Annotated in this window: 35 protein-coding genes, 2 tRNA genes, 2 rRNA genes, 1 other RNA gene and 2 pseudogenes; 25 read left to right on the plus strand and 17 right to left on the minus strand. The window is 38.0% G+C overall.

The annotated features are described in order from the left end of the window. The 3 genes from VB691_RS22030 to VB691_RS22040 form a co-directional block, all read right to left on the minus strand. A 23S ribosomal RNA gene (locus VB691_RS22030) occupies positions 1 to 729 on the minus strand; the annotation flags it as partial. A gap of 146 nt (positions 730 to 875) precedes the next feature. Then, positions 876 to 952: transfer RNA gene (locus VB691_RS22035), tRNA-Ile, on the minus strand. A gap of 145 nt (positions 953 to 1,097) precedes the next feature. Further along, positions 1,098 to 2,587 (minus strand): 16S ribosomal RNA (locus VB691_RS22040). Between the two features lie 657 nt (positions 2,588 to 3,244). On the opposite strand from VB691_RS22040, the gene nuoH reads away from it, so the two are divergent. The 4 genes from nuoH (at position 3,245) to nuoK (ending at position 6,104) form a co-directional block, all read left to right on the plus strand. Next, on the plus strand, positions 3,245 to 4,363 hold the full coding sequence (nuoH, locus tag VB691_RS22045) for an NADH-quinone oxidoreductase subunit NuoH (protein ID WP_323293685.1): 1,119 nt from the start codon (positions 3,245 to 3,247) through the stop codon (positions 4,361 to 4,363). 41 nt (positions 4,364 to 4,404) lie between these two features. Further along, positions 4,405 to 4,989 (plus strand): NAD(P)H-quinone oxidoreductase subunit I, encoded by a 585-nt coding sequence (gene ndhI / locus VB691_RS22050; RefSeq protein ID WP_323293686.1) that lies wholly within the window; start codon positions 4,405 to 4,407, stop codon positions 4,987 to 4,989. Between the two features lie 140 nt (positions 4,990 to 5,129). Continuing rightward, on the plus strand, positions 5,130 to 5,756 hold the full coding sequence (locus tag VB691_RS22055; protein ID WP_323293687.1) for an NADH-quinone oxidoreductase subunit J: 627 nt from the start codon (positions 5,130 to 5,132) through the stop codon (positions 5,754 to 5,756). 36 nt (positions 5,757 to 5,792) lie between these two features. Beyond that, positions 5,793 to 6,104, plus strand: coding sequence for an NADH-quinone oxidoreductase subunit NuoK (gene nuoK, locus VB691_RS22060; protein ID WP_323293688.1), 312 nt, complete (start codon positions 5,793 to 5,795; stop codon positions 6,102 to 6,104). A 15-nt stretch (positions 6,105 to 6,119) separates the two neighbouring features. Here nuoK and VB691_RS22065 read toward each other — a convergent pair whose 3' ends face one another. Next, complete coding sequence (locus VB691_RS22065; RefSeq protein ID WP_323293689.1) at positions 6,120 to 6,698, minus strand: metal-binding protein; 579 nt, start codon at positions 6,696 to 6,698, stop codon at positions 6,120 to 6,122. Between the two features lie 54 nt (positions 6,699 to 6,752). Between VB691_RS22065 and VB691_RS22070 the strand changes: the two genes are divergently transcribed. Both VB691_RS22070 and VB691_RS22075 read left to right on the plus strand, forming a co-directional pair. Continuing rightward, a tRNA-Val gene (locus VB691_RS22070) sits at positions 6,753 to 6,824 on the plus strand. A gap of 405 nt (positions 6,825 to 7,229) precedes the next feature. Continuing rightward, the gene (locus tag VB691_RS22075; RefSeq protein WP_323293690.1) at positions 7,230 to 7,526 is read left to right on the plus strand and encodes a hypothetical protein; all 297 of its coding nucleotides are present in this window, start codon (positions 7,230 to 7,232) and stop codon (positions 7,524 to 7,526) included. Between the two features lie 273 nt (positions 7,527 to 7,799). Here VB691_RS22075 and ssrA read toward each other — a convergent pair. Continuing rightward, positions 7,800 to 8,187: a transfer-messenger RNA gene (gene ssrA, locus VB691_RS22080) on the minus strand. 126 nt (positions 8,188 to 8,313) lie between these two features. On the opposite strand from ssrA, the gene hemB reads away from it, so the two are divergent. Further along, positions 8,314 to 9,309 (plus strand): porphobilinogen synthase, encoded by a 996-nt coding sequence (hemB, locus tag VB691_RS22085; RefSeq protein ID WP_323293691.1) that lies wholly within the window; start codon positions 8,314 to 8,316, stop codon positions 9,307 to 9,309. A 149-nt stretch (positions 9,310 to 9,458) separates the two neighbouring features. Further along, positions 9,459 to 11,180, plus strand: a complete 1,722-nt coding sequence (locus VB691_RS22090) for an AIPR family protein (protein WP_323293692.1) — start codon at positions 9,459 to 9,461, stop codon at positions 11,178 to 11,180. A 94-nt stretch (positions 11,181 to 11,274) separates the two neighbouring features. Here the strand turns inward: VB691_RS22090 and VB691_RS22095 are convergent, their stop codons facing one another. Further along, positions 11,275 to 11,835 carry a Uma2 family endonuclease gene (locus VB691_RS22095; RefSeq protein ID WP_323293693.1) on the minus strand — a complete coding sequence of 187 codons (561 nt, stop codon included), beginning with the start codon at positions 11,833 to 11,835 and terminating at the stop codon, positions 11,275 to 11,277. Between the two features lie 110 nt (positions 11,836 to 11,945). Here VB691_RS22095 and VB691_RS22100 point away from each other — a divergent pair, with 110 nt between their 5' ends. The 5 genes and pseudogenes from VB691_RS22100 to VB691_RS22120 all read left to right on the plus strand — a co-directional run. After that, positions 11,946 to 12,458, plus strand: coding sequence for a hypothetical protein (locus VB691_RS22100; protein WP_323293694.1), 513 nt, complete (start codon positions 11,946 to 11,948; stop codon positions 12,456 to 12,458). Between the two features lie 14 nt (positions 12,459 to 12,472). Beyond that, a complete protein-coding gene (locus VB691_RS22105) occupies positions 12,473 to 13,252 on the plus strand; it encodes a photosystem II S4 domain protein (protein WP_323293695.1) in 780 nt (259 codons plus the stop codon). Between the two features lie 196 nt (positions 13,253 to 13,448). Further along, positions 13,449 to 13,694, plus strand: a complete 246-nt coding sequence (locus VB691_RS22110) for a hypothetical protein (protein WP_323293696.1) — start codon at positions 13,449 to 13,451, stop codon at positions 13,692 to 13,694. A 162-nt stretch (positions 13,695 to 13,856) separates the two neighbouring features. Next, positions 13,857 to 15,953, plus strand: a complete 2,097-nt coding sequence (locus VB691_RS22115; RefSeq protein ID WP_323293697.1) for a hydantoinase/oxoprolinase family protein — start codon at positions 13,857 to 13,859, stop codon at positions 15,951 to 15,953. A 146-nt stretch (positions 15,954 to 16,099) separates the two neighbouring features. Continuing rightward, positions 16,100 to 16,312, plus strand: a pseudogene (locus VB691_RS22120) (winged helix-turn-helix domain-containing protein); the annotation flags it as partial. 58 nt (positions 16,313 to 16,370) lie between these two features. Here VB691_RS22120 and VB691_RS22125 read toward each other — a convergent pair. Beyond that, on the minus strand, positions 16,371 to 16,529 hold the full coding sequence (locus VB691_RS22125) for an element excision factor XisI family protein (protein WP_323293698.1): 159 nt from the start codon (positions 16,527 to 16,529) through the stop codon (positions 16,371 to 16,373). Then, positions 16,502 to 16,675 (minus strand): annotated as a pseudogene (locus VB691_RS22130) (element excision factor XisH family protein); the annotation flags it as partial. The pseudogene VB691_RS22130 and the gene VB691_RS22125, both read right to left, overlap by 28 nt. Positions 16,676 to 16,869: 194 nt before the next feature. Between VB691_RS22130 and VB691_RS22135 the strand changes: the two are divergent. Continuing rightward, complete coding sequence (locus tag VB691_RS22135) at positions 16,870 to 18,420, plus strand: hydantoinase B/oxoprolinase family protein (protein ID WP_323293699.1); 1,551 nt, start codon at positions 16,870 to 16,872, stop codon at positions 18,418 to 18,420. Positions 18,421 to 18,448: 28 nt separating this feature from the next. Here VB691_RS22135 and VB691_RS22140 read toward each other — a convergent pair whose 3' ends face one another. The 9 genes from VB691_RS22140 to VB691_RS22180 all read right to left on the minus strand — a co-directional run bounded on the left by VB691_RS22140 (position 18,449) and on the right by VB691_RS22180 (position 27,961). Then, on the minus strand, positions 18,449 to 19,606 hold the full coding sequence (locus VB691_RS22140) for a nuclear transport factor 2 family protein (protein ID WP_323293700.1): 1,158 nt from the start codon (positions 19,604 to 19,606) through the stop codon (positions 18,449 to 18,451). Positions 19,607 to 19,674: 68 nt separating this feature from the next. After that, positions 19,675 to 21,186 carry a multicopper oxidase family protein gene (locus VB691_RS22145; protein WP_323293701.1) on the minus strand — a complete coding sequence of 504 codons (1,512 nt, stop codon included), beginning with the start codon at positions 21,184 to 21,186 and terminating at the stop codon, positions 19,675 to 19,677. Between the two features lie 65 nt (positions 21,187 to 21,251). Next, a complete protein-coding gene (locus tag VB691_RS22150; protein ID WP_323293702.1) occupies positions 21,252 to 21,809 on the minus strand; it encodes a DUF411 domain-containing protein in 558 nt (185 codons plus the stop codon). A 96-nt stretch (positions 21,810 to 21,905) separates the two neighbouring features. Beyond that, complete coding sequence (trmB, locus tag VB691_RS22155; RefSeq protein WP_323293703.1) at positions 21,906 to 22,562, minus strand: tRNA (guanosine(46)-N7)-methyltransferase TrmB; 657 nt, start codon at positions 22,560 to 22,562, stop codon at positions 21,906 to 21,908. A 102-nt stretch (positions 22,563 to 22,664) separates the two neighbouring features. Next, positions 22,665 to 22,916, minus strand: a complete 252-nt coding sequence (locus tag VB691_RS22160; protein ID WP_323293704.1) for a hypothetical protein — start codon at positions 22,914 to 22,916, stop codon at positions 22,665 to 22,667. A gap of 290 nt (positions 22,917 to 23,206) precedes the next feature. Then, complete coding sequence (locus tag VB691_RS22165; protein ID WP_323293705.1) at positions 23,207 to 24,076, minus strand: ABC transporter substrate-binding protein; 870 nt, start codon at positions 24,074 to 24,076, stop codon at positions 23,207 to 23,209. A 45-nt stretch (positions 24,077 to 24,121) separates the two neighbouring features. Then, entirely contained in the window at positions 24,122 to 24,901 is a 780-nt protein-coding gene (locus tag VB691_RS22170) for an ABC transporter ATP-binding protein (protein ID WP_323293706.1), read from the minus strand. Between the two features lie 211 nt (positions 24,902 to 25,112). Further along, on the minus strand, positions 25,113 to 26,321 hold the full coding sequence (locus VB691_RS22175; protein ID WP_323293707.1) for a 4-hydroxy-3-methylbut-2-enyl diphosphate reductase: 1,209 nt from the start codon (positions 26,319 to 26,321) through the stop codon (positions 25,113 to 25,115). Positions 26,322 to 26,440: 119 nt separating this feature from the next. After that, positions 26,441 to 27,961: an ammonium transporter gene (locus VB691_RS22180; RefSeq protein ID WP_323293708.1), complete on the minus strand. Its 1,521-nt coding sequence runs from the start codon at positions 27,959 to 27,961 to the stop codon at positions 26,441 to 26,443. A gap of 236 nt (positions 27,962 to 28,197) precedes the next feature. Between VB691_RS22180 and ribD the strand changes: the two genes are divergently transcribed. From ribD to VB691_RS22235, 11 genes are all read left to right on the plus strand, one after another. Next, positions 28,198 to 29,283, plus strand: a complete 1,086-nt coding sequence (ribD, locus tag VB691_RS22185) for a bifunctional diaminohydroxyphosphoribosylaminopyrimidine deaminase/5-amino-6-(5-phosphoribosylamino)uracil reductase RibD (RefSeq protein WP_323293709.1) — start codon at positions 28,198 to 28,200, stop codon at positions 29,281 to 29,283. A 33-nt stretch (positions 29,284 to 29,316) separates the two neighbouring features. After that, positions 29,317 to 30,624 (plus strand): FAD-binding oxidoreductase, encoded by a 1,308-nt coding sequence (locus VB691_RS22190; RefSeq protein ID WP_323293710.1) that lies wholly within the window; start codon positions 29,317 to 29,319, stop codon positions 30,622 to 30,624. Positions 30,625 to 30,658: 34 nt separating this feature from the next. Then, entirely contained in the window at positions 30,659 to 32,026 is a 1,368-nt protein-coding gene (locus VB691_RS22195) for a (Fe-S)-binding protein (RefSeq protein ID WP_323293711.1), read from the plus strand. A 106-nt stretch (positions 32,027 to 32,132) separates the two neighbouring features. Continuing rightward, on the plus strand, positions 32,133 to 35,612 hold the full coding sequence (gene mfd / locus VB691_RS22200; protein ID WP_323293712.1) for a transcription-repair coupling factor: 3,480 nt from the start codon (positions 32,133 to 32,135) through the stop codon (positions 35,610 to 35,612). Positions 35,613 to 35,820: 208 nt separating this feature from the next. Further along, complete coding sequence (locus VB691_RS22205; RefSeq protein ID WP_323293713.1) at positions 35,821 to 37,812, plus strand: potassium channel family protein; 1,992 nt, start codon at positions 35,821 to 35,823, stop codon at positions 37,810 to 37,812. A 29-nt stretch (positions 37,813 to 37,841) separates the two neighbouring features. Then, complete coding sequence (gene pyrR / locus VB691_RS22210; protein WP_323293714.1) at positions 37,842 to 38,369, plus strand: bifunctional pyr operon transcriptional regulator/uracil phosphoribosyltransferase PyrR; 528 nt, start codon at positions 37,842 to 37,844, stop codon at positions 38,367 to 38,369. A gap of 15 nt (positions 38,370 to 38,384) precedes the next feature. Beyond that, a complete protein-coding gene (locus VB691_RS22215; protein WP_323293715.1) occupies positions 38,385 to 39,638 on the plus strand; it encodes a competence/damage-inducible protein A in 1,254 nt (417 codons plus the stop codon). 139 nt (positions 39,639 to 39,777) lie between these two features. After that, positions 39,778 to 42,795, plus strand: a complete 3,018-nt coding sequence (locus VB691_RS22220; RefSeq protein ID WP_323293716.1) for a plasmid replication protein, CyRepA1 family — start codon at positions 39,778 to 39,780, stop codon at positions 42,793 to 42,795. A gap of 21 nt (positions 42,796 to 42,816) precedes the next feature. After that, positions 42,817 to 43,686: a DNA adenine methylase gene (locus VB691_RS22225; RefSeq protein ID WP_323293717.1), complete on the plus strand. Its 870-nt coding sequence runs from the start codon at positions 42,817 to 42,819 to the stop codon at positions 43,684 to 43,686. 79 nt (positions 43,687 to 43,765) lie between these two features. Continuing rightward, positions 43,766 to 44,026 (plus strand): hypothetical protein, encoded by a 261-nt coding sequence (locus VB691_RS22230; protein ID WP_323293718.1) that lies wholly within the window; start codon positions 43,766 to 43,768, stop codon positions 44,024 to 44,026. A gap of 91 nt (positions 44,027 to 44,117) precedes the next feature. After that, positions 44,118 to 45,041, plus strand: coding sequence for a bifunctional riboflavin kinase/FAD synthetase (locus VB691_RS22235; RefSeq protein ID WP_323293719.1), 924 nt, complete (start codon positions 44,118 to 44,120; stop codon positions 45,039 to 45,041). Positions 45,042 to 45,096 lie beyond the last annotated feature (55 nt).

Raw genomic sequence — 45,096 nt, forward strand, 5'->3', positions numbered from 1 at the left:
GCTTCATCCTGGCCATGGTTAGATCACCCGGGTTCGGGTCTACAAACTGTGACTATCGCCCTATTCAGGCTCGCTTTCACTTTGGCTTCGAGTTTTTGCTCTTAACCTGCCACAGCCTGTAAGTCGCCGGCTCATTCTTCAACAGGCACACGGTCAGACGTTTAATCGTCCTCCCATTGCTTGTAGGCTAACGGTTTCATGTTCTATTTCACTCCCCTTACTGGGGTTCTTTTCACCTTTCCCTCGCGGTACTGTTTCGCTATCGGTCACACAGGAGTATTTAGCCTTACGAGGTGGTCCTCGCTGATTCACACGGGATTTCACTTGCCCCGTGCTACTCGGGATTCAGCTAGGCTGTTTAAGTTTTCGACTACAGGACTTTCACCTCCTTTGGTGCAGTATTCAGCTGCTTCGTCTAACCGCTACAGTCCACGTTGCTGTCCCACGACCCCATCAACCTTAGTCGATGGTTTAGGCTTGTCCCTTTTCGCTCGCCGCTACTGGGGGAATCGCTTTTGCTTTCTCTTCCTCGGGTTACTAAGATGTTTCAGTTCACCCGGTTCGCTCGCGTTACCCTATAGATTCAGGTAACCGTACATAGGGTTGCCCCATTCGGAAACCTCCGGCTCAATGCTTGCTTCCAGCTCCCCGGAGCGTATCGTCGGTAACTACGTCCTTCTTCGCCTCTGTGTGCCTAGGTATCCACCGTTAGCCCTTTGTAGCTTGACCTTTTGGTCTTCATTTCTTGGACTTTGTTGACTCGTTATTCTGCAGTTTTCAAGGTACGGACTGGACAATGCTATCCAGCATTCTGTCTTTTACAAAACAAAGGTGCTGAATCTTTTTTGTCACTTCTTACAGTTTCAGGGGATTAATGGTGGGCCATCCTGGACTTGAACCAGGGACCTCACCCTTATCAGGGGTGCGCTCTAACCACCTGAGCTAATAGCCCATTATCCCGAACCTGTTCTTAGTTTGAAAGCTGATTACATTTCCCTTGCACGACCTTGGGATTGATTCAAGTTAAGGTTATTTTTTTATGACTCCAGACTTGCGCCTTTTGCCTTTTGCCTTTTACCTTGAATTAGGTCTCCCTAAAAGGAGGTGATCCAGCCACACCTTCCGGTACGGCTACCTTGTTACGACTTCACCCCAGTCACTAGCCCTGCCTTAGGAGTCCCCCCCCTCGAAAGGTTAGGGTAACTACTTCGGGCGTGACCAGCTTCCATGGTGTGACGGGCGGTGTGTACAAGGCCCGGGAACGAATTCACCGCAGTGTGCTGACCTGCGATTACTAGCGATTCCTCCTTCATGCAGGCGAGTTGCAGCCTGCAATCTGAACTGAGGCTGGGTTTGATGAGATTCGCTTTCTCTTGCGAGGTCGCTGCCCTTTGTCCCAACCATTGTAGTACGTGTGTAGCCCAGGGCGTAAGGGGCATGCTGACTTGACGTCATCCCCACCTTCCTCCGGTTTGTCACCGGCAGTCTCTCTAGAGTGCCCAACTTAATGATGGCAACTAAAAACGAGGGTTGCGCTCGTTGCGGGACTTAACCCAACATCTCACGACACGAGCTGACGACAGCCATGCACCACCTGTGTTCGCGCTCCCTAAGGCACTCTCAGCTTTCACCGAGATTCGCGACATGTCAAGCCCTGGTAAGGTTCTTCGCGTTGCATCGAATTAAACCACATACTCCACCGCTTGTGCGGGCCCCCGTCAATTCCTTTGAGTTTCACACTTGCGTGCGTACTCCCCAGGCGGGAAACTTAACGCGTTAGCTACGGCACGGCTCGGGTCGATACAAGCCACACCTAGTTTCCATCGTTTACAGCTAGGACTACAGGGGTATCTAATCCCTTTCGCTCCCCTAGCTTTCGTCCCTGAGTGTCAGTTTCGGTCCAGTAGCGCGCCTTCGCCACCGATGTTCTTCCCAATATCTACGCATTTCACCGCTACACTGGGAATTCCCGCTACCCCTACCGAACTCTAGTTCTCCAGTTTCCACTGCCTCTCCGGAGTTGAGCTCCAGTCTTTGACAGCAGACTTGAAAAACCACCTGCGGACGCTTTACGCCCAATAATTCCGGATAACGCTTGCATCCTCCGTATTACCGCGGCTGCTGGCACGGAGTTAGCCGATGCTTATTCCTTAGGTACCGTCATTTTGTTCTTCCCTAAGAAAAGAGGTTTACAACCCAAGAGCCTTCCTCCCTCACGCGGTATTGCTCCGTCAGGCTTTCGCCCATTGCGGAAAATTCCCCACTGCTGCCTCCCGTAGGAGTCTGGGCCGTGTCTCAGTCCCAGTGTGGCTGCTCATCCTCTCAGACCAGCTACTGATCGCCGCCTTGGTGGGCCTTTACCCCGCCAACTAGCTAATCAGACGCGAGCTCTTCTCCTGGCAATAAATCTTTCACCTTACGGCACATTCGGTATTAGCAGTCGTTTCCAACTGTTGTCCCCAACCAAGAGGTAGATTCTCACGCGTTACTCACCCGTCCGCCACTATGTCCGAAGACACCGTTCGACTTGCATGTGTTAGGCATACCGCCAGCGTTCATCCTGAGCCAGGATCAAACTCTCCATAGTGTTTGATTTGGCTACTCAGTTCTCTACTCTATATAATAGATATCAAGAAACTGATTTGTTTCTCCCTCGTACCCTAGACAACTAGGAACTAATGGAGTATAATTGCTTTAAACAACAAGGGGCTGTTAAACTTCAGCTTTCAAACTATAGATTTTTCTTGGTTCGGAGCGCGTCAGGCGTTTCCGCTTTCAACCGCGCATTTACAAATATAACCAATCTCCCAGGGATTGTCAACCCTTTTTTCAAAGTTTTTTTTGAGATTCCTTGAAATGCCCTCTAGTTGCACCTTTTGGGGTTTGACGATTCAGATCAACTTGATCGATATCATCGGTATTTCTTTTTTGATGGCTGGTGAAGCTCCTGCCAATCAAATTTACCCATTGACATACTTCTTAGGGGAAGATCGAAAACTCATGGTCGTATTTAGGCGATCAGGAAGAAACAGGGTGAAAAAATCATTACACAAGACAAGACTGTTGTTTGACGAGCTAGTTAATGAATTAACATAGAATTAAGCAAAAACCCATAAGACATATCCAATAGCCTCGATTTGCCCCTTAGCAGATCAGGGTTTGAGGTGCATTCTTGGAGATGTCTTCTGGATAATTATACTTATGGGTTTTATAATCTGGCCAAAAGTCCACTATACAGAACAGAATGAACACAGGAATTGACCTACAAGCAAGTTTTATCGAATCCCTGAAACAATTAGGGCTTTCTAGTGGGGTCGCAAAGGCTTTATGGATTCCTTTGCCCTCCTTTTTGATGATTATTGGAGCAACTGTTGGGGTGTTAGTCGTTGTTTGGTTAGAACGAAAAATCTCCGCCGCGGCCCAACAACGCATTGGCCCTGAATATGCTGGCCCTCTTGGGGTGTTACAACCTGTAGCCGATGGCATTAAATTGGTGTTTAAAGAGGACATTATCCCCGCGAAGGCCGATCCTTGGTTATTTACCTTGGGGCCCGTTTTAGTGGTATTACCTGTCTTTCTTTCCTATTTAATCGTCCCTTTTGGTCAAAATTTAATCATTACTGACCTCAATGTGGGAATTTTCCTCTGGATCGCTTTATCAAGTATTGCTCCTATTGGTTTATTAATGTCTGGCTATGCGTCTAATAATAAGTATTCCCTGTTAGGTGGCTTGCGGGCCGCGGCACAATCTATTAGTTATGAGATTCCCTTAGCCTTTGCTGTATTGGCGATCGTCCTGATGTCTAATAGTCTCAGCACCATTGATATTGTCCAACAACAAGCAGGTTACGGTATCTTAGGCTGGAATATTTGGCGGCAACCTGTAGGATTTTTGATCTTTTGGATCGCGGCTTTGGCAGAATGTGAGCGTCTTCCCTTTGATTTACCGGAAGCAGAAGAAGAAATTGTGGCCGGATACCAAACGGAATACGCGGGAATGAAGTTTGGCTTATTTTATGTGGGTTCTTACGTTAACTTAGTGTTATCTGCCCTCGTTTTTGCCGTCCTGTATTTGGGAGGTTGGGAATTTCCCGTTCCCCTAGATAAATTAGCAGGTTGGTTAGGGGTTAGTGAAACCAGTTCTTGGTTACAGGTGATTACGGCAGCTTTGGGCATTACCATGACCGTGCTTAAAGCCTATTTTCTCATCTTTATTGCCGTTCTCATGCGTTGGACAGTTCCCCGTGTGCGAATTGACCAATTGTTAGATTTAGGTTGGAAATTCCTCTTACCTGTTTCTCTTGTTAATCTATTATTAACTGCTGCCCTAAAATTAGCGTTTCCTGTGGCATTTGGTGGTTAATTATTCTCTGTTTGTTGTTAACGACTCACTCTGTTACCGTTATGTTCAAGATTCTCAAACAAGTCGGCGATTATGCCAAAGGGACAATTGAGGCGGCTAAGTATATCGGTGAAGGTTTATCTGTCACCTTCGATCATATGCGTCGTCGCCCCGTTACTGTACAATATCCTTACGAAAAGTTGATTCCCTCGGAAAGATATCGAGGCAGAATTCACTTTGAATTCGATAAGTGTATTTCTTGTGAAGTTTGTGTTCGAGTATGTCCTATTAATCTTCCTGTAGTAGATTGGGAATTTAATAAGGAAGTGAAAAAGAAAGAACTCAAACACTACAGTATTGATTTTGGAGTCTGTATTTTTTGTGGAAATTGTGTTGAATATTGTCCCACAAATTGTCTATCCATGACAGAAGAATATGAACTGGCAACCTATGATCGTCATGAGTTAAATTATGATAATGTTGCCCTCGGACGCTTACCCTATAAAGTGACTCAAGATCCTATGGTGACTCCCTTACGAGAGTTAGGATATTTACCCAAAGGGGTGCTTGATCCTCATGATTTACCCGCAGGAAGTCAACGATCAGGGAAACGTCCTGAAGAAATTATCGAAGATACGAAATCTTAAGGGCGAGATAGTTGATAGGGATTAACAATGACCCAAAGATTTTAGCTTGGAAATTGAACATAAATGCAACATCTAAAATCCTATGACCTATCAACTATTAACTATCAACTATCAACTAAAAAAAAGGAGCATCAAAGATAGTGAATTTGGCAGAAGGCGTTCAAGTGGTTTCTTTTGCAATTTTAGCCGGGTTAGTAATTGCTACTGCCTTGGGCGTTGTTTTACTCCCTAATATCGTTCATTCTGCTTTTTTATTAGGGGGAGTTTTTATCAGTATTTCGGGAATTTATATTCTCTTAAATGCTGATTTTGTGGCCGCGGCTCAAGTGTTAATTTATGTAGGAGCCGTCAATGTTTTAATCTTGTTTGCTATCATGTTGGTGAACAAAAAACAAGATTATTCAACTGTCCCCAGACGCTGGATACGCAAGGCAGCAACTGCCATAGTTTGTGGGGGCATTTTTGTCTTACTCGCTACCATGATTTTTATCACCCCTTGGTCAATTGAAACTAATGCACCAGGGATGATTGAAAATACAGTTGTGGAGATTGGAAAGCATTTCTTTAGTGATTTTCTCTTACCTTTTGAATTAGCTTCTGTCTTGTTATTAATGGCAATGGTAGGGGCAATTATTCTGGCTCGTCGTGACTTCATTCCTGATACTTTGCCCACCACTCAAGAAGGGGTAATTACATCTTTAACTTTACCAGAGCGTTTGACGGAATTGGAAGCAAGAGAGTTAACCGCTTCTAAATCTTCAGACTAAGAAAACCCTACATTTGTTGAGTGAAAACGAGGTATTATGCAAGTACAATTGGAGTTTTGTCTATTACTGGCTGCTGCTCTTTTCTGTATTGGAATTTATGGATTAGTGACCAGTCGTAATGCGGTTCGAGTGTTGATGTCCATTGAATTGTTATTAAATGCGGTAAATATTAATTTAATCGGATTTTCTAATTTTCTCGATCCGGTTGGCATTAAAGGTCAAGTTTTTACCGTATTTGTGATTACCGTTGCCGCAGCAGAAGCAGCAGTCGGTTTAGCTATTGTTTTGGCCATTTATCGTAACCGAGAAACAACGGACATGGAGCAATTTAATTTGCTAAAATGGTAAGCGGCTGAGAAATTTTTACCCTCTTTTTTCCCGATGAGATTCATTTCGTCGGGTTATTTTTTTGCGTTGAGGAGTACGAGATTTAGTCTTTTTTTGAGAACTTTTGATTGCAGTTCCCAGGCGATCGCTGATACTATGACTCATGGCCCCTAATTCTAACCCAACCCAAACAGCGATCGCTTCTAAACCATAGTCAGTTGTTACTAAAGTCAGGGTATTATAACTAAAAGTTTGCCAATTCCAAGGAAACCCCCAAAATAGTTGGGCGATCGCAACCCCAAATATAGCCAGAATCATTACAATAATTGATAGGTAAGCCACTCTAAGCAGAGTTCCCACAAAAAAACCATGAGAGAAAAAAGAACGATGTTTGAGACAGGAGCGATAGGGTAGCCAAATCCAGCGAATAATTCCCCATCGTTTATATTGAAGGGAGTGAATATCGAGATCTGGGCCAAACATCAACCCACTGAACAAATAAGCCCCGCTAAACCAAAGAATTAAGTCAAAGCGACGGGTGAAGATATATCCTACCAAAGCGAGGCCAGGTAAGCTTAAAACCGTAATGCGATCGTGGGTGCGACCAGAAGGCATAAAAAAAATTTTGTATTTTGAGCAAGATGTGTTATCTTAGTAAAACATGAGTGAGGGCGATTAGCTCAGTGGTAGAGCTCCTGCCTTACAAGCAGGCTGTCACTGGTTCAAGTCCAGTATCGCCCATAATTATAGATAAAAGCGACCCAAATCTGTCATTAGTTACAGATTTGGGTCTTTCAAATATTGAAAAAAGTTATGAAAAAGGCATAACAGTAAAATCTTCTGACTTAGAAATTTTTGAGCAATTCTGGCAATTGGATGAAAATTTGTCCAAATGGGACGTGACTATTATTCCGCCGTGATTGGTATATTATTTAAACGCAAGTCCCAAAAGCCTTTTTGTACGGGGAAGTTAGTTAGCGGACATTGTCCGCTAACTAACTCTCTATTTAAGAAATCCAGATTTTTGGAGAGTTAAGGGGAATGAAACGCTTTTGGTCATAATTAATTGACTTTTTGGGATTTAAATGATAGATTATTTGATATTTTTAAGATTTACCTATTTCTCTGATCGCGGTGAAAAAATCAATGTCTACTATGCCTGTAAGCCGTCAAATTCGTTATTTTAAAGAGAGTCGAGAAAATTGGAAAGAGAGAGCTTTAGAAAAACAAGAACAATTAAGATTTTTCTCTCAAAAAATTGATGATTTAACTAGGAGTCGGGATAAGACGATGGACTTGACATCTGATCTCATTAAACAAGCTCTTGAAACGGTTCGTTGTCGTGATCTATCTGAATGGATAAATGAAATTTTTGGACAATCTATGCTCTCTAAACGAAAAGCTGTCTTTGACCGCTCTTTTGACGACATGAAAGTTGCCTGAAAAAAGCTCGGCACAGTAGGTTGATTTCCATCAGCCTACTTCTCTACTCAAACAAGTATGGATCAATTTATTATTCAAGAAAATAACGAAAACGAAGTTTTCTCGTTAGGAATCTCCCGTTTGGAAAACGGGAGAGCGTCAATCAGCAGCTTGGTTTTTATTGGATTTTGTTTAATCGATCGCCCATTGTTGAGGGTTAAAAGCGGAATATCCAGCAAAAGCCCCGTTATCCAGGCGATAGCCTTAAACGGGGCTTTTAGGGGATTCATAGTAGAATGGAGCCGAGCAGAGTCGAACTGCTGTCCAGACTGGGTATTGACTTCCCGCTCATTCACAGGTTTAGTCTTTCTAATCCTCAAGACGGGAACCGTTCCTTATCCCGAACGGTGGGATTCTCTAGTAAAGTCTTTACTTAATAGCCAACCAGAGGTAGCTAGTAAGTGCATCCGTTGGGGGTTACCTCTAATACTTAACGGAGTCACATTAGAAGTAAGCGCACTCTAAGAAAGAGTTTTTTAGGCAGCTACTGCCACGCGCTTGAAGTTTACGATGTTGTTCGCAGTTACTTTTTTGTTTGAGCCTTTGATTTTCGAGAGGAGACTCACTCTCGACCTGAATCACGAATCAGCTTTCGCCAACCTGTCGAAGCCGTTGCGGCCCCTTGTGTTCTATTTACATTATAAACGCCATTTCAAATTTTGGCAACGTTACAAATCGATAAGATTTTGCTTTGAGGAGAGAGCGATCGCCGTAAACTAATTAAGCTAGTCGTTATGTATTGATGCTTATGTTTCCCATTAATCGTCCTCGTCGTTTGCGTCAAAAGCCCCAATTACGCCGCATGGTGCGCGAAACTATCCTGACTCCTAATGATCTAATTTACCCTTTATTTGCGGTTCCTGGCAACAGTGTAGCCAAAGAGGTGAAGTCTATGCCTGGGGTTTATCAGCTATCGGTTGATAAGATTGTAGATGAGGCTAAAGAAGTCTATGATCTGGGTATTCCTGCCATTATTCTGTTTGGTATTCCTGAAGATAAGGATATTGAAGCAACAGGGGCCTGGCATGATCATGGCATTGTACAAAAAGCCACTACAGCCGTTAAACAAGCGGTTCCCGATTTAGTGGTTATCGTGGATACTTGTTTATGTGAGTACACGAGTCATGGTCACTGTGGCTATTTAGAAACAGGTGACTTGACTGGACGGGTACTTAATGATCCTACCTTAGAATTGTTGAAAAAAACGGCTGTTTCTCAAGCGAATGCCGGGGCTGATATAATTGCACCATCGGGTATGATGGATGGGTTTGTACAGGCTATTCGAGAAGGTTTAGATGAGTGGGGATTTGAAGATATTCCGATTCTTTCTTATGCTGCTAAATATGCCTCAGCTTATTATGGCCCATTTCGAGATGCTGCGGATTCTTCTCCTCAATTTGGCGATCGCAGGACTTATCAAATGGACCCTGGAAATGCCAGAGAAGCGTTAAAAGAGGTTGATTTAGACATCTCTGAAGGGGCGGATATGTTGATGGTTAAACCTGCTTTATCTTACATGGATATTATTTGGCGGGTCAAGGAAATGACGGATCTTCCTGTGGCTGCTTATAATGTTTCTGGAGAGTATTCTATGGTGAAAGCTGCGGCCTTAAATGGTTGGATAGATGAGAAAAAAGTTACCTTAGAAACTTTAACCAGTTTTAAACGGGCCGGGGCTGATTTAATCTTAACTTATCATGCTAAAGATGCTGTCCGTTGGTTACAGGAAGGAGGGTTAGGATAGGTTTTTTCTTGTTTTTTAGAGCATCTATTTACAATTTTAGGTAGATGCTCTTTTTTTGAATATTGTAGGGTGGGCAATATTACTAGAGCGTATCTTAAACTAATCTAAGATAAAATAAATATATAATCTAACATCAGGACATTATCTTTATGGATAGAATCACAGAAGCACTTCTTAAAACTTTCAAAGATGAGCAGTCTCTAGAACAAAATATAGATGAATCTGTCCTATTTGAGCATTTTGCTAATTATTGTATTGTGTCTAAGGAATACAATGACTCTTTTTCCTTGGATGATATTCATGTCGGGGGGGGACAGGATCAATCAATAGATGGTATAGCTATTATTGCTAATGGTAATTTAATTTCTTCATATCAAGAAATTGAAGATTTATCCCAATCTAATAAATATTTAGATGTCTCATTTATTCTAATTCAATCGAAAAGAAGTGGTAATTTTGATTTTGGCGATATAGCTAAATTTTTATTAGGATCAAAAGATTTTTTTGATAGCAGAAATAACAGACTCAACAACAATAAAATTGAGAATAAGACAGAGATAAAAGAGTATATTTATAACAAATGTGCTTTGTTTAAAAATACAAACCCGATTTGTAAGTTATACTATGTTACCACAGGAAAATGGGTTGAAGATCCTACTCTGAATAACAAAATTAAATCTCTCAAAGAAACTATTGAGGATCTCAATATATTTTCAGTAGTAGATTTTATAGCAATTGATGCTAAAGCACTACAAACTTTATATCGTTCTGCAAATAATAAAATTGCCAAACAAATAAATTTTGAAAAGTATCTTCCATTACCTCAGATAAAAAATGTTGGAGAAGCTTATATTGGAATTCTTTCTGCAAAAGAATATCTAAAATTGATTACAGATGATTTGGGTAATATTATTAAAGGACTATTTTATGATAATATCAGAGACTTTCAAGGTGATGATAATGATGTGAATGAAGAAATTGCTGAAACTGTCAAATCTAACAATGAACATGATGCTTTTGTGTTATACAATAATGGGATTACAATAGTTACAGAAACCTGTAATCTATCTGGAACAATAATGACAATTGAAGATTATCAGATTGTAAATGGTTGTCAAACAAGTTATGTACTATATCATAATCGTGATTTAATTACTGACTCTTTATGTATACCTATTAAAATAATTAGATTAAAAAATAGCGAAATTAAAAATCATATTATTAAATCTAATAATCGACAAACACCTGTTAGCATTGAACAATTAAAAGCGATTGAATTTCAAAAACAATTAGAAGAATATTATAAAGCTTTGCCAGAAGATAGAAGACTTTATTATGAGAGAAGATCAAAGCAATATCACGGAGAAAATGGAATCGAAAAGATTAGAATTGTAGATGTTACTTTACAAATGAGATGTTTTGCTTCTATGTTTCTTGAACAGGCTCATAATGCAGGTAGATATCGTACAAACTTATTAAAAGAGATACAGAGTAAAATCTTTCAATCCTCCCATCATCCTATTGGATACTATGTTAGTTGTTATGGACTGTTTCAGTTAAATTCGCTATTTAGAAAAAATAAAATAGATAGCAAATATAAACCATTCAAATATCATTTACTTAATATTTTCAGAATACAGGTATCGGGTTTTAATAAGCCTGATTTAACCGCTAACCAATTTGTTAAATATTGCGAAAAAATGGAAAAAAATTTAACGAATGAGGAGAGTTGTGTTGAAGCGTTTATAAAGTCTACCGATATCATTGATCAGGTGATTAATGATAAATATGAAGGTGAATATGATCGTGCCATTGCTAAAACTGTATCTTTTTCTAATGCCATTAAAGATCAACTTCGACAGAATAATTGATGTTCAAGTATTAGTAATAGATGGTGGGCAATGTAATCTTAATTTTTCAGAAAATCATTAATGTTTAAAAAATTGCCCACCCTACCAGTTTCCATTAAAGTAACCCTGCATTTTCAAAAATCTGTTGAGGAGTTAAACTTAAATTAGGTAATAAATTATCAGCCAAACTATCATTACCTTGTTTTGTTTGTGGAGGTGAGTCAGGATAAAAAACAGTAATTTTTTTTACTTGTGTATCAATTAACCAAACCCGATCAACCCCTGCTTTTAAATAAGCTTCTGCTTTCTCACTAAGCTCACTAAAAGATTGACCAGGAGAAATAACTTCAATAGCTAAATCAGGAGGAATGGGACAAGCATCATCTTCTAAAATAATCTCTCCTAATTTCTCAAAAGATACATATAATAAATCAGGAATAGGACACCAATCTTTTCCATTTCGTTTTAAACGAATAGCCCATTCTATGCCAACTTCTCCTTTCTTTTGACTCCAATCTTCGAGAAGCAACAATAATTGACCTTGAACACGGGAATGAGAGCGTTTGGGTGACATTTTTTGAATTAATTCTCCATCAAAAAATTCGTAATTTTCATTAGCTAAGGGAGAGGAAAGAAACTCATCTAAGGTAAGAGAAGTTTGGGTTAAAGATGCCATAAAATAATCCACTAATAAAGATTTATTTTTTAGTTTATCTCATCCCCCACCAATTTTGACGATAAAGATGTCACAATGAAACATAGACATTAATCATCTAGACTATCTCTATGGATTATCTTATAGCTGTTGTCAGCGATCGCATTCAAGCAGAAGAAGCTTATACTGCCTTAGAAAAAGCTGGCATTCCCACTAATCAAATTAGCATCTTAGGAAAAGGATACAAAACCGCCGATGAATTCGGATTCATTGACCCTGGACAACAAGCGAAAAAACGCGCTATCTTAATGGCATATTGGCTCGTTCCCTTCGGATTTATTGGCGGCTATACCTTTGATTTGATTACAGAAGTCAATAGTTTTGATTGGGCAGTCGAACCCTTTAATCATATTTTAGGGGGCGTTGCTGGTGCCATTGGTGGGGCAATGGGCAGCTTTTTTGTTGGGGGTACTGCCGGGTTATCCGTTGGCAGTGATGACGCTTTGCCCTACCGAAATCGTCTTGATGAGGGAAAATATATTATCGTGGTACGAGGAACAACCAGCATTAAAAACAAAGCAACGGAAATTCTTCGTCCTTTAAACCCCGAAAACCTCCAAGGTTACAGTCAATCTGCTGTTTAATTTTAGACTTAATAATGTTGCCAAGAGAAACACTGCTAAAAGGAATCGAAAACCGCGAAGAAATTGCCCAAATTATTGATAAAGCAGAAACAGCTATCAAAACTTGGGAAGTGGTGGTTAGTGATTTTTTGTCCCCTCCTGTTGTTGCAGAAGTGCAAAACGCCTTCAAAAAATTGACTGAGGTGGAAATTTTGGTCTGGGGAGGTTATCCTCAAGCAGAAAGGCAGCGCATAGGTATAGCCCGCTCTGAAATACCCCTAGAACAGTCTCAAATTCGCCTAGCTGCCCTAGATATCGCGGGAAACTTCCTTTTTGACCCCGCGACCCATCGAGACTTCTTAGGGGCGATTTTAGGCACAGGTATCGTTAGGGAAAAAATTGGGGATATTATTGTTTTGGGGGAACGGGGAGGACAGGTGATCGTTGTCCCCGAATTGGTGGAATTCCTCGAAACTAGCTTAAATCAAGTGCGATCGGTTCCTGTGAAGACTCAACCGATGGAACTGAGTGAGTTGAAAATTCGTCCCCCCAAAACCAAGGAAATGACAACGGTTGAAGCATCTATGCGGTTAGATGCGATCGCTTCCGCGGGGTTTGGGATGTCTCGTAGTAAAATGGCTGATGCGATCAGTTCGGGAGATGTGCGGGTAAATTGGAAGGACATCACTCAAGCGAGTTACAATGTGCAACAGGGAGATTTAATCACAGTGCGCGGAAAAGGACGCTTAGAGGTGGGAGAAGTCGCTGTTACTAAAAAAGAACGTTATCGCATCCAATTAACGCGATTTCAATAAATTTTGGCTAAACAATTGGAAAGTCAAGTCAACATTATTAAGTTATGAAACGTTGACTTGACTTTTTTATCTAATTTTTTGTAACTTTAGATACAGAAACTATTTATGTTTTTTGTATCTACGAGGTTGGTAGTCAGCCTTTTAAGGCTAAAGCCTTCACTACAAACTTATTTTATCGGTTGAGAAGGAGGGTGATATGGTACAAGTTAAGACAGCTACAGGTAATAATAGGGTGCGTTGGTGTTCTCCCTTTTTAAATAATACAAAAAACCCGCCTAAATTAGAAGCAAATATGTGGGTTAGTTTGTTTAATCCTTTGACAGATTTTTGTTACGATGAAGCAATCTTATTATGTCAAAATTCAGAGACGGAATGGGTTATTTGGATACCTGATCATGGGGAAGCAAAGATTACCATTGAAGAATTTTGTCTTATGGCATAAAGATCAACTATCATTAACGTAGGGTGGGCAATGCCTACCTTATTTTTCGTTTAAATTAAATGATAATTCTAAATCATCTTTATGATAGTTCGACAACCTCCTATTGCTACTGATAGAATAAAATTGTATAGTATAAGATAGGACAATAAATGCTATTCAAAAATGCTAAAAATATTTGTGGATCGTGGTGGTACTTTTACGGACATAGTTGCCGTTGTCAATGATTCAAAAATCATCAATAAATTATCTCGAAAAGCCGAACAATTTTTAATTGTACCTTTACCTAATGAACAATGGATAATTGTCTATAAATTACTTTCAGAAAATCCTGAACGCTATCAAGATGCTGTTATTCAAGGAATCAGAGACATCTTAGGTATTTCTGATAATCAACCCATTCCTACAGAGAAGATAGAAGTAGTAAAAATGGGGACAACTGTTGCTACAAATGCCCTATTAGAAAGAAAAGGTGATCGCACTGTTTTATTAATAACTAAAGGCTTTAAAGATGCGCTGAGAATTGGTTATCAAAACCGTCCTAATATTTTCGCTCGTCAGATAATTTTACCCTCAATGTTGTATGAATCAGTTATTGAAGTAGAAGAAAGATATGACACTAATGGCAATGAATTAATTCCAGTTAATTTAGAACAAGTTAGAGAAGATTTACAAACAATTTATAATCAAGGTATAAGAAGTTGTGCCATTGTTTTAATGCACAGTTACCGCTACCCAAAACACGAAAATCAGGTCGCTCAAATTGCTCAAGAAATTGGCTTTACTCAAATCTCAATTTCTCACCTAGTTAGTCCCTTAATGAAACTGGTTTCTAGAGGAGATACTACTGTAGTTGATGCTTATTTATCCCCAATTTTAAGACGGTATGTTGACCAAGTTTCTGCACAGTTACCCAACACAAGATTGATGTTTATGAAATCAGATGGGGGGTTAATTGATGCTCATAAATTTCAAGGAAAAGATAGTATTTTATCGGGGCCAGCAGGGGGAATAGTTGGGGCAGTCCAAACAAGTTTAAGAGCAGGTTTTAAACAAATTATAACCTTTGATATGGGGGGAACTAGCACTGATGTAGCTCATTTTAAAGGTGAATATGAGCGACAATTAGATAATGAAATCGCTGGCGCAAGAATGCGGGTTCCCGTATTAAGTATTCACACCGTTGCTGCAGGTGGTGGTTCAATTTTATGCTTTGATGGAGCGAGTTTCAAAGTAGGGCCAAACTCCGCAGGTGCTAACCCTGGCCCTGCTTGTTACCGTCGCGGTGGCCCATTAACCGTGACAGATGCTAATGTAATGTTAGGTAAAATTCGTCCTCAATATTTCCCCCATATTTTCGGTAAAGATGGCAATTTACCATTGGATAAAGAGATAGTTAACCAGAAATTTATAGAACTTTCTCAAGAAATTTATCAAGCTACAGATAATCAAAATAGTCCTGAAATAATCGCCGCAGGATTCATTAAAATAGCTGTCGAAAATATGGCTAATGCTATTAAGAAAATTAGCTTACAACGGGGTTATGATGTGACTCATTATGCCTTATGTACTTTCGGGGGTGCAGGGGGTCAAGTAGCTTGTTTAATTGCGGATACATTGGGAATTAAAACGGTATTTCTCCATCCTTATGCGGGAGGTTTAAGTGCTTATGGAATGGGTTTAGCTGATATTCGAGTAATTAAAGAAAGTGCCATCGAAAAACCCTTAAATCAAGACTTAATTACTGATTTACAAGAAGTCATTAATAAGTTAAAAAATCAAGCGAGAAATGAACTTGATTTAGATGAGTCTATCAAAGGGGAAAAAGTTGTCCCAAAAGTCAGTTTAAAATATCAAGGTACTAACTCAACTTTATTAGTAGATTTTGCTGATAATGTTGCTATAATGCAGCAAAAATTTGAGGAAGAACATCAATTACGCTACGGGTTTATTCAATCTCAAAAGATGCTTATAGTTGAATCAGTTTCTGTAGAAATAATTCAAATGATGGAGACTCCAGAAGAACCTTTAATGACTCGTATTCGTCCTTTAAATGAGTTACCTAACCCCATAGAAACTGTACAAGTGTTTACTGAAAATAAATGGCAAGATACCCCAATTTATCAACGGGAAGATTTACAACCTCAAGATATAATTAAGGGGCCAGCTATTATTGTTGAAAAAATTAGCACTATTATGGTTGAACCTAACTGGAAAGCAAGATTAACTGATTATAACCATTTGATTGTAGAACGGGACTAATGTTAGCCAAGAATTTCTTCCAATCTAACAATACTTGAAATTGAACATTAATCTGATAAAATGAGTTTATATTCCTCTACAATCGCCATATAATTACGGATTGTTATATGAATCAATTTGCCTCGTCAGTTCCAACATTTGACTCAATGCTTTTGCCTACGATTGAGACGCTACAAATTTTGGGTGGGTCTGGTACAAACAAGGAGATTTATGAGAAAGTAGTGGAACTTCTCAACATACCCGATAATGTGCTTGAAATTACACATGGCAGTACATCACAAAGTGAGGTTGAATATAGACTTGCCTGGAGTCGAACTTATCTAAAAAAATACGGACTCTTACAGAATTCAGCACGCGGTGTATGGTCTTTAGTTTCAACCTCTATTAATGTCAATGATCTAGATGTAAAAGAGATTGTTAAGACGGTTCAAGATGCTGACCTATATACAATAATAAATAATGATGATTTTGAGTATCACAAATTATCTGTGTTTCTATTGGGCTGTTTTGAGGATGTTTATCAGCATAATTTTTAATAATATTTGTAATTAATTGTTGATAGGTGAGGGTTTCCATAAGATAATTTCTCCTTTTTGGGGATTAACAATAATTAATTTAATAGAGTAATTTTCAATCACTTTTTGAATAAAGGTATCTTGAAAAAAGTTATTATAAATATCATCAGGAATAGCCAAATATAAAGTTCTCTCAGGTTCAAACTCCTCTAATGCTAATGGACAACATCTTTAGCAGACATAAAGACATTAAATATCAGTTACAGTAGACCCTATAATAAATATAACATAATTAAAGCAATATAATTCTATAATTGTAGAAAAATTTAGTCCAATTGTAGTTGAATGTAAGTGGAAAATGCGATTAACTAAATATCATCCTTTAATTTCATAACCAGAAAATGTACAACTTATCTAAACCAGACCCCATTTATCTCGAAATCTTCAAAAATCTCTATCAGTTTATTGCCGAACAAATGGGAATTACCCTACAAAATACAGCATCTTCTGTTAATATTAAAGAACGCCTTGATTTTTCCTGTGCGATCTTCGATCAACAAGGCTTATTAGTGGCTAATGCACCTCATATTCCTGTCCATTTAGGGAGTATGAGTGAGAGTATTAAAAGTCTCATTCAAGATAAGGGAAATATCCTACAACCTGGTGATGTTTATCTGTCTAATAATCCCTATAATGGAGGAACTCACTTACCTGATGTAACCGCTATTACTCCGGTTTTTGATGATAGTAATCGGCACATTTTGTTCTATGTTGCTTCTCGCGGACATCAGGCTGATATTGGAGGAATTACCCCAGGTTCTATGCCTCCCCATTCTACCTCAATTTTAGAAGAAGGTATCTTATTTGATAACTTTTTATTGGTTAAAAAAGGACAGTTTAGAGAACAAGAATTAAGGGAAGTTTTAGCGAACAATCCTTATCCAGCAAGAAATACAGAACAAAATATTGCTGATTTTCAGGCACAAATTGCTGCCAATGAAAAGGGAGTACAAGAACTGCATAAAATGGTTTTAAACTACGGTTTAGAAACTGTTCAATCTTATATGAAGTTTGTTCAAGATAATGCAGAAGAATGTGTCAAAAAAGCGATTGATGTGTTAACAGATGGAGAATTTACTTATACAATGGATCAGGGCGCAACAGTCAAGGTTAAAGTTACTATTGATAGTCAAAACCGCAGCGCGACTATTGATTTTACCGGAACTTCTCCCCAACTCAATAGTAACTTTAATGCCCCTAAAGCTGTTACTCAAGCGGCTGTTTTATATGTCTTTCGTACCTTAGTTGATGATAATATTCCTCTCAATGCTGGCTGTCTTAAACCCCTTCATTTAATCATTCCTGAAGGCTGTATGCTTAACCCTAAATATCCGGCTGCTGTTGTAGCAGGAAATGTAGAAACATCCCAGGTTATTGTTGATGCTTTGTATGGGGCTTTAGGTGTTTTGGCCGCGTCTCAAGGAACCATGAACAATTTCACTTTTGGTAACGAAAAATATCAATATTATGAGACAATTTGTGGGGGTTCTGGTGCAGGAATTAACTTTAATGGAACTGATGCAGTTCATACCCACATGACCAACTCTCGATTAACTGATCCCGAAGTTTTAGAATTTCGTTATCCGGTGTTAGTTGAAGAATTTAAAATTCGTGAAAATAGTGGAGGAAAAGGTCAATATTCTGGTGGTAATGGTGTTATTAGAAAGATTAAATTTTTAGAACCCATGACAGCTAATATTTTGTCTGGACATCGCATAATTCCACCTTTTGGGTTGGCAGGAGGGGAACCTGGAAAAGTCGGCAAAAATTGGGTTAAACGTCATGATGGAACAGAAGAAATTGTAGAAAGTACCGCAACAGTAGAAATGGAATCTGATGATACTTTTATCATAGAAACTCCTGGAAGTGGAGGCTTTGGGTTAATATCCTAGGGGTCAAAAGTAGTTGACTCCTACCTCGTTAAATAATTAACCATAAAGCGAGTCCAAAGAAGGGAATAAATCTTAACTGACGCTGTTGATTATTAGGGGGTATAACTGCCCCCATTAATATCATTTGAAAGATTGCAAATAAGACTAAATCTACGGAAAAAGCAATCACCACACGGCTACTGTTTAACTGTGTGATAAAATATTCTATTCTTTGGGCTAAATCTCCAAATTCTGGACGACCAATAAATATCCATACAATAGCTATTGTACCAATTATTAACCCTGTCCAACCAAATAAACGGTCTAAAAGTCCCTTTTTATGGTCTTCTATTTCTTGGGGAATAGGTTGATTAAACCGTAATGCCATATAAGGACAAAGAAATACATTTGTAAGAAACATTGCCATACTCCAAAGGGCAAGTTTTGGAAAATTTCTGATACGTTTATCTGCTAATAATAAAGGAAGAAACATAAATATCCAAGCTTCGGCAAAGTTAAATTGTGCTTCTATTATTGGATGAACAATAGGAGATTCCATGAGATGAATTCCTGCTATATTTAAGAGGGGTAAAATAAAGAAAAAATTGATAGATTCATTAATCACTTCTTTAATGGTTTCTGGTTGAACTGCCCAAAAAGGTTCCCCAGGTAAGATATAATTAGGAGCAGAACAGAGTAAAATATAAATGTAAGTTCCTGAAAGTAACCATAAAAAAGTTGAAAGTATTGGTTGTCTTTTTTCTGTTGTAGAATCTTGTTTAAGAAATCTTCTAATTAAGGGAGTAACTAAACGAATAATAAAAAAGGATGCTTTACCTGGTTTAAGCGGGGGTTCAACAATATCTCTGGCAAAAATAAGTTTTCCTGTGGTTTCAGAAATACGATAAAAGCTAACACCTCTGCCATTAGGGATAGGAATATTATCTAATTCAACGTGCCATAATACCCCAACTTTAAAAGGATCTCCTGTGGTAATTTCATCAATCACAAACTTAAAATCATCAGGCACATTTTCACAAGATTCTTTAAAGAGATTTCTAACCGCTTTTTTCCCTTCAAAAGCTTGAGAAAAGTTAACATCTTGATAAATACAATCTTGATCTACCCATTCTGTTGCTTTCTCAATATCTCGGTTATTAATCGCTTGATAAATGGATTCGATGACTTCTTTAGCTGATTTTTTCATTAGTTTTTAAGTCAACATAGTTTAATTATTTGTGTTTTTCATTGTAGCAAAAAATAACAAAAATAAAATTAACTTGATTTTATTTCTAAATTACCCATCATGCCTAAATCTTCATGATCCAAAATATGACAATGATAAGCTGTTTTTCCAGTAAAATCTTTAAAAGCAATTCTAATGCGTACAGTTTCTCCTCGACGAACTAAAACTGTATCTTTCCAAGTCTTATAAGGTTCAGGAATACCATTACGACTAATGATTTGAAATTTATTAATATGAACATGAAAAGGATGATCCATGACCCCAGTATTAATTAATTCCCAATCTTCAACGGTATTTAAAGTTACTTTAGTTTGAATGTAATCTTCTTGATAAGGTTCTCCATTAATTAAAAATGCCATTCCCATCCCAGGAAACATCCCATGATTGAGTTCAAATTGTCTTACTTTTTGGGGTTCTGGTAAAGAAGAAATTGGTATTAATTGAGTCGGCAAATTGATCGGATTAACTGATGAATCATAATTAATTGTTGCTAAAATTATCGGTTTTTGATTATTAGAAAAGTGACCGCTTCTATTGCCCATCATTCCTCCCATTCGTCCCATTCCGCCCATCATACCCATTGAACCTCGATTATAAGGTAGACTCCGTAAGACATATTTACCAGGGATTTGATCGCCTTTAATTAATACTTCAACTCGTTCACCTGGGGTTAATAATAATTCCGATAATTCCACAGGTTTCTCTAAACTAGCACCATCATTAGCAATCAGATAAAAAGGATGATTTTCTAAAGATAATTGATAAAATCGAGAGGAAGAAGCATTAAGAATGCGTAACCTTAATAACCCATTTTTAGGAATAGAGAATGAAGGATTAATTTGACCATTAACGGTAATAATATTTCCTTCTCGTCCCATCATTAAAGGCATTTGGTTTGACGGAAATAGATTTCCTTCGTCATCTAAGGCGAAATCTTGTAAGACCAAAAATTCTTCTTTTGCTGCCTTAATTTCTGGGATTTCATCTAATTGGCCTCGAATCACAAATAAACCTGCTAATCCTCCTGATACTTGTTCGGCTGTTAACCCGTGTAAGTGGGGATGATACCAAGCAATTCCTGATAATTGATTAGGAGAAATTTCAAATTCATAGGTGATTTTTTCTTTGGGTTTAATATGCAGAAAAATGTTATCTCCTTTTCCAGTTGGGGGAATATGTAAACCATGATAATGTAAATTAGTGGGTTGAGAAAGATTATTAACGAAATGAATACGGACTTTATCCCCTGGTTTTGCTTCTAAACGAGGCCCTGGTATTTGTCCATTATAAGTTAATAAATAAGCATTATTTCCTCCTAATTTAATTGTTTGATAATTAGCTTCTAAGGTTGTTTCTAATAAGCCATTTTTACTAACAATTAATTTCTGTGAATCTAAAGAATCATTTGTTTTTATTACAGAAAATTGCTCAGATTTAATTCTTTGAAAAATTTGATGAGATGCTAAAGCGATTCCCGCAGTAGCTGTGCTTATAATAATAAACTGACGGCGATTCATTTGATAGATATTAATATTTTTCATGGTTAAGTATCCTTGATTTTAAGTATAGAGATGCTGTACTCAACATCTCTACAGAAGGCAAATATTTAGTAAGTCTGATGTTCTTGGAATACCTCTACTTCCCCTGTTTTATTAAAGGCAAAAACAGCAAATGGTTGTTTTTTATCTCCTGCTTCCATTCCAGGGGTTCCTAATGGCATTCCTGGGACAGATAAGCCAATCATATTAGGTTTTTCTTTGAGAAAACGTTTAATATCATCAGCAGGAATATGACCTTCCATCACATAGCCATCAATAATAGCAGTATGACAAGATTCTAAGTCAGAAGTAATCTGATATTTCTGTTTAATACTTGCCATATCATCTGTTTTAATATCCTTAATTTTAAACCCATGTTTTTCAGCGTGTTCTACCCAAATACCACAACAACCACAAGAAGGACTGCGATAAACAGTCATTTCTTTGTTACCATTGTAGGACTCATTAATTCTATCCCAATTACTCGCTAAAATGATAGATTTAGGTTGATAATTAGCGATTTCTTTTTCCCCTGTACCTTGGGTTAAATAAGCAGTTCCTATCACACCCGCAATAGCAATACCTAAAATGATTGGTAACATCAATTTAGAAAAAGATTTAAACATTATGAAAGATTCCCAAGATAATTGTCTTCTTCTATCTTAGCTTTTAATTAGGAAATTTGCCTAACTCTCTTGATGGTTAACTGTAGTCGGGGTAATTCATGAATTACCCCGATAAAAGACTTTTTTTCTCAATAATATTCGATAAACAGATTCAGGTTTATTAAGAGTCGCAATTTCTCGTTCTGTCTTAATAGGAAACGGATTTTCTTCTAACCAAGTCTCTTGATGTTGTTGTTCAAAACAAGAATTAACCAAAAAATGCTCAGCCATTTCTCTCGCTACTTCTTCAACATCTGATTGTAAAAAAATTATGCTATTATCCGCTAAATAATCAGCGATCGCCTTCACTAAACTAGGTTGAACAACTCGTCTTTTTTTATGACTGGTTTTAAACCAAGGATCGGGAAATTGAATGCTTACCCATTGTAATAAACCAGGAGGAAAAGATTGTAATAAAGGTTCAATAGAGAGATTGATTTGACAGAATAGAAAATGAAGATTAGACATTCCCAAGCGATCACGTTGTTCATTCGCTTCTATCACTAAAGGTTCTCGAATTTCCACCCCCAAAAAATTAATCTCAGGATAAAGAGAGGCCATATTTAACAAAAATTTACCTCTCCCACAACCAATGTCTAAATGAAGGGGCTGCTGTAAACAAGGATAAATTTGCCCCCAATCTGGTATGCTCAAAGGTTGATGGTATTTACGACTCAAGGGGTTAACGTGTTGACGGACACGAACTCTTGCCAAGATCAATATCTCCTCGATAAAAGTAGGGTGGGCATTGCCCACCTTACTATATGATAATGAAGTATATCGTAACTTGTAATATTTATTTTCAAAAAATTCTGATTATAATCTTTTTTTCTTTTTATCTATATAGTCTTTAACCAATTCTGCTAATTTTTCGACTTCAGATTTTCCTTCCAAGGCACATAAACCGGCAAAAGCTTTCCTTTCTTCTGCTGTTAAATAGTTATGAGAAGATGAACTAGATTTTTGTCTGGTATCGGCTACTGATTGACTGGGTTTAACCTCAAAAAGAGTTTCTAAATCTTGTTTATAACCATTCAATTTTTCTAAAAAATTATTGTTAAAACTCATAAGATTTTCTGTCCTAATTATGTTTGGATGTTTACCTTTTTAATATTATAAACGAACTTGTGTCATTATGCTTGTTAACTTTATTTAAACAACAAGCTGTATTTTTACGGAAATCAAACCCAAAAAGTAACTAAAATACTATAAGCAAGAAAGAAAGTAAACTTAAGGGTTGTCTTTTGTTTTTTATCTATCATGATTAAAATTCTCCACTTTTTCTTGCCAAGATGAATCTCTCCTGTTTATGTTTAATATGGAAACTGTAAGATCAAAGGTAATATTTCAGTCTGATTTTAGGCATTTAAAATCTGTTTGAGTTTTTGACAAGCTTCTTCAATTTTATCAATACTACCAGGATTAACTAAACCATAATAGTCAAAGGAATACACTTTATTTGTTTTAGTTGCTTTCAGATTTTTCCAAAAAGGTTCGGCTTTAAATTCATCCATTAATTCCTGTTGTGAGGGATCAACAATTAATAATATATCAGGATTTTCTTGTAAGATTTTCTCTGCTGAAAGGGTAATATATCCTCTAACGGGAGATTGTCCTTGAAGATTTGCTGTGATATTATTTAGGTTAAATTTTGTTAATAAATTTCCTGCCCAACTATTTTTATTAGGGGCTAAAATGGGTTGACGACTTACTAAAACCAAACTGGATATATCTTGTTTAGGAATATCGGCTAAAAAGGTTTGATAACGCTTTAATAAAGGGGTTACATCTGCTTGAATAATAGTTGCTAAGGTTTGAGTCATTTCTAACATATCATTCCAGCTATTAATTTCTGTGGATAAGGTTTTTATGCCTAATTCTTCTAGTTTATTAAGGGTGTTATCACTAAACCCTTTGGCCCCAATTACTAAGTCTGGTTTCAGAGCAATAATTTTTTCTAAACTGGGGGGTGTTTGTCCTTGACTTACTTGGGGAATATCTTCAAATCTTGGGTCATTTTCAAACAAACGACTGCCAACCATTCCAACTAATTTACTCTTGTCTAACTGTTCAATGATATCACTACTTAAGGAAGTTAAGGTGATAATTCTATTGGCATAAGTAACATCATTTTTGGGCTGATTATTGATCGTAGATGATGAGTTACAGGCAATGATTAATAAGCTAAAAAAGGGAAGTAATAAGAATAACAATAAACGACGAAACATTGATTTTCCTCTAAATTATAGATTATATTATACTATATTGTATCATTAATTGACAGAACTTAACGGACAAATTTGTAAGCCAACTGGGGTATTAATTACCATGACTTCAATATCAAAAACATCTCTTAAAATGGGAGGTTTTAAAACATCAATAGGTTGTCCTACAGTATAGAGTTTACCTTGTTTAAGCAAAGCGAGACGATCACTATAACGCGCTGCTAAATTAATATCATGAAGCACGGTAATGATGGTTAATTGTTGTTCAATTTGCAGGGTTTTGAGTAATTCTAAGAGTTGTAATTGATAGTGAATATCTAAATAAGTTGTGGGTTCATCTAATAGTAAGATTCGAGGATTTTGGGCTAAAGCTAGAGCTAAAAAAGCCCGTTGTCTTTCCCCTCCCGATAACTCTGTTACCAGGCGATCGCGGAAGGGTTCTAATTGTGTTTTAATGATAGCATTTTCAACTTTATTTCTATCTTCTAAATTTAGTTCCCATTGCCACCAATTTTGATGAGGAGTTCTCCCTAAACTAACTAATTGAAAAACAGTTAACCCGATTGGAATTGTTTGTTGTTGGGGCAAAATTGCCATTTTCTGAGCAATTGTATGAGGGGGCAAATTATGAATAGATTTTCCATCTAATAAAACTTGACCATGCTCAGGGGTTAAAATACGATTAATCAGTTTTAAAAATGTTGATTTTCCTGAGCCATTAGCACCCACTAAACTTAACCACTCTCCTGTTTTTAAGGTTAAGTTAATGTCTTGAATAACTAATTTATTAAAATAACCACCGCTTAAATTTTGAGTCTCAATAGGCATAATTTATAATCAATTATTAGAGTGTATCCTTTCATCATTTTCTGTTATTTTTGTAGGGGCAAGGTATCAAAAATATTTATCTACTAATACTAAATATTTATACTTTGCCTTGCCCATTAGGTTGTGAAAATATCTGTTAAATGTATTTTCTTCTGTTTGTAGATATGCCCTATTAGGGGTCAAGCTGTTGACCCCTACACCCTATTTACAATTAAACAGTAACCTTTGCTTGTTTTGCCGCAAAAATACCTTCAATCACTGCGTCTACTACTTTATCAGGAGTAGACGCACCAGAAGTTATACCAACAACAATTTGGCCATCAGGAAGCCAATTTTTTTGAATTTCTAACTCCTTATCTAAGGGTTTATGTTCAAGTTTATTACCTGGTAAAATGCGATGTTCGCTATCAATATGATAAGAAGGAATTCCTTTTTCCACAGAAATTTCTTGTAAATGGGTAGTATTAGAAGAATTAAAGCCTCCAATTACCACCATTAAATCCAACTTTTCTTCTACTAAAGTTAACATCGCATCTTGACGTTCCTGGGTAGCATCACAAATCGTATTAAAACTCATAAAATGCTCATTTAAAGTGGTTGGCCCATACTTTTTCAACATGGTACTTTCAAACAGTTTTCCGATTTGTTCTGTTTCAGTTTTGAGCATCGTTGTTTGATTTGCAATACCCAAACGTTGAAGATCTTGATCAGGATCAAATCCTTCGGAATGAGCATTTTTAAACTTCTCTAAAAACTCGGTTTTATTGCCTCCATTAAGGATATAATCAATCACATATTGAGCTTCTTTGAGATTTAAAACCACTAAATAAGTCCCGGCAAACGAGCTAGTAGCAACGGTTTCTTCATGACGATATTTGCCATGAATAATCGAAGTGTAATCTTTTTTCTTATGCTTTTCGACAGAATTCCATACTTTAGAAACCCAAGGACAAGTAGTATCAACAATGGTGCAACCCTTATCATTTAATAACTGCATTTCCGTGACACTAGCCCCAAAGGCCGGTAAAATAACCACATCTCCCTTTTCCACCACTGAGAAATCTTTGTCATCTTCAATCACCTGAATAAATCCCACATTCATCTCCTGTAACCGTTGATTAACGGAAGGATTATGAATAATTTCATTAGTGATCCAAATACGTTCATTGGGGAAATGTTGACGGGTTTCATAGGCCATGGCCACAGCCCTTTCTACCCCCCAACAAAAGCCAAAGGCTTCTGCTAAACGAATGGTCACATCTCCTTGTTGCCATTGATAGTTATTTTGACGGATTTGTTGAATCAGAGAACTTTGATACTCTGTATTCATGACCTCCATCATTTCAGTGGTGTGGCCAAACCCTCTGCGGTGATAGTGTTCAGACTGTTGTAGAGAGCGTTTAAAAGCTTTGGTATCCATTATCCTCTGACAAGATCAATTATTAATGATCAATTATCAGTTATCCCTAAACAATCAGCAAATATCTAAAAACAAAAAAAGCCTGCGATCGCAGGCTTCAAGTCTTTATGGGTAAAAACTTACATCTTTGCGCCCGTAGACACATCAGACTCGTTGACACTGCTAGAACCCATACCAGCAAAGCCATCAGGTTCTTTTACAAATCCATGATAAGCTTCCATACCATGTTCACCGATATCTAACCCCTGAATCTCTTCTTCGCGGCTGACACGAATGCCTAGGGTTGCTTTGAGGGCTGTCCAAACAGCCACACTAAAGACAATGGTAAACAGTCCGATGGCAACGATGCCAATAATTTGATTAATCAGTTGACCAATGCCGTGGCCGTAGAATAACCCAACTTCTTGATTAAATAAGCCAACGGCGAAGGTTCCCCAAATACCATTAACTAAGTGAACGGAGATCGCTCCCACAGGGTCATCAATTTTGAGAACGCCATCAATGAAACCGACGGCATAGACAACTAAGACACCTGCAACAGCACCAATGATCACCGCACCCCAGTAAGATACGCCCTCACAACCCGCAGTAATACCCACTAACCCCGCTAAAATACCATTGATGACCATAGAAAGGTCAGGTTTTTTATCTTTGGCCCAAGAGACAAACAGGGCGACAATGCCCCCCATGGCCCCCGCTAAGTTGGTGGTAACGGCAATGTAAGGAACATGACTATCCGCCGCCAATTGAGAACCAGGGTTAAACCCAAACCAACCGATCCAAAGAATGAGACAGCCCAAGGTAGCAATACTCATATTATGGCCCGGAATTGCTTGGGGACGACCATCTACATATTTACCCATTCTAGGGCCAAGAACGGCAGCCCCGACTAAAGCTGCCCAACCGCCAACGGAGTGAACCACGCTAGATCCGGCAAAGTCTTTAAACCCTAGGCTTCCTAACCAACCGCCACCCCAAACCCAGTGGCCAGTGATGGGGTAGGCAATGCCTACTAAGATCAAACTAAAGACTAAAAAGTCAACAAACTTAATCCGTTCAGCCACTGCACCGGAAACAATGGTGGCCGCAGTTCCCGCAAAAGCGACTTGAAAGAGGAAAAAGACTGAAATGGGCAGTCCCACTGGAAAGGGAGTGAGGTTGTAGGTAGCGGGATCTTGACTAGCTAAAAACCAACCGCCACTGCCAATAATGGCATTAGTTCCCCCAAACATCAAAGAAAAACCAATGGCCCAATAAGCAATGGTGGCCAAAGCAAAAACAATCAGGTTTTTGGTGAGGATATTAACAGCATTTTTCTGGCGACAGAAGCCCGTTTCCAGCATTCCGAAGCCCGCATTCATGAAAATGACCAGAATAGCGGCAATTAAGACCCAGATAGCATTTAAGGTTCCCTGGAGTTGTATAATTGCTTCGGGTGTGGCTTCTGTAATTTCTAGGATCTTAATTTCTGCATTCTGAGCCACCACTGCCTTATTCCAGACAATGGTAATAATGGCTGCTAAAGGAATACAGGCGATCCAAAAGCCTGAAAAAGAGCGGGCAATCACGCGAAACGGTTGCCAATAGGGTGCGTCCCACAAACTGTGAGTAACGTCTTTTTTTGTTCTTGTTGATACCATTTTTTTGAGGTTAGATTATTAGTTGAAACATCATGAACTTTGGGATTGACTGGACTTTTGAGCTTAAACATGATTTAAAAAGCCATTTCCCTCATTCTTAATCTATGAACTCTACAGATAATAACGAAATTTCGTCAAGCTCACTTAAGGATTTTCACTTATAATTGGGATTCTAGGATTTACTGTTCAAAAGTTGACAAATTTTAAGATTTTCTTCTGTATCCTTGAATACATCTATGAACCAAGAACCCTTTGATCGGAAGATGATGCAGCGTTGCCTAGAGTTAGCGCGTCAAGCTTTGGGCTGCACCTCTCCTAATCCCCTGGTAGGATCAGTAATTGTTAAAGATGGGGAAATTGTGGGAGAAGGATGTCACCCGAAAGCAGGAGAACCCCACGGGGAAATTTTTGCCCTCAGAGATGCGGGGGAAAATGCCGCAGGAGCAACCGTTTACGTCAATTTAGAACCCTGTAACCATCATGGACGCACACCGCCCTGTACAGAGGCTTTAATCGCCGCTAAGGTGGCTAAAGTGGTGGTGGGTATGGTTGATCCTAACCCTTTCGTATCAGGGAAAGGTATTGAAAAATTGAGAGAGGCCGGTATTGAAGTAATTGTTGGGGTGGAAGAAGGGGCCTGTCGTCGTTTAAATGAGGCGTTTATCCACCGTATTATTCATCAGCAGCCTTTTGGAATCTTAAAATATGCCATGACTCTTGATGGGAAAATTGCCACTACTACAGGCCATAGTGCTTGGGTAACTGGTGCGGCTTCCCGTCTTATGGTACATCAAATTAGGGCTGCTTGTGATGCGGTAATTGTGGGGGGTAATACAGTAAGACGGGATAATCCTCAGTTAACCACTCATCAGGTAACAGGGGTTAACCCGTTGCGGGTGGTGATGAGTCGTAACCTTCATTTACCTAGTGAGGCCAACCTCTGGAATATTGATGTTGCTCCCACTTTAGTGTTTACAGAATGGGGTAAAAATCCGACCTTACAAGAAACATTACGGCAAAAAGGAGTGGAAGTGATTGAGTTATCTCCTTTATCCCCGTCTCAAGTAATGGATGTCCTTTATGAGCGAGAATTATCTAGTGTTTTATGGGAATGTGGGGGCGTTTTGTCCGCTGAAGCGATCGCGGATGGGGTGATTCAAAAAATTATGGCGTTTATTGCCCCTAAAATTATTGGTGGGGTTGCTGCTGCTTCTCCTGTGGGTAATTTAGGCTTAGAAAAAATGACTGATGCTTTACAGTTAAAAGAGGTCAGTTTTCGTCAAGTTGATGAAGATATTTTGATTGAAGGATATGTGACTTGATAAAATACAAAGACATTTTGAAAATTAGTATCCATGACATCTGCGATCGCCTCACCATTTGACTCCTTACCTGACTCCCCTAATATTATTCCTTGGGACAGGGTAGATGTTTCTTGGACAAACCGACTAGAAACGACTATTTCTGATAATTCTTCCCCTAATTATTTAATCACGCCTCCTGATCTTGAAACTCTCTGTCAAATTGTTGAATTAGCCAACCATAATCAATGGTCAATGGTTCCCTGTGGAAATGGGAGTAAACTAAATTGGGGTGGTTTAATTTCTCAGGCTAATCTTGTTATTAGTACCCAAAAACTTAACCGAATTATTGATCATGCGGTGAGTGATTTAACTGTTACCGTAGAAGCAGGAACAAAATTAACAGATTTACAGGCTATTTTACAACCACATAAACAATTTTTGCCCATCGATCCTGCCTACCCTGAAAGTGCTACCATTGGCGGTATTATGGCCACAGGAGACACCGGAAATTGGCGACAACGTTACGGGGGTATAAGAGATTTAGTGTTAGGAATGTCCTTGGTGCGATGGGATGGCAAAATAGCGAAAGCAGGAGGAAAAGTGGTCAAAAATGTGGCAGGATATGACCTAATGAAGTTATTTACTGGATCTTATGGCACATTAGGCATCATTACTGAGATTACCTTGAGATTGTACCCAATTCCTGAAGCATCAGGAACTTTAGTAATGACAGGGACGGAAAATGCTCTAAAAATAGCGGCTCAAACCCTTATTAAATCAGGGTTACAACCGACTGCTGCGGACATTTTATCTGCTTCTGTGGTCAAAACCTTGGACTTAGGGGAAGGAATGGGGTTAATAGTAAGATTTCAAAGCATTCCTGAAAGTATCAAAGAACAAAGTACACAGATAAAAGTGATCGCTGAAGAATTGGGACTGAAAACAACATTTTATCAAAATGAAATCGAATTAAATCTATGGCACAAATTACAATCTTTAATCAGAGTTTCTAACACAAACATCACCATAAACTGCAAAATAGGAGTAAAATCAAATCAAGTTGTTAACTTGTTAGCTAAACTTGATGAATTAACCAAAAATCAAGGATGGGGAATGATAAATCTTAGTAGTGGGGTGGGACATATTAAACTGGACTTAGAACCAAATTTAGGAATTTTAAAACAACTGCGATCGCTGTCCCAAGAATGCGGAGGATTTCTCACCATTTTAGAAGCAAAGAAAACTATCAAAAAACAATTTGAACCTTGGGGATATCAGGGCAATGCGTTGGCTATGATGCAAAAAATTAAAACGCAATTTGATCCCCATAATTTATTAAGTCTAGGGCGTTTTCTCTAATCAATTCTATTAACAATTATCTCTAATTACCATTATGCAACTCTCAGAAAATTCGAGTAATTCTTTCAATTTCCAAGAAGCTTTAGAACAAGAAATAAAAGGATTTGATGCCAAAAATCCCCCCAAACAAGAATTAATTGATACTTGTGTTCATTGTGGATTTTGTTTATCAACTTGCCCTAGTTATCGCATTATTGGCAAAGAAATGGATTCTCCAAGGGGTAGAATTTATTTAATGGATGCTATCAACAAAGGACAAGCAGCATTAGATGAAACCACAACCCAACATTTTGATAGTTGTTTAGGATGTTTAGCTTGTGTTTCTACCTGTCCTGCTGGTGTAAAATATGATAGTTTAATTACCGCAACTCGGCCTCAAGTTGAACGAAACCAACCCAGAAGCTTTACAGATAAAGTAATTAGAAGTATTATTTTTAATCTCTTTCCTTATCCCCAAAGATTGCAAATTTTTCTGCCCTTACTTTGGATTTATCAAAAATTAGGAATACAGAAAATAATTCGCGCTACTGGACTATTAAAACGCCTCTTTCCCCGTTTAGCAGCAATGGATTCTATTTTACCAGAAATTACCCTAAAATCTTTTAATCAAACCTATCCTGATGTCATTCCCGCACAAGGTAAAAAACGTTATCGTGTAGGTATGGTTTTAGGCTGTGTTCAAAGGTTATTTTTCTCCCCCGTTAATGAAGCAACCGTCAGAGTTTTAACAGCAAATGGTTGTGAAGTTGTTATCCCGAAAACTCAAGGATGTTGTGCTGCCTTACCTGCACACCAGGGACAAGAAAAACAAGCACAAACCTTAGCAAAACAGATGATTGATAGCTTTGCTAATACAGAGGTTGATTATATTATTATTAATGCCGCAGGATGTGGCCATACATTAAAAGAATATGGTCATATCTTAGCCGATGATTCAGAATACAAAGAGAAAGGTGAGCAATTTTCTAATCAAGTTAAAGACGTTCAAGAATTTTTAGCTGAAATTAAGTTAACGACTCAATTATCTCCTTTAACTGATCAAGAATTAATCATAGTGTATCAAGATGCTTGTCATCTTTTACATGGACAAAAAATCAGTTTACAACCCCGTCAACTCTTAAAACAAATACCAGGAATTACCTTAAAAGAACCCATAGATGCTGCTTTATGTTGTGGTAGTGCAGGAGTTTATAATATGTTACAGCCAGAGGTTGCCGATGAATTAGGAAAACAAAAAGTTAATAATTTACTCAATACAGGCGCAAAATTAATTGCCTCTCCCAACCCTGGATGTTCCCTGCAAATCAAAAAACATTTAAACCTACAAGGAAAAGATATCAAGTTAATGCACCCGATAGAATTATTAGATTATTCCATGAGAGGACTAAAAATCAAACTATGATGAATAGTTTTTTTGTACTAAGTTATTAAAGGGCGATTTTATCGTTTTTGCCTGTAATAAACAAAACTTGTGTTACCCTTAAAAACATACGACTTCCCTGTTAATTATGGTTTTTTCCTCCCTAATTCGTACCCTACAAAAATCCCCCCTAACCAAAGAACTGTTAGAGAAACTTAAGAAAAATAACTATTTGGGATTAAAAGGGATTAACCGACTGCCAAAAGGTTTAATTTCCTCAACTTTGGCACAATCTAACCAGCAAAATTTATTAGTCATTTGTGCTACCCTTGAAGAAGCAGGAAGATGGGCGGCTCAATTAGAGATTATGGGCTGGAAAACCGTTAATTTTTATCCCACATCAGAAGCATCACCCTACGAACCTTTTAACCCTGAATCTGAAATGATTTGGGGACAAATGCAAATTTTATCTACCCTTAATCTTCAAGAATCTCCTCAGAATAATTGTGCCATTGTCACCACAGAAAAAGCCTTACAACCCCATTTACCTCCCCCAGATGTTTTTAACAATTATTGTCTAAACTTACAGCTAGGAATTAACTATAAAGCCAAAGAACTTGATGAAATTTTAGTTAAATTGGGGTATGAAAGAGTTGCTTTAGTTGAAGTTGAGGGGCAATGGAGTCGGCGGGGAGATATTATCGATATTTTTCCCGTTTCTTCAGAAGTTCCGGTGCGCTTAGAATGGTTTGGAGATGAACTCGAAAAAATACGCGAATTTGATCCAGCAACTCAACGTTCTTTAGATAAGGTTGAGCAGTTATTATTAACACCTACTAGCTTTAATCCAATTGTAGCAAATGCAATTCAAGAAAACAATCAATCTTTAGATGATTATCTCTCAGATGAAGAAAAAGAAGCCTTAGAAAATTATAATTACCCTCCAGGAATGCAAAGATTTTCAGGGCTGGCTTTTGCCGAACCTGCCTCAATTTTAGACTACTTAAACCCTAATACCCTTTGTGTTTTTGATGAAGTGGATCAATGTCAATCCCATAGCGATCGCTGGTTAGAATATCTAGAAGAAAATTGGCAAGAATTAGAACAACCATTACCGAAAATTCATCGAGCTTTTCAAGAGTCCTTAAAATTAGCAGAAAATTTGCCTAAATTATATCTATCAGAAATAGCAGAAGTCAACGATAAAGATGCCTTAGATTTATCTAGTCGTCCCATTCCCACAACGCCCAATCAATTTGCAAGATTAGCAGAAATTTTAAGAGGAAAACGGGAGATTTATAGTGGAATTAGCTTAAATAAATATACCACTTGGTTGATTTCTGCTCAACCTTCTCGTACCGTTTCTTTATTACAAGAACATGATTGCCCTGCACAATTTATTCCTAACCCTCGTGATTATCATGGTATTGATAAATCCCATATTCAAGGAACAGCTATTGCCCTAAAATATTCAGGATTAGCAGAATTAGAAGGCTTTATTTTACCAACATTTCGTATTGTTGTTGTCACCGATAGAGAGTTTTTTGGACAGCACGTTTTAGCTACCGCAGCTTATATCAGAAAACGTCGCCGCGCTGCCTCTAAACAGGTTGATTTACAAAAACTTTGTCCAGGGGATTATGTTGTCCATAAAAGTCATGGAATCGGTAAATTTTTAAAACTAGAAAGTTTAGCCACCCGTGAATATTTAGTGATTGAATATGGTGATGGACTTTTGAGAGTTCCGGTGGATTCTTTTGATAGTTTATCTCGCTATCGTCACACGGGTTCCCAACCGCCGGAACTTCATACAATGACGGGCAAAACTTGGCAAAAAACCAAACAAAGAGTCCGTAAAAATATTAAGAAATTAGCAGTTGATTTGTTGAATTTATATGCAAAACGTTCTAAAAATACGGGGTATAATTATCCCGTTGATACCCCTTGGCAACAGGAATTAGAAGACTCTTTTCCCTATCAACCAACTCCTGATCAATTAAAAGCAATTCAAGACGTTAAAATTGATTTAGAAAGTGATCGTCCCATGGATCGATTAGTTTGTGGAGATGTGGGGTTTGGTAAGACAGAAGTTGCCGTTCGTGCTATTTTTAAAGCCGTTACCAGTGGTCATAAACAGGTTGCTTTTTTAGCCCCTACAACCATCTTAACCCAACAACATTATCACACCTTAAAAGAAAGATTTGCCCCCTATCCCATTAATATTGGTCTATTAAATAGATTTCGGACAACCTCAGAAAAAAAGGACATTATAGAACGGTTAGCAACAGGAGAATTAGATATTGTTGTCGGGACGCATCAACTCTTAGGAAAAGGGGTAAATTTTAAAGATTTAGGGTTATTAGTAATTGATGAAGAACAACGATTTGGGGTAAATCAAAAAGAAAAAATAAAAGCAATGAAATCTCAAGTTGATGTCTTAACTTTGACAGCAACTCCTATTCCTCGCACCCTATATATGTCCCTTTCAGGAATACGAGAAATGAGCTTAATTACTACGCCACCGCCATCTCGTCGCCCCATCAAAACCCATTTATCTCGTTATAATCCTGATGTAGTTAGAACTGCTATTCGTAATGAATTAGATCGGGGAGGACAGATATTTTATGTAGTTCCTAGAGTAGAAGGAATTGACGAACTTGGGGAACAATTAAAACAAATGGTTCCGAATGCTAGAGTATTAATTGCCCATGGTCAAATGGATGCCAATGAGTTAGAAATAACCATGTTAGAATTTAATAATGGAGAGGCGGATATTTTAGTTTGTACTACCATTATTGAATCAGGATTAGATATTCCTAGGGTGAATACAATTATTGTTGAAGATTCTCAAAAATTTGGCTTATCTCAACTCTATCAATTAAGGGGAAGGGTAGGAAGATCTGGCATTCAAGCTCATGCTTGGTTATTATATCCCAGTAAAGCAGAAATAACAGAAACTGCCCGGCAAAGATTAAGAGCATTACAAGAATTTAGCCAACTGGGATCGGGGTATCAATTAGCTACTCGTGACATGGAAATTCGGGGTGTTGGGAACTTATTGGGAGCAGAACAATCAGGACAATTAGAAGCTATTGGCTTTGAATTTTATATGGAAATGTTACAAGAAGCCATCAAAGAAATTCAAGGACAAGAAATTCCTAAAGTTGAAGAAACTCAAATAGATTTACAATTAACTGCTTTTATTCCTGCTGATTATATTCCTGATCTTGAACAAAAAATGTCCGCTTATCGCACTATTTCTACAGCTAATTCTAAAGAAGATTTAGCCCAAATTGCCGCAGACTGGACAGATCGTTATGGCAAACTTCCCTCTCCAGTAGAACAATTATTACAAGTAATTGAATTAAAACAATTAGCAAAATCTCTAGGATTTTCTCGCATTAAAATTGAAAATAAACAAAACATTGTTTTAGAAACACCTATGGAAGAACCCGCTTGGAAACTATTACAAGAAAATTTACCAAATCATTTGCAGTCACGCTTTATTTATAGTCCGAAAAAAGTTACTATAAGAGGATTAGCATTGATTAAACCTAATAAACAATTAGAAAGTTTAATCGAATGGTTAGGAAAGATGAAGTCAGTTGTTCCTGATGTGGCAGAATAACTTTTAGACATAAGTAGTCGGACAGAATTAAATAGCACTGTGTTAAGTTTTGTGTAGGCCGATGCTCTCCCCACAATAGTCTTTTGATAAGAATTTTAGCATTTTGGCGGGGAATGCCCACACTACTTCTATTTATGTCCGACTACTTATCAAAACAGATTTATGTAATTGCGGCATCTACAATATGTAAATTTCTCCCGTAACTAAAATGATACAGCCAATTATAGAAGATCACTTTTTAGTCTGTGGATTAGGTAGTTTAGGACAACATTGTGTCTTGTCTCTAAAAGAATTTGGAGTGAAAGTAATTGCTATTGAATTAATAGAACCCTCAAGCTGGGAAATTCCTCAAATACCTGAATTATTAGATGATTTAATTATTGCAGACTGCCGACAAAATCGAGTTTTAAAACAAGCACAAATTGAACAATGTCGCGCTGCATTATTAGTAACAACTAACGAACAAGTAAACATTGAAACTGCCTTAGCAATTCGTCAATTAAATCCCAAAACCCGTTTAATTGTGCGTTCAGCTAAAGATAATCTAAACACTTTATTAGAAGAACAATTAGGAAATTTTATCGCTTATGAACCCACACAACTACCAGCATCTGCTTTTGCTATTGCCGCATTAGGAACAGAAATTAGGGGCTTTTTTACCCTAGATGGAAAACGTTTAAGAGTGATTGAACGTCATCTTAAACCTAAAGATAACTGGTGTTATTTTCGTCATCTTCATGAATTAAATAGTCGTACTCGTCGCCTATTATCTTATCAAGAAGGAACCCAAAAATTTAGTGGCTCATTTCATCAGTGGAACCCAGAAACCATATTACAACCAGGAGATATTGTTACTTATATTGAAAGTGCTGACACCCTGACAATGCAGTCAGAAATTACAGCAGTTATGTCTGCTCAAACTTCTCCAATAACCCAAAATTGGAGAAACAAAATTAAGCGATCGCTGTCTCGTCTCTGGAAAAAAGGACGACAATATATTAGATTAGTTGCCCTCATAAGTGGGGGAATTGTTTTACTTTTATTGTTTATAGGAACTATTTTAATTCACAATTATTATCGAGAATCTACTTTTCTTTCTGCATTTTTAGCGACAATGATCTTATTATTAGGGGGCTATTCTGACTTATTTGGAGAATTGAGAGAAATCGATGATATTCCGGCTTGGTTACAATTATTTAGCTTGGGGTTGACTTTAGCAGGAACAGCTTTTGTCGGGGTTTTATATGCCCTATTAACAGAAGCATTATTATCAGCAAAATTCCAATTTACACAGCATCGTCTCCCCATTCCTCAACAAAATCATATCGTAATTGTGGGAATGGGGAGAGTGGGAAAACAAGTTGCTATCTTATTACAAGAATTTAAACAAACTTTTTTGGGAATTACTTTTAAACTAGATAATAATGATTCAGGAATATTATCCCAAATGCCTTTAATTATAGGTAATCTTCAAGATGTTTTACCCCAAGCTAATCTTGCCACAGCAAAAAGTATTGTGGTTGTCACTGATGATGAAATTCTTAACCTAGAAGTTGCTTTGATGGCCAAAAAGTTAAACCCTCATACTTATGTCATTGTTCGTACCGCCGGGCAACAATTAGGGCAGCATCTTATGCAAATTTTACCCCAAGCGCAAATTATTGGGGCCTATGGAGTCGCCGCAGAAGTGTTTGCAGGGGCAGCATTTGGCGAGAATATTTTAACTATATTTCGTCTGGATAACCAAACTATTTTGGTGACAGAATATCAAATTGAAGCCGGAGATACCTTAAACGGGCTGTTATTAGCTGAGGTAGCCTATGGTTATGGTGTAATTCCTATCTTGCATCAAAAACCCCCCAATTCCTCTAATTTGATGCCCTACGATGATATAAATTTGTCTGTCGGCGATCGCTTAATTGTCTTAGCCACCATTGATGGGTTAAGATGTATTGAACAAGGGCGACTAGCCATTAAACCGAAACAATGGCACATTTACGTTGAAAAAGCCGCTAATGAGGATGCAGCTTTTGAAGGAGCTAATGCGATCGCCAGGATTTCTGGTTGTTCTTTAATTATGGCGCGAAACCTGATGAAAGAATTACCCGCCACTTTATCAGTTCCCATGTACAATCATCAAGGAGAAAGACTGGTTAGGGAATTAAATAAATTACGAGTCGAAGCAAAATTGATAGAATAAAATTCTTATTATTAATCTAAGGAGATAGGATGATCAAAAAGATCCTTTCTACTGAACAAATTCGCCGTATTCTTACCCGTTTAGCTTCTCAAGTTCTCGAAAAATCAGGAGATCTTTCTGATATTGTATTACTGGGAATTTATACAAGAGGGGTTCCTTTAGCCGAAATGTTGGCCCAACAAATTGAGATGTTAGAAGGAATAAAAGTTCCCGTCGGGGCCATTGATGTTACCTTTTATCGAGATGATTTAGATCGCATTAAAACCCGTACCCCTGCTAAGACAAAAATTCCCTTTAATTTAACAGGAAAAACTGTTATATTAGTGGACGATGTTATCTATAAAGGCCGTACCATGCGGGCCGCTTTAAATGCTGTTAGTGAGTATGGAAGACCCCAATGTATTCGTTTATTAGTTTTAGTTGATCGGGGCCATCGAGAGTTGCCCATTCACCCTGATTTTACCGGAAAAAAACTGCCCACAGCGTCAAAAGAACAGGTAAAAGTTTATCTCGAAGCAATTGATGGCCGAGATGCCGTAGAGTTAATTAAGGAATAATTATTATTAGATCTTATGAGTGCAGAAATTATTTGCGTGGGAACAGAACTTTTGTTAGGGGAAATTGTTAATACCAATGTGCAATTTTTAGCCAAAGAATTAGCCAGTTTAGGCATTCCCCATTATTATCAAACAGTGGTTGGTGATAATCCCATTCGCTTACAAGAAGTGATTAATATTGCTAGTAAACGGGCTTCTATTTTACTGTTTACAGGGGGTTTAGGGCCAACCCCCGATGATCTGACAACTGAAACTATTGCCCAACTTTTTAACACCCCCTTAGAAGAAAAACCGGAAATTATTGAGGATATTCAACGCAAATTTGCGGCAAGGGGGAGAGAGATGACCGATAATAACCGTAAACAGGCTTTACTTCCCCAAGGGGCCACTATTTTACCGAACCCTGGGGGAACGGCCCCAGGCATAATTTGGCAACCTGTCCCTAATTTAGTCATTATGACTTTCCCTGGAGTCCCCTCGGAAATGAAGCGGATGTGGGCAGAAACGGCGGCTCCTTACCTCAAAAGCCAAGGTTGGGGCAAAGAAATCATTTTTAGTCGGATGTTGCGTTTTCGGGGCATTGGCGAGTCAGGGTTAGCGGCCAAGGTTAACCATTTATTTAATTTAACTAATCCTACTGTTGCCCCCTACGCCTCTGTCGGGGAAGTTCGTTTGCGGATATGTGCAAAAACTACCTCAGAAGCAGAAGCGATCGCCATTATTGAGCCTGTTGCCGAAGAAATTAAACAAATCGCCGGATTAGACTATTTTGGGCAGGATGATGAGACTATTGCTGAGGTGGTGGGAAAATTATTGCGGGCAAAGCAAGAAACGGTATCCGTCGCTGAATCTTGCACAGGAGGAGGTTTAGGGGCAATGTTTACCACGATAGCAGGAAGTTCTGATTATTTTTGGGGTGGAGTTATTGCCTATGATAATCGGGTGAAAATGTCCCTATTAGGGGTTAAATCAGAAGATTTAGAACAAGTCGGGGCCGTTAGTGATACTGTAGCGCAACAGATGGCTTTAGGAGTTAAAGAAAAATTAGGCACATCCTGGGGGTTAAGTGTAACCGGAATTGCTGGGCCAGAGGGAGGGACAGACACAAAACCTGTAGGATTAGTTTATATTGGTATTGCTGATCCTGATGGCAAAGTAGAGAGTATTGAATGTCGGTTTGGAGATACCCGCGATCGCTCCTCGATTCGCTATTTAAGTGAGTGTACAGCTTTGGATCAATTGCGACGAAAAATGTCAGTTAGGGGCTAGGTTTAGGGGTTGGCCCGAAGGGCCAACCCCTAAACCTAGTTCATCAGTATCTTCCATATTTAGAGTCTTTCGTCTAGGATAGTAGATCCCAACGCTACATATAGAGTTTGCGGGAATTCAATTTGAGGGAGAAGATAGAATGAACCATCAACAAGAATGGTTAAATAGTCGTGTCGACGCACAACTGATCGCACTTAACGTCACTGCTTTAGCGGGGACTTCTCCCTCGGAATATTTGCTCTATTCTGAGGCACTTCCGAGACGAAATGATGGCAGAGTCAATAATACCATCTTAAAGCGTTATGAACACACAGAACAAGGGGGTTGGTGGTGTTCTGGTGTTGATGTGATGACAGGAAATGAGGACTTATGGGGGTGTTTTAAACCCGATCAGCCTCGTCTGAGTTACAATGCCCATAAACCGATTAAGTATGAACATCCGCCCCAAGTTCCTACAGGTATCTTTGCCTTAAAAGTTCCATTGCACCTATGGGAACAGGTAGGACAACGCCATCAAATTAATTTTACCTCAGAAATCATCGACGAGACGCAACCCGACCGAGGATTTTGGTCATGGGTCATCGCTCATCCTACCATTCCCCTTTGTATCACAGAAGGAGCCAAAAAAGCAGGAGCTTTATTAACTGCGGGATATGCAGCGATCGCCCTTCCTGGGATTAATAATGGTTATCGTACTCCCAAAGATGAGGCGGGAAATCGCATTGGTAAGTCTCATCTTATCCCCCAATTACAAAAGTTGGCAACCCCTGGACGAACAATATATATTATTTTTGATCAGGATAGTAAACCTAATACTATTAAAGCGGTTAATGCAGCGATTAAAAAATTAGGCTATTTATTTACGCAAACCGGATGTCATGTTAAAGTCATTACTTGGGCATCAGATCAGGGAAAAGGGATTGATGATTTTATTATTAATCAGGGTCAAAAAGCCTTTGATGAATTATATCAAAAAGCCTTACCTTTAGAGACTTGGAAAGCCAGAGAATTAACTCAATTAACCTATCCTGCTAATCTTGAGGTAAACTGTCCTTATCTTCAGCCTTTTCCCATTCCAAATACTGCGAAATTAATTGGCATTAAATCAGCTATTGGCACAGGTAAAACCCAAGTTTTAGAAACCATTGTTAACCAAGCGATCGCCCAAAAGCAAAAAGTGTTAGTCATTGGACATCGCATCAAATTGGTTGAGCAACTTTGTCAACGCTTTGGCTTACCTTATATTACAGAAGTTCGGGAAAATTCCTTAAGTAAAGAATTGGGTTATGGGTTATGTATTGACTCTTTACATGAAAATTCCCAGGCAAATTTTAATCCTGATGACTGGCAAGATGCTTTAGTTATTATTGATGAAGTTGAACAAGTTATTTGGCATGGTTTAAACTCAGAAACCTGTAATCATCATCGTGTTCCGATTCTTAAATCATTGAAAACTTTAATACAGAATGTCTTAGGTAGTCAGGGAAAACTCGTGATTGCTGATGCAGATTTAAGTGATATTTCTTTAGACTATTTAATGACTTTATCTGGTATTAATCTACAACCATTTATTGTTAAAAATCATTGGAAACCTAAGCCTACAGAAGCATGGGAAGCTTATAATTATCCAGAAACTACCCCGAAACGCTTCCTCAAAGATTTAGTTGAACATATTCGTCAAGGAGGTAAACCCTTTGTCTGTTTATCTGCCCAAAAATTAAGCAGTAAATGGGGAACACAAACTTTAGAATCTTATTTACAAAAACAATTTCCAACTGCCAAAATTCTTCGCATTGATTCTGAATCTTTAACCGATCCTAATCATGGTGCTTATCAATGTATAACTAACCTTAATGATGTGTTAGTTAACTATGATATTGTCTTAACTAGTCCTTCCATTGAAACAGGAGTTAGTATTGATCTTAAGGGTCATTTTACCTCAGTTTGGTGTTTAGCTCAAGGAGTACAAACCCCTAGCTCTATCTGTCAATCTTTAGGAAGAATTCGAGAGAATATTCCCCGTTATCTTTGGTTAGCTTCTTATGGGTTTAATAAAGTGGGAAATGGCTCAACTTCTATCCCTAATCTTTTAACTTCTGGTCATCGATTAACTCAGTTAAATATTCGGTTACTTCAACAATCTGATTTAGAATATTTAGATGATTTAGATACAGGATTTCAAGCAGAATCTCTACTTTGTTGGGCAAAAATGTCCGTCAGAGTTAATGCTCAAATGATTAATTATCGGGACTCTATTTTAAGCATTATTCAATCATCCAATCATCAGATTAACCCACCCCCAAAAATCAAAAAACTGCCGCAAAAACAAGATAATAAATATGATTCTGTCAATGAGTTAACCGAAACTATTGAGCAAGTACAAGAACAAAACTATAAAGCAGAATGTGAAGCGATCGCCAAAACAAAAGAGTTGAGTGATCAACAATATCAAACCTTAAAAAAACGTCTAGTCAAAACAAATAAAGAACGTCGTGCGCTTAAAAAATATGATTTACAAAGACGCTATTGTATTCCTGTTACCCCTCAATTAGTGGCCTTAGATGATGACGGTTGGTATCAAAAACTCAGAATTCATTACTTCTTAACAATGGGGCGTAATTATCTCGCAGATAGAGATACAATTGTAGCCAGAAAATTAATTGAACAAGGCCAAGGTGGCGTATTTTTGCCCGATTTTAATGGTTGCCAATTGGGGGCGATTATTGGTACAATGGAAGTGTTAGGCATTCCAACTTTATTAAGGGATATTCAGCGACGACTAATTAATAGAGATCCTGATCTGATTAAACTAGCAGAAATCGCTATTAATAACCGCAGTGATATCAAAACAATTATGGGAATTGGTATTGCTAAAAATGCCAGTCCTATTACAATTATTAGACGTTTGTTAGATAAAATTGGTTATGGTTTAACGGGAATTGGTACTCAAAAAATTGAGCAAAAACGAGTGAGAGTCTATCAAGTTGTCACCCCTAATGATGGCAGAGAAGAAGTCTTTCAACAATGGTTATTAAGAGATCAAAAATCCCCAGGAAGTTCCGAACCTTGGTTTGAAGAATATCTTAACTTAAAAGTCAAAATTAAGGACTCGGAAACTCCAGTCAATCACATTCAATTAAGTTTAGACTTTTCTTGATAAATACTTTTGAAAAACACTATGATTAAAAGTCCTTTACGTTATCCTGGCGGAAAATCAAGAGCGATTAAACAAATTGAACAGCAACTTACTCAAGATTTTACTGAATACAGAGAACCCTTTGTTGGTGGGGGTTCAGTCTTCATTTATCTAAAACAAATTAAACCAGATCTTAAGATTTGGATTAATGATTTAAACCCAGAATTATACTTGTTTTGGAAATTTGCTCAATCCCATTTACAGGAATTAGTAAAAACCCTTCGAGAAATCAAATTAACCCGTACAGATGGCAAAACACTCTTTGCAGAATTAACCCAAGTTGACATAACAGAATTATCAGACTTTGATAGAGCAATTCGTTTCTTTATTTTAAACAGAATTACTTTTTCCGGTACTGTTGAATCAGGAGGATTTTCTCAATCAGCGTTTCATACAAGATTTACTGAATCATCTATTGATCGCTTGGCAAACCTAAGTAATATTCTCCCAGATATTTACATTACTAATTTAGATTATCGTGACGTTGTTAAGGAAAAAGGAAAAGAGGTCTTTATTTTTTTAGATCCCCCTTATTTAGCAGCAACTAAATCTAGACTTTATGGGAAAGATGGCAACTTACACACCTCATTTAATCATGGAGAATTTGCCGAGGCAATGGCAAAATGTCAACATCAATGGTTAATTACTTATGATGATTCCCCAGAAATCAGAGAGTATTTTGAGAAATTTATAATTATCCCTTGGCAATTACAATATGGCATGAATAACTATCAACAAAAAACCGCCAGTAAAGGCAACGAGTTATTTATCCGAAATTATCAACTTAATGAGCAATCATCAGTTAAATTACCAGAGATCGAACAATTATCTTTAAACTTAAACAGCCATTAAAAAATGTAAATATTCAACCACCATTGAATCTAGTTTGTTAAATTAAAAAGAGTCTTTAACAATCCCTAATTGAATTCCCATGTCGAGAATTAATCCCCATACCCTACAAATGCAGATTTCCCAAATGTTCGACCAAGGACAGTCCTTTTTTTGCGCCATCAAAGTGCAAGATTGGTTAAAGGAACAAAATGAAGATCCCAATGCTTACGAGATCCTATTTCATCCCCAACCTACGCCCCCCAATGCTAAGGTAAAAACCCTGATTAGTATTGAATTACGGCGACGAGACGGCCAAGCAGTTGATCCTTGGTTACAGGAAGAAATTAACCGCAGTTGTTAGTTAATTCTGTGAGATTTGGTACGATACGGAAAGTGATCAAGAAGGCGGACGCTACACTTGTAACTCCGAAACCATGTACAATCAATCCAATCTGTGGGTAACTTCATCAACAACTGACGTATTCACCCCAACGGCGATCGCCTTAGGGAACTTTGACGGTATCCATCTTGGACATCGCCAAGTCTTGCAACCCATTTGGCAACGCCCAGAAGCTGAAATTTCCACCGTTGTGACTTTTACACCCCATCCCCAGGAATTTTTTAGCGGGAAACCGCGTCAACTGCTTACCCCTCTCACAGAAAAGGTTAAATTACTTCAGTCCCTCAGCATTAAACAATTAGTAAGATTGCCTTTTGATCGGGGTTTAGCCTCACTTAGTCCCCAAGATTTTGTGGCTGATATTTTAGTCAAACAACTCCACGCCAAATATATTAGTGTAGGGCAAGATTTTCGCTTTGGCCAGGGACGCATAGGAACAGCAGACGAATTAAAGGAAATCGCCGCTAATTTTGGTGTATGCGTTCATATTACCCCTCTACAAACCTGTTCACTCCTGGTTGATGATACCCTTCGTATTAGTAGTTCCCGCATTCGTCAAGCATTGGGGAGTGGGGACGTAATTCAAGCGAAAGAGATGTTAGGCTATCCCTATTCTCTACAAGGCATGGTAGTAACAGGGCAACAGGTAGGTAGAGTCATAGGTTTTCCTACTGCTAACCTGCAACTTCCCCCTAATAAACTCCTTCCCCGTCGTGGGGTTTATTGTGTTACGGTTCAACTAGAAACGGCCACAGAGATCAAGGGAGTGATGAATATTGGGAGTCGTCCCACTGTTAATGGTCAAGTTCCCACGGTTGAGGTTCATCTATTAGACTGGTCAGGGGATTTATATGGACAAACCTTAACTGTAATGTTAGAAAAATTTCTACGGCCTGAACAAAAATTCCCCTCTTTAAATGCGCTGAAATGTCAAATACAGGAAGATTGTATGGTAGCTAGAAAAATTTTCGGATAGTTTATCAATGGACAATGGACAATTGACAATTGACAATTGGTTAATTTGGTTTAAA

This window comes from Crocosphaera sp. XPORK-15E (assembly GCF_034931425.1).
GTDB lineage: Bacteria > Cyanobacteriota > Cyanobacteriia > Cyanobacteriales > Microcystaceae > UHCC-0190.

Bases quoted from the DNA above. Each gene is read 5' to 3' on its own strand.
- VB691_RS22100 (WP_323293694.1), top strand. From the start codon at position 11,946: ATGGATTATCTTATAGCTGTTGTCAGCGATCGCATTCAAGCAGAAGAA.
- VB691_RS22065 (WP_323293689.1), bottom strand. From the start codon at position 6,698: ATGCCTTCTGGTCGCACCCACGATCGCATTACGGTTTTAAGCTTACCT.
- nuoH (WP_323293685.1), top strand. From the start codon at position 3,245: ATGAACACAGGAATTGACCTACAAGCAAGTTTTATCGAATCCCTGAAA.
- VB691_RS22220 (WP_323293716.1), top strand. From the start codon at position 39,778: ATGAACCATCAACAAGAATGGTTAAATAGTCGTGTCGACGCACAACTG.
- pyrR (WP_323293714.1), top strand. From the start codon at position 37,842: ATGATCAAAAAGATCCTTTCTACTGAACAAATTCGCCGTATTCTTACC.
- VB691_RS22175 (WP_323293707.1), bottom strand. From the start codon at position 26,321: ATGGATACCAAAGCTTTTAAACGCTCTCTACAACAGTCTGAACACTAT.
- mfd (WP_323293712.1), top strand. From the start codon at position 32,133: ATGGTTTTTTCCTCCCTAATTCGTACCCTACAAAAATCCCCCCTAACC.
- ribD (WP_323293709.1), top strand. From the start codon at position 28,198: ATGAACCAAGAACCCTTTGATCGGAAGATGATGCAGCGTTGCCTAGAG.
- VB691_RS22230 (WP_323293718.1), top strand. From the start codon at position 43,766: ATGTCGAGAATTAATCCCCATACCCTACAAATGCAGATTTCCCAAATG.
- VB691_RS22180 (WP_323293708.1), bottom strand. From the start codon at position 27,961: ATGGTATCAACAAGAACAAAAAAAGACGTTACTCACAGTTTGTGGGAC.
- VB691_RS22225 (WP_323293717.1), top strand. From the start codon at position 42,817: ATGATTAAAAGTCCTTTACGTTATCCTGGCGGAAAATCAAGAGCGATT.
- nuoK (WP_323293688.1), top strand. From the start codon at position 5,793: ATGCAAGTACAATTGGAGTTTTGTCTATTACTGGCTGCTGCTCTTTTC.
- VB691_RS22090 (WP_323293692.1), top strand. From the start codon at position 9,459: ATGGATAGAATCACAGAAGCACTTCTTAAAACTTTCAAAGATGAGCAG.
- VB691_RS22135 (WP_323293699.1), top strand. From the start codon at position 16,870: ATGTACAACTTATCTAAACCAGACCCCATTTATCTCGAAATCTTCAAA.
- VB691_RS22125 (WP_323293698.1), bottom strand. From the start codon at position 16,529: ATGGAAACCCTCACCTATCAACAATTAATTACAAATATTATTAAAAAT.
- VB691_RS22215 (WP_323293715.1), top strand. From the start codon at position 38,385: ATGAGTGCAGAAATTATTTGCGTGGGAACAGAACTTTTGTTAGGGGAA.
- VB691_RS22105 (WP_323293695.1), top strand. From the start codon at position 12,473: ATGTTGCCAAGAGAAACACTGCTAAAAGGAATCGAAAACCGCGAAGAA.
- VB691_RS22160 (WP_323293704.1), bottom strand. From the start codon at position 22,916: ATGAGTTTTAACAATAATTTTTTAGAAAAATTGAATGGTTATAAACAA.
- VB691_RS22150 (WP_323293702.1), bottom strand. From the start codon at position 21,809: ATGTTTAAATCTTTTTCTAAATTGATGTTACCAATCATTTTAGGTATT.
- VB691_RS22205 (WP_323293713.1), top strand. From the start codon at position 35,821: ATGATACAGCCAATTATAGAAGATCACTTTTTAGTCTGTGGATTAGGT.
- VB691_RS22170 (WP_323293706.1), bottom strand. From the start codon at position 24,901: ATGCCTATTGAGACTCAAAATTTAAGCGGTGGTTATTTTAATAAATTA.
- VB691_RS22140 (WP_323293700.1), bottom strand. From the start codon at position 19,606: ATGAAAAAATCAGCTAAAGAAGTCATCGAATCCATTTATCAAGCGATT.
- VB691_RS22095 (WP_323293693.1), bottom strand. From the start codon at position 11,835: ATGGCATCTTTAACCCAAACTTCTCTTACCTTAGATGAGTTTCTTTCC.
- VB691_RS22190 (WP_323293710.1), top strand. From the start codon at position 29,317: ATGACATCTGCGATCGCCTCACCATTTGACTCCTTACCTGACTCCCCT.
- VB691_RS22165 (WP_323293705.1), bottom strand. From the start codon at position 24,076: ATGTTTCGTCGTTTATTGTTATTCTTATTACTTCCCTTTTTTAGCTTA.
- ndhI (WP_323293686.1), top strand. From the start codon at position 4,405: ATGTTCAAGATTCTCAAACAAGTCGGCGATTATGCCAAAGGGACAATT.
- VB691_RS22195 (WP_323293711.1), top strand. From the start codon at position 30,659: ATGCAACTCTCAGAAAATTCGAGTAATTCTTTCAATTTCCAAGAAGCT.
- VB691_RS22110 (WP_323293696.1), top strand. From the start codon at position 13,449: ATGGTACAAGTTAAGACAGCTACAGGTAATAATAGGGTGCGTTGGTGT.
- VB691_RS22115 (WP_323293697.1), top strand. From the start codon at position 13,857: ATGCTAAAAATATTTGTGGATCGTGGTGGTACTTTTACGGACATAGTT.
- VB691_RS22075 (WP_323293690.1), top strand. From the start codon at position 7,230: ATGTCTACTATGCCTGTAAGCCGTCAAATTCGTTATTTTAAAGAGAGT.
- VB691_RS22145 (WP_323293701.1), bottom strand. From the start codon at position 21,186: ATGAAAAATATTAATATCTATCAAATGAATCGCCGTCAGTTTATTATT.
- hemB (WP_323293691.1), top strand. From the start codon at position 8,314: ATGTTTCCCATTAATCGTCCTCGTCGTTTGCGTCAAAAGCCCCAATTA.